Origin of the sequence: Maribacter sp. HS, assembly GCF_048059195.1 — a bacterium.
GTDB lineage: Bacteria > Bacteroidota > Bacteroidia > Flavobacteriales > Flavobacteriaceae > Maribacter > Maribacter dokdonensis.
The window spans coordinates 692,057-749,727 of record NZ_JAYLVV010000002.1 but is presented as its reverse complement, the minus strand read 5'-3'; the positions used below and the strand labels follow the sequence as shown (position 1 = coordinate 749,727).

The following is a 57,671-nucleotide window of genomic DNA, read 5'->3' as shown; positions in this document are numbered from 1 at the left end:
ATGGGCGTAAAGCAGTTTGTTATGGGTATGGCACACCGTGGAAGATTAAATGTTCTCACCAATATTTTCGGAAAATCCGCTAAAGATATTTTTAGTGAATTCGATGGTAAGGATTATGAGCAAGAGATTTTTGATGGCGATGTTAAGTATCACCTAGGCTGGACTTCAGATAGAAAATCTGATAACGGAAATAAAATTAACATGAGCATTGCACCAAACCCTTCTCACTTAGAGACTGTAGGTGCAGTGGTTGAAGGTATTGCAAGGGCAAAGCAAGATGCGGACTATCAAGATGATATTTCAAAAGTGCTTCCTATTGTAGTACATGGTGACGCCGCCATAGCAGGTCAAGGTTTGGTATATGAAGTTGTGCAAATGGCCGGTCTTGATGGTTATAAAACCGGAGGTACTATACATATTGTAGTAAACAATCAAATTGGATTTACCACTAACTATCTAGATGCTAGAACATCTACCTATTGTACAGATGTAGCCAAAGTTACTTTGAGTCCAGTATTGCATGTTAATGCTGATGATGCCGAGGCTGTGGTACATGCATCACTTTTTGCATTGGAATATAGGATGCAATTTGAGAGCGATGTATTTATAGATTTGTTAGGGTATAGAAAGTATGGGCATAATGAAGGTGATGAGCCAAGATTTACCCAGCCAAAACTATACAAAGCTATTTCCAAGCATAAGAACCCAAGGGATATTTATGCTGAAAGACTAATTCAAGAAGGTGTTATTGACGATACCTATGTTTCTGAATTGGAAAAACAGTATAAAGATTCATTAGAGGAAAAACTTGAAGATTCACGTAAGGAAGATAAAACTGTAATAACCCCGTTCATGGCAGATGAATGGAAAGGTTTTGAAAATGTTCGTGAATGGGAAATGATGGACCCGGTGAATACCAAGTTCACCAAGACCAAATTAGATAAAATTGCCAAGGTGATAACTGCGTTGCCAAAGGGTAAAAAGTTTTTACGTAAAGTAGAAAAACTAGTCAAAGATCGCTACAATATGTATTTTGAAGCGGATAATTTGGACTGGGCCATGGGTGAATTATTGGCATATGGTTCTCTTTTAGAGGAAGGTTATGCTGTGCGTATGTCCGGACAGGATGTAGAACGTGGTACTTTCTCTCACCGTCATGCCGTAATGAAGGTTGAAGAGAGCGAGGAAGAAGTAATCTTGTTGAACCAGCTTTCTGATAAGCAAGCAAAGTTTCAGATTTATAATTCACTTTTATCGGAATACGGTGTTGTAGGTTTTGATTATGGTTATGCCATGGCCAGCCCTAAAACATTGACGATATGGGAAGCTCAGTTTGGGGATTTCAGTAATGGGGCCCAAATTATGATAGACCAATATATTTCTGCCGCAGAAGATAAGTGGAAACTTCAAAATGGTTTGGTAATGCTCTTGCCACATGGTTATGAAGGTCAAGGGGCAGAACACTCTTCCGCTAGAATGGAGCGTTACTTGCAATTGTGTGCAAAAGATAATATGTATATAGCAGATGTAACTACACCAGCACAAATGTTCCATATTTTGCGTAGACAAATGAAGGCTAATTTTAGAAAGCCATTGATCATTTTCACCCCTAAAAGTTTGTTGAGGCATCCAAAGGCAGTGTCTAAGATAGCGGATTTAACAGGTGGTGGTTTCCAAGAGGTCATAGATGATGAGACTGCAGATGCTAAAAAAGTAAAATCATTGGTATTCTGTACAGGTAAGTTCTATTATGATCTTTTAGCTGTTAAAGAAGAGAACAGTAGAGATGATGTGGCACTGGTAAGGGTAGAACAATTGTTCCCTATTCCGGAAAAGAAAATGAAGGAAGCCATTGCAAAATATAAGAATGCAGACGATATTGTTTGGGCTCAAGAAGAACCTAGAAATATGGGTGCATGGAGTCATTTATTAATGCATTTTGACGAAGCTAGAACTTTTAGGGTTGCTTCAAGGCGTTTTTATGCAGCTCCGGCAGCAGGTAGTTCTGTGCGTTCAAAAGCACGTCATCAACAAGTTATAGATTACGTTTTTGATAAAACGAAGGACAATATGTCCAAACCAAAAAAATAAAATAACATATCAAATTATAGAAAGAATGATTCTAGAAATGAAGGTCCCATCGCCGGGAGAGTCTATCACAGAGGTGGAAATTGCAGAATGGTTGGTAGAAGATGGTGATTATGTAGAAAAAGATCAAGCGATTGCAGAAGTAGATTCAGATAAAGCTACTTTAGAATTGCCTGCTGAAGCAAGTGGTACAATTACTTTAAAAGCAGAGGAAGGTGATGCTGTTGCAGTAGGTGCCATTGTTTGCTTAATTGATACGGGTGCGGCCAAACCAGATGGTGAAGCCAAAACCGCAAGCGCACCAAAAGAAGAGAAAAAAGAGGAGCCTAAAACAGAAAAAGCTCCGCAGCCAGCTCAAGCTAAAGAAACTTATGCTTCTGGTGTACCATCACCTGCAGCTAAGAAAATCTTAGATGAAAAAGGTGTGGATAGTAGTGCCGTTTCCGGTTCAGGTAGAGATGGCAGAATTACCAAGGAAGATGCTGTAAATGCAGTGCCTTCAATGGGATCGCCTACAGGTGGTAGTCGTGGGGAATCTAGGTCTAAGCTATCAATGTTGCGTAGAAAAGTTGCCGAAAGATTGGTTTCTGCAAAAAATGAAACAGCAATGTTGACCACTTTCAATGAAGTGGATATGTCTGCAATTTTTGAGCTAAGAAATAAGTATAAAGAAGATTTCAAAAGCAAACATGGGGTTGGTTTAGGTTTCATGTCATTTTTTACAAAGGCTGTAGTGAGAGCTTTGGAAATGTACCCTGCCGTAAATTCTATGATTGATGGTAAGGAAATGATTTCTTATGATTTCTGTGATATCAGTATTGCGGTATCGGGTCCTAAAGGTTTAATGGTACCTGTTATTCGTAACGCTGAAAACTTAACCTTCAGAGGGGTGGAAGCAGAAGTGAAAAGATTGGCAATTAGAGCTCGTGAAGGTGAAATTACCGTTGATGAGATGACAGGTGGTACATTTACTATTACTAATGGTGGTGTATTTGGTTCTATGTTGTCTACCCCTATTATCAATCCACCGCAAAGTGCTATATTGGGGATGCATAATATAGTTGAAAGACCAATTGCACGTGACGGGGCTATTGCTATTGCACCAATTATGTATGTTGCATTGTCATATGATCACCGTATTATTGATGGTAAAGAATCTGTAGGGTTCTTGGTGGCAATCAAAGAAGCAATAGAAAATCCGGTAGAAATATTGATGGACAATAACGTTAAGAAAGCTTTGGAAATGTAATTTTCTAAAACTAGAATAAAGTTAAAAGCGTTGAGGTCACTCAACGCTTTTTCTTTTTTAAATAGATGCATTTTTTACCGTAGTCGATAATGGCTTTGGATTTTTTTAGAATATCGGCACCTATAATTCCGTCTACCGGCTCTGCATTATGTGCGGTAAGGGCTTCGTTTACATGTTTTAAATCGAAAAGCACAATTTCAAGATTGTGAAATTCCCATGAATTTAAATTGATGGTGTTGCTCTTAGAGACTAATGTTTCCATATTCGTGGCTCCGGCACCGGCAGCTTTTATAACAGACTCTTCAGAAATTAATTTAAAATGCTCAATTTTATCCATACCAATACAGGTATTCGATGCGCCTGTGTCCAATATAAATCTGCCTGGCACCGAATTTATTTCGGCATAGATTTCAAAATGATCGGTTGCGGTTAACTCTAAGGGAATGCGTACGTAATCTTTATCCTTCAAAAATTTTTTGAGGGTACTCATAATTCATTTTTTTCAAAGATAAGCCTATTTTTGCCGCATGATTATAACAGATACGCATACGCATTTATATAGTGAGGCTTTTGATGAAGATAGAAAAGAAGTGATTGAGAAAGCAATTGATTTGGGAGTGGAAAGGTTTTTTATTCCCGCTATAGATTCTTCCTATACGGAAAGCATGTTGGCACTTGAAAAGGATTTTCCGGGACGCATGTTTTTGATGTCGGGATTGCATCCTACACATGTAAATGAGAATTTTGAGCAAGAGCTCTTACATGTAGAGGAAATGCTTGAAAAACATACCTATTATGCAGTGGGTGAAATTGGTATCGATTTATATTGGGAAAAGAAGTTTTTAAAAGAGCAGAAAATTGCTTTTAAAAAGCAAATACAACTGGCTAAAAGTAAGAATTTGCCTATTGTCATACATTGTCGTGATGCTTTTGATGAGGTGTTTGAAGTATTGGAGGAGGAAAAGGGTAATGGACTAAGAGGTGTTTTTCATTGTTTTACCGGTACACTTGAACAGGCAAAAAAAGCTATTTCATATGATATGAAATTAGGTATAGGTGGTGTGGTCACATTTAAGAATGGTAAAATAGATACATTTTTAAAGGAGATAGAATTAAAGCATATTGTACTGGAAACAGATTCACCCTATCTGGCGCCAACTCCATATAGAGGTAAAAGAAATGAAAGTGCGTACATCATCAATGTATTGGAGAAAATGGCTGATGTTTATGGGGTTTCAAATGAAGAAATTGCGTTAGTAACCACCAACAATTCTAGAGAAGTGTTCGGTATTTAAAGGTGAATGAATAATAGGTAGTTGTAATATGGATAAAAGAAGCATTTTATTGATTTATACAGGTGGTACGATCGGAATGATGAAAGATTATTCATCTGGAGCGTTAAAGGCTTTTGATTTCTCGCAATTACAAAAAAATATACCAGAACTTAATCAGTTAGATTGTACGATATCAAGCTTTTCGTTTGATTATCCTATAGATTCATCCAATATGAACCCTGGTCATTGGATCGCTATTTCAGATATTATCGCTGATAAATACCATGAATATGATGGTTTTGTAGTGTTGCATGGTAGTGATACTATGAGTTATACGGCGTCTGCTTTAAGTTTTTTGTTGGAAAACCTTTCAAAGCCGGTAATTTTAACAGGATCTCAATTGCCTATTGGAGACTTAAGAACAGATGCTAAAGAAAACCTTATTACTGCTATTCAAATTGCAGCTTTGTATGAAAAAGGAAAACCGGTAATACAAGAAGTAGGGTTGTATTTTGAGTATAAATTGTATAGAGGAAATAGGACTACTAAGATAAATGCGGAACATTTTCAAGCTTTTGCTTCTTTGAACTACCCTCATTTAATAGAATCGGGAGTGCATTTATCGGTTTTTAAAGAATATTTACTGCCCCAAAAACGAAAATTGCCGTTAAAATCACATAAAAATATGGATAACAATGTGGCTATTTTAAAAATTTTTCCGGGAATTAATGAAAATATTATCGACGCAATTTTAAACGCCAAAAATTTAAAAGCGCTGATTTTGGAAACTTATGGGTCGGGAAATGCTCCAATGGAAGAATGGTTTTTAAAGAAATTAAATAATGCAATAAATAAAGGAATTCATATAATTAATGTCACCCAGTGTTCTGGTGGTGCGGTTATGATGGGGCATTATGAAACAAGTTCCAGATTAAAGAAAATGCAAGTAGTTAATGGTAAGGATATTACGACTGAAGCTGCTATAACCAAAGCTATGTATCTATTGGGTAGTGGTGTTTCCCATGACCTGTTTAAAACCGTTTTCGAAACCTCTTTGCGTGGAGAAATGCTGTAAATTTAACAGTAGTTTAATTTCGATAACTAATATTTTTTTTGTTATTTGCCCACCCTTAAAAAAGGTAACTTAGAGAGGTGGCCGAGTGGTCGAAGGCGCACGCCTGGAAAGTGTGTATACCCCAAAAGGGTATCGAGGGTTCGAATCCCTTCCTCTCTGCAAGTAAGTTTTACTTTTTTTATATTGTTTTTTTTTTATCTTTAACCCTATTAACTAACTAATTTAAGTTTGAAAAAATGAAAAAATTATTCCCAAGCCTAGCAGTCGCTGGGGCATTTGTAGCAGGTACAAATATTGTAAGTGCAAAAGTAGCAGCAGTAGCGTTGCTAGTTCAAGAAGGAGCTCCTGAAGCGGAAAAAGGATTTACTCAGGTTTTAAAAGAAATGTTTATTACAGGTGGTGCCGGTTTCATGGGTATCGTTCTTTTATGTTTGATCCTTGGTTTGGCAGTTGCTATTGAAAGAATTATTTATTTGAACATGGCAAGTACAAATTCTGCCAAGTTGAAACAACAAGTTGAAGATGCATTGGCGTCAGGTGGTGTTGAGGCTGCGAAAGAGGTTTGTAGAAATACAAAAGGACCTGTTGCTTCTATCTACTACCAAGGTTTGGACAGAGCTGGTGAGAGCATTGAGTCTGCTGAAAAAGCTGTTGTTGCTTACGGTGGTGTTCAAATGGGTCAATTGGAGAAAAACGTTTCTTGGTTGTCTTTATTTATTGCAATTGCACCAATGCTTGGTTTCATGGGTACAGTAATTGGTATGATTCAGGCCTTCCAAAAGATTGCTGCTGTTGGTAACTTAAGTGCATCTCTTATTGCAGGTGATATTCAGGTTGCATTATTAACAACGGTATTCGGTCTTATTACGGCTATTATACTTCAAATTTTCTACAACTATATTATCGCTAAAATTGATAGCATCGTTAATGATATGGAAGATTCTTCTATTACATTGATCGATATGTTGGTAGATCACAAAAAATAAGTTTCACTTTTAATACCTAAAAATTATGCAAAAAATTATTAAAATAGCATTAATTGCTATAGGTGTATTAAGTGCAGTGCTTTGGTACTTGTTACCAAGTGCAGATATGCCGGCAGCTGAAGCTGCTCAAAGTGGAGCTATGAACACTATGTTTATCATTACTTACCTTTTGTTAGGTATTGCTGTTGTGGTTAGTTTAGTGTTTACTTTAAAAAACTTATTTTCTAACCCACAAGGTCTTAAAAAGACATTGTTTGTAGTAGGAGGTTTTTTATTGGTAGTTGGTGTTTCTTATGTCTTGGCAAGTGGAACGGATGTTGATCCTGAATTCTTGGCAATGGAAGATGAGAGTACGATTAAAAAGATTGGAATGGGATTGAATGTATTCTTTATTCTGACTATTATCGCTGTACTTTCTTTGGTTATACCGGCTGTTAAAAATATGTTTAGTAAATAAAAAATAGAAAACTATGGCTAGAAGAGCAGGAGCACCAGAAGTAAGTGCCGGTTCCATGGCGGATATAGCTTTCCTTTTACTTATCTTTTTCTTGGTAACAACTACTATTGAAACGGATGCAGGATTGGATCGTATGCTTCCACCAATTGAACCGCCCGATACGGATGTAGTAATTAAACAAAAGAACATCTTTCAAGTAAACATCAACAAGAACGGTCAATTATTGGCTGATGATGAATTGATTGAGCTTAAAGACCTAAGATCAAAAGCCATGGCCTTTTTAGATAATGGTGGTGATGGAACATGTTCTTATTGTCAAGGAAGAAAGAATGCTGAATCTTCAGATAATCCTTCTAAAGCGATTATCTCTTTAAAGAACGATCGTGAAACAAAGTATAGTACTTACATAACTGTGCAGAACGAACTTGTAGGAGCTTACAACGATCTAAGAAATAGAGAGGCACAGCGTTTATATAAGAAGAACTTCGTTGATATGGAAGCTGAATATCTTAACCCTGAAACTGATGACGATGTAAAGGAAGAGTTGAAGGAAAAGGTAAAGAAGATTCAAGATTTGTTTCCACAGAAATTGTCTGAGGCCGAAACTTCAAGTGATTAATTAATTAAAATAAAAGTAACACTATGTCAAAATTTGCAAAGAAAAAAGATGGAGAGGTACCTGCGGTATCAACAGCTTCCCTTCCTGACATTGTATTTATGCTTTTGTTTTTCTTTATGACGGTAACCGTGATGAAGGATAGTTCTTTGAAAGTAGAAAATGTACTTCCTAATGCTAGTGAGGTAAAGAAGCTTGAAAAGAAGGATCGTGTAATTTATATTTATGTTGGTAAGCCAACTAAAGAATATGAGAAATTATTTGGTAGTGAGCCAAAGATTCAATTAAACGATAAATTATCTAGTCCATCTGAAGTTGGTGATTACATTTTGATGGAAAGGGCTAAAAAGCCACAAGAACTTCAAAACGTTTTGACCACGGCACTTAAAGTCGATAAGAACGCAAGTATGGGATTAATATCCGATATTAAACAAGAGTTAAGAAAGGTTAACGCTTTAAAGGTAAATTATACTACCTATGAAGGTGATGCTTTCAATAATCTACAATAGTTAGTTAGTAGAATATTACTTATTTTAAAACGCTTCAAATTTATTTGAAGCGTTTTTTATTTCATTAACTTTACTTTATGCGTTTCTGTATTGTTTTATTCTTGGTGGTAATACAATCTAATGCCCAAGAGGTTTTAGATACAATAGATAACCCCCGATATTTTGAGGATCAATTCTATGTTGGTCTTTCGTATAATTTCATTTTAAACCATCCGGAGGGGTCTAATCAACGTAATTTATCATATGGTCTGCAAGGTGGTATTATCAAAGATATTCCTTTAAATAAAGCTGGAACTAAGGCTATAGGGATAGGAGCTGGTTTGGCGTTAAACAGTTATTATTCAAACTTGGTTGCAGATGTTCTAAACGATGATATTAGTTATAGTATCAATGATGATATAACTAGAAGTAAGTTAGAAACTCACCTTTTGGAATTCCCATTGGAATTTAGATGGCGGAATTCCACCGCAAATGAATACAAATTCTGGCGTATTTATGGTGGTATCAAGGCCGCTTATATTTTAGGTGCTAGGTCAAAATATGATCTTGGTGATATAAGTGAGGGTTTTAAGAATACCGATCTTACCAAATTTCAGTATGGACTAACCTTAAGTTTTGGGTACAATACCTTTAATTTACATGCGTATTATGCGCTTACCGAACTGTTTAATGGCAATGCATCTGTTAATGGAGAAGTGTTGCAATATAGACCTTTACGTATTGGTCTGATCTTCTATATTCTATAGCCAAAAGCGTACGGTAAGTAACTGGGACAATAAGCCAATTAGTAGACCCATAATGACTTCAATACCTGTATGGGCTTTTAAATAAAGACGCGCTGTTATAATTGCACCTGTTAGTAATATAAAGAAGCTTATTGCCAATATTAAATTGATTTCAAAGTGAATGCTCAAATTCAATAGGTACATTAATAGACCACTTATACCAACGGTGTGTAAACTTGTTTTAAAGTTAAAAAACAGTAATAATATACATGCTATCGTAGCTCCTAATAAACCGGTGAAAAAGAAATATAGCTCGCTTACATAATTATTGGGTATCACTTTATATAAGATTAACAACAAGATGCTAGCGTGAATGTAAAGTGGATATTTGCGCTCTTTAATAGAACTTAACTCTATAGAGTTTACTAAACCTAAATTTTTTAATATCAGGTAAGTTACTACTGGAATTATAACAGTAAGAATGAATATAGGCAGTATACTGGCACTTTTTATTTCTATTGGTGTATACTTGGGTGTAATGAGAAAATAAGCTACAGTGCCACCAATGGGTATGAATAGGGGATGAAGTAAGTATGAGATAACTTGTGAAAAAACCTTCATTAGATTTCTTTTCTCATGCGTGCAACAGGAATATTCAATTGCTCTCTATACTTGGCAACAGTTCTTCTGGCTATGGGATAACCTTTTTCTTTTAAAATAGCCGCTAATTTATCATCGGTTAGCGGTTTCTTTTTGGTTTCGTTTTGAATAACCGTTTCTAAAATTTTCTTGATTTCCCGTGTAGAAACATCTTCTCCTTGTTCGTTTTTCATAGATTCTGAGAAGTACTCTTTAATTAGTTTGGTACCGTAAGGAGTATCTACATATTTACTATTGGCAACCCTAGAAACCGTAGAAACATCCATTCCTATTTCATCTGCAATATCCTTAAGGATCATTGGTCTTAAATTGCGCTCATCGCCAGTCAGGAAGTATTCTTTTTGATACTGCATGATGGCGTTCATAGTGATGAATAGGGTTTGTTGTCGTTGTCTTATAGCGTCTATAAACCACTTTGCGGCATCTAATTTCTGCTTTATGAACATAACCGTGTCCTTTTGAGATTTAGATTTGTCCTTAGCTTCTTTATAGCCTTTTAGCATATTGCTGTATTCTCTAGACACATGTAATTCTGGAGCATTTCTACCATTAAGGGTTAGCTCTAGTTCTCCCTCGGTTATTCTTATTGCAAAATCCGGAACTACATGTTCAACTATTCTATTATTTCCGGAATAGGATCCACCTGGTTTAGGGTTTAATTTTTCTATTTCACCGATGGCATCCTTAAGTTCCGTTTCGGTAATATTGTGTTTTTGAATTAATTTTTGATAGTGTTTCTTTGTGAAGTGTTCAAAAGACTTTTTTAAGATCTCTGTTGCAAGTTCAATACTTGGAGTGACATCTTTTCGGTCTAACTGTATTATTAAACACTCCTCTAAAGTACGTGCACCTACACCTGGTGGGTCTAACTCTTGTACAATAGATAATATTCTGATAATGGTTTCTTCGTCAGTATAAACATTTTGGGTAAAAGCCAGGTCGTCCATGATATCGGAAATAGGTCTTCTTATATAACCGCTTTCATCTACACTACCTACTAAAAACTCTGCGATGTTCCATTCTTCATCAGAAAGGTAAACAGTATTCAATTGATTTATTAAATGTTGATTGAACGATATTCCGGCTGCGTATGGTACACTTTTTTCTTCATCATCAGAACTGTAATTATTAGCCTTGGTTCTGTAATCCGGAATTTCATCATCACTTAAGTAATCATCTATATTGATGTCCTCAGTGTTGATGGTTTCGCTATCGGCATTGTCATCATAAACATCATCATACTCATCAACAACGTTATCCAAATCTTCCTTGCCGGTCTCTAGTGCCGGGTTCTCCTCTAATTCTTGTTTAAGTCGTTGTTCAAACGCCTGTGTAGGCAGCTGAATTAACTTCATCAACTGAATCTGTTGAGGAGATAATTTTTGGGATAATTTAAATTGTAGATGTTGTTTTAGCATTACTTTCTTCTAGTACTTGTAAAAGTAACCAAATCTGCTTAAAATTCGGCATTCTGTGGTGTTCTAGGAAACGGTATTACGTCTCTAATGTTGCCCATGCCTGTAGCAAAAAGTACCAATCTTTCAAATCCAAGACCAAATCCACTATGTTCGGCCGTTCCAAATTTTCTTAAATCTAAATACCACCAAAGTTCTTTTTCGTCAATACCTAAATCTTTTATTTTTTCCTTAAGCACATCTAAACGTTCTTCACGTTGAGACCCTCCTACGATTTCACCAATACCTGGGAATAATATATCCATTGCCCTAACGGTTTTGCCGTCTTCATTTAAACGCATATAAAACGCTTTTATCTTGGCAGGGTAATCAAAAAGAATTACCGGACACTTAAAGTGTTTTTCTACCAAGTAACGCTCGTGCTCACTCTGTAAATCTGTACCCCATTCTTCAATTGGATAAGTAAATTGCTTCTTTTTGTTCGGTTTACAATTCTTAAGAATTTCAATTGCTTCGGTATAGCTAACCCTTTTAAAATTATTGTCTACAACAAACTTTAATTTCTCGATCAAGGCCATATCACTACGTTGGGCTTGTGGTTTGCTCTTTTCTTCGTCCAACAATCTTTTCTCTAAAAACTCAAGGTCTTCTTGACAATGGGTTAACGTGTAAGAAATTACATTTTTGATGAAGTCTTCGGCAAGATCCATATTTGCATCAAGATCAAAGAATGCCATTTCTGGTTCAATCATCCAAAATTCGGCTAAGTGTCTTGAGGTGTTTGAATTTTCTGCCCTAAAAGTGGGGCCAAATGTGTAAACTTTACCTAGGGCCATGGCATATGCTTCTGCCTCTAATTGCCCAGATACGGTCAAATTGGTTTCTTTTCCGAAGAAATCTTCTTTATAGTTTACATCACCTTCTTCTGTAAGCGGTGGGTTTTTATCATCTAAGGTAGTAACACGAAACATTTCCCCAGCACCTTCCGCATCTGACCCTGTAATTATAGGTGCATGAAAATAATTAAATCCGTTTTCCCTAAAGTAATTATGAATGGCAAAAGATAAGGTTGACCTTACGCGCATTATGGCAGAAAAGGTATTGGTTCTAATTCTTAAGTGAGCTTTCTCCCTTAAAAATTCCAGTGAATGTTTTTTGGGCTGAATTGGGTATTCATCTGGATCAGCTATACCAAGTACTTCTAATTGGCTAACTTGGATTTCAACAGACTGCCCTCTACCTTGGCTTTCTACCAATGTACCTGATATTTTTAGGGCGGCACCAGTATTCACTTTCTTCAATAATTCTTCATCAAAATTTTCAAAATCAACTACACATTGAATTGTACCTAAAGTTGAACCATCGTTCAAAGCAATAAATCTGTTGCTTCTAAATGTTCGTACCCACCCCTTAACGGTTATTTCCTGTAATAGGTTTTTACTTGAAAGTAGTTCTTTTATTGTGACTAAACGCATGATGTTGAATTGAAAATTAAAGTTCCAAAGATAGGATTTTGTTAAAAAATAAAGAGGCTATACCGTTATATAAACTTTGCCTTAAAATGAAAATTGATTAATTGTTGTTTTCTTCTTGAGGCAAGATGTCTATTTGTGGTTTTTTAAGTGTCTGTTTGTTAGCTATACTCTTTTCCAGCGATAACAATAACGAGGGTAGTAAAATTAAATTAGCCAACATTGCAAGTAATAAGGTGGCCGATACTAATGAACCCAAGGCTACGGTGCCGCCAAAATTGGAAATTACAAATACTGAAAAACCGAAAAATAATACAATTGATGTATAAAACATACTAACACCTGTTTCCCGTAGTGCATTGTAAACCGATTTTTCAATACGCCATTTATTCGCTGTAAGTTCTTGCCTATATTTGGCTAGAAAGTGAATGGTGTCATCTACAGAAATACCAAATGCAATACTAAATACCAAAATTGTAGACGGCTTAATAGGTACGCCTACAAATCCCATAATACCCGCCGTAATTACTAGAGGTAAAAGATTGGGGATCAGTGATATAACGATCATTCTAAAAGAACGGAACAAGTATGCCATAAATAAAGCGATCAACGCAATGGCAAGAGCAAGCGACATGATCAGGTTTTTTACCAAATATTTAGTTCCTTTTAGGAATAAAAGTGCGCTACCGGTCATATAAACATTATAACGTTCTACCGGGAAAATCTTAGTGATATTCTCAAGTAAACGTTGCTCTATTTCTTCCATACGGCTTGTGTTTACATCGCGCATGAATGTAGTTATTCTAGCGGTTTGTCCCGTACTATCCACAAATGACTCCAATAGATTACCGTTGTCAGATGATTTACGGGCAACGTCCATTATAAAAGTGTTTTCTTGACTTGTAGGTAATTGATAGTATTTTGGTATGCCGTTGTAAAAGGCCTGTTTGGAATATTTTACCAAATTTACTACTGAAACGGGAGACGAAAGTTCTGGTATTTCATCGATTACTTCTCCAAGTTGATTCATACGCTTAAGTGTAGCGGGCTTTAAAACACCTTTTGGAGTTTTAGTATCCACTACAATTTCAACTGGCATTATTCCTTTAAACTCTTTCTCAAAGAATCTTATATCATGAAAGAATTCAGCATTTTTAGGCATGTCTTCTATAGGACTGCCAGAGATTCTTATTTGGTAAATACCAATTATGCTTAAGACCAATAGTGATATAGAAACTATATAAACCGTAATTCTTCTATGTCTTACGATGCGTTCCATCCAATTAACAAATGCATCTATCCATTTTTTGTTCAAGTGTTTTAAATGCTTTGTTTTTGGTAATGGCATAAAACTGTACACTATAGGAATAATCAAAAGCGATAAAATGAAAATTCCAATGATGTTGATAGAAGCTACAATACCAAACTCTTTTAAAAGAGTACTATCGGTTATGATAAAAGTGGCAAAACCAGAAGCAGTGGTAATGTTGGTCATTAACGTAGCATTTCCTATTTTGGAGATTACACGTTGCAACGAAAGTGCTTGGTTACCATGTTTTTTAACCTCTTGCTGATATTTGTTGATCAAGAATATACAGTTTGGTATACCTATTACAATAATTAGTGGAGGAATAAGGGCGGTAAGTACCGTAATTTCATATTGTAAAAGTCCTAGAAAACCAAAAGCCCACATTACCCCAATGATAACTACACACATTGAAATGAAAGTGGCTCTAACGCTTCTAAAGAAAAAGAAGAAAATTAAGGAGGTAACGCCTAGCGCTGCCAAAATGAACTTTCCTATTTCATCTATGATGTTTTGTGAGTTCATGGTCCTCACATAGGGCATACCGGAAATATGAACATCGAGATTGGTTTCCTTTTCAAAATTACGAACCAAGGTGTTGATGTCCTGTAGAATAAAATCTTTTCTAACAGTGGTGTTAACTATATCCTTATCTAAATTGACAATGGTACGTATTGTCTTGCTCTCCTTGTTAAAAAGTAGATTTTCATAGAAAGGTAGATCATTAAAAAGATGATCTGTTATACTGTCTATTTCTTTTTTGGTCTTTAATTCACCGTTGATTAACGGCAACATTTCAAATTCTTGCTTGTCGTTATTTTTAACCAACTCTTTTAAGTTGTCGGTTGATATAACGAATTCAACTTCTGGAAAAGCGGCAAGTTGTTTGCTGAGCCTATTCCAACGGTTAAAATTAGTAGGTTCAAACAAAGCGCTATCCCGTATGGCAAAAACAACAGCATTACCTTCTTCGCCAAATTTGCTTAAAAAATCCTGGTATTGTATGTTAACCGGGTGATCATCTGGTAAAAGGTTGGTTTGTGAGCTAGAAAATCGCATGTATTGCCATTGCCAGCCCATGAAAATGGTAAAACCGGTAATCAATAGTAAAATTAGGATTCTGTTGCGTAGAATTATGTTTGCCGTTTTAGGCCAAAATCCTTTCGTAAGTTTCGCTACCATAACTGTTTTTGCAGGTGGCAAAGGTAACTATTAGCTACAATTGTTCCTAGATTGAAAAGTTTAAATTTTATACAAATAAAAAAAGCTACCCTATTCAGGTAGCTTTGTGATCCTATATTTTGGATAAACTTTAAACTTTCATGATTTCAGCCTCTTTTTTGCTCAAGAAATCATCAATCTTTTTAGTGAATGCATCGGTTAGATCCTGTACATCTGCGGTTGCGTTTTTTTGAAGGTCTTCAGAAATATCCAAATCCTTTATTTCTTTGTTTGCATCTTGTCTTGCACTTCTAACTCCTACTTTTGCATGTTCTGCTTCAGCTTTAGCCTGCTTGGTCAACTGTATTCTACGCTCCTCTGTTAAAGGCGGTACGTTGATGATGATCATGTCGCCATTATTCATAGGATTAAAGCCTAAATTGGCATTCATTATGGCTTTTTCAATTTCTTGAAGCATACCTTTCTCCCATGGTTGAACAGAAATTGTTCTACCATCTGGCGTGTTGATATTGGCTACTTGAGCTAGTGGAGTTTGTGAGCCATAATAATCTACCAATACAGAAGATAACATGGTAGGACTGGCTTTACCTGCTCTAATTTTTAAAAATTCACGTTCTAAATGCGCTATGGCAGCTTCCATACCTTCTTTTGTAGCGTCTAAAACAAATTGTATTTCCTCGTTCATATAATAAGTGTATTACTATCGCAATAACATTAATTGTACCAAAAATTATAGGTTGACCGTGGTACCAATGGTTTGCCCGTCAACAATTTTCAATAGGTTTCCTTTTTTGTTCATATCAAAAACTACGATTGGTAGTTCGTTCTCTTGACTTAGGGTAAAGGCAGTCGTGTCCATTACTTTTAGTCCTTTTGTAAGTACATCTTGGAAAGAAATAGTGTCAAATTTTGTGGCACTTTTATCTTTTTCTGGGTCGGCAGTGTATATGCCATCTACTCTTGTACCTTTTAAGATAACATCTGCTTCTATTTCAATAGCTCTAAGAACTGCAGCAGAATCTGTTGTAAAATATGGGTTACCTGTACCGCCGCCAAAAATAACGACTCTTCCTTTTTCTAAATGCCTCATGGCACGTCTTCTAATAAAAGGCTCGGCTACTTCATTAATTTTTATAGCAGTTTGCAATCTGGTCTGTACACCACTCATTTCTAAAGCGCTTTGTAAAGCTAACCCGTTGATAACGGTAGCTAACATACCCATGTGGTCCCCTTGTACGCGATCCATACCTGTGGCTGCACCTGTAAGGCCTCTAAAAATGTTTCCGCCACCAATAACAATGGCAACTTCAATTCCTTTTTCAACTACCTCTTTTATTTCTTCCGCATATTCATTTAGGCGGTTAGAATCTATTCCATATTGCTTTTCACCCATTAAGGCTTCTCCGCTTAATTTTAGAAGAATTCGTTTGTAGTGCATTCTAGTTTTAATTTGCCATCAAAAATAATGAAAATTTTTGATGGGCGTGTTCAATATTTTATTCTGGTAAAAGATTGGTGTCAAGATACTATGGTTACTTATTCTCTATCTTTGATATATCATTATTTTAAAAATTAACAATTGAATATTTTATGAAAAAATCCTTATTAATTATTTCAAGTGCTCTTCTATTATATGCTTGTGGAGCCGGTAAGCAATTGGCAGCTATTGAGAAAAGCCCTGTTCTTACTTCAATAGATTTGGTCAATGTGGTAGAAGATAGGGTGCAGGTGATTGTAGATCCTGGTGCCTTTGCTTCGTCAACGGTTATTTTTAGAATTCCTAAAACGGTGCCAGGTACATATAGTAGCGATAACTACGGACAGTATTTGCAGGATTTTGAAGCTTTGGATTATAAAGGTAATCCATTGCAGTTTGTTAAGCTTGATGAAAATTCTTGGAGTATTTCTAATGGAACACAGCTTGATAAAGTACGTTACTGGGTAAATGATACCTATGATACGGAAAATGAAGTGGTTGATGCAGTATTTTCCCCGGCAGGTACAAATATTGAGAAAGACAGTAATTTTATGCTGAACCTACATGGTTTTGTAGGCTATTTTGATGGGTTTAAAGAGGTTCCTTATGCTATTCATATTAAAAAGCCAGCGGACTTAATTGCAACAACTACCCTTTCTGATCAAATTGACCGTAAGCCAGATCCACTTTGGGACGCGTTTCTTGCCAATAGGTATTTTGAAGTTATTGACAACCCTATAATGTACGCTAAACCTAATACTGAAAGTTTTGAAATTAATGGTATAACGGTAACATTGAGCTTGTTTTCACCAAATAACGTGTACAAGGCTTCTGATTTAAAGAATAGAATGTTAAAAATGATGGAGGCTCAGAAGAAGTTTCTTGGTGATGTAGATAGTACTAAAGAGTATAATATTCTTTTGTATTTGTCTGATGTAAATAAGCCCGATGCTCATGGTTTTGGAGCTTTGGAGCATCATACTTCTACCGTGGTGGTTTTACCTGAAGCTATGGATATTGGTCGTTTGGAGCAAGCTATGGTAGATGTGGTTTCGCACGAATTCTTTCATATTGTAACACCATTGTCCGTTCATTCTAAAGAAATACAATATTTTGATTTTAATGACCCAAAAATGTCACAACATTTATGGATGTACGAAGGTACTACGGAGTATTTTGCCAATTTATTTCAGGTACAGCAAGGTTTAATTTCTGAAGAGGATTTTTATGAGCGCATGTTGGGTAAAATTACCAACTCTAAATTTTATGATGATAGCATGTCTTTCACTGAAATGAGCAAGAATATTTTAGAGCAACCTTATGAGCCCAATTACGCTAACGTATATGAGAAAGGTGCTTTAATAAATATGTGTTTAGATATTATATTAAGAGAAAAGAGCAACGGCGAAAAGAGTATGCTTTGGTTGATGAAAGAGCTGTCTAAAAAATATGGTTCGGATGTGCCTTTTGAAGATGAAGTTTTATTCGGTGAGATTGTTCAGATGACCTATCCGGAGGTGGATACTTTTTTTAAGGAACATGTTATTGGAGATACACCTATAGATTATGATGTTTATTTTTCAAAGGTAGGTTTAGCTACAAAAGATGTTGAAGAGTCTACAGGTTACTTTTTTGATGGGCAAGTGCCTTATATGGATGTTGATGTGCAAAATGATAGTGTTGTTTTTATACGTGAGAATATAGAGTTGAATTCTTTCTTTGATGATTTAAAACTACAGGGAGGTGATATTTTTAAGGTGATAAACGGACAGGAGATTAATCTTGAGTCGCTTAGACCAATTATTGGGGAAAGTTTTAGTTGGACGCCAGAAACTGTAGTAAGTATGACTGTCGAAAGAGATGGTGAATTGGTTTCGGTTGAAGGTAAGGTAGGGCAACCGGTAAAAAAGGTAAAGAAGATTGTTCCTTTAGAAAATGTAGACCAGATAATTATAGACTTACGTAAGGCTTGGTTAAAAGACTAAGGTTTAATAATGATGCTAAATAAAAAAACCGCCTACTTTGCAGTAAGGCGGTTTTTTATTGAGTTAGTTGTATTGTAATTAACCTAATGCAACTCTTTTAAATCCTGTTACTTCTAAATTAGAATCAACTGATTTTACATATTGAGCAACACTTTGTTTGCTATCTTTAATGAAATCTTGGTTTACTAAAGTATTGTCCTTAAAGAAACGCTTTATTTTACCTTTAGAGATATTGTCTAGCATTGCTTCTGGTTTTCCTTCTTGACGTAATTGATCTTTTGCAATTTCAATTTCTTTGTCGATCACGGATTGGTCAACACCATCTTCATTTAATGCTACAGGGTTCATAGCGGCAGCTTGCATTGACACATCTTTAGCAACTTCTTCAGCACCTGGTACAGAAGCGGAAAGACCTGTTAAAACAGCTATTTTGTTTCCTGCGTGAATATAAGAACCTACAAAAGGAGCACTTAACGTTTCAAAACCACCTATCTCAATTTTCTCACCGATAACACCTGTTTGCTCAGTAAGTTTTTCTTGAACGGTCATACCTTTATAATCAGCGGCCAAGAAAGCTTCTTTAGAATCAAAGTTGATTGCTAAGTCTGCTAATTCTGTAGCCAATGTTACAAAAGTTTCGTTTTTAGCAACGAAATCGGTCTCACAGTTCAAAGAAATAATAACACCACTAGTGTTGTCATCATTTACTTTAGCGATTGCTGCACCTTCAGAAGAATCTCTGTCAGCTCTTTTTGCTGCAACTTTTTGACCTTTTTTACGAAGAATTTCGATTGCACTTTCAAAATCACCTTCAGCTTCAACCAAGGCTTTTTTGCAATCCATCATTCCTGCACCAGTAGTCTTTCTTAATCTATTAACTTCTGCAGCTGTAATCTTTGCCATTTTTTTTTACTTTTAATATACCCGTTTTAAGGGGTCGTTAGATTTATTTTTATAACAAATGTAGTAACTTATTCTACACCACCTTTAACGTTGTCTTGCCATTCTTTAAGCTCGTCCCACTTACCTTCAGCAGCCATTTTAGCTTGCTTTGGCCAAGAAGTTGGATCTAAATGAGCCATTCTAGAACTTGCCTCTGTCAAAATTTCTTTGATTTTCTCAGCATCTCCGTTAGAAAGATCTTCGTAAGTAGCAATACCGGCAGCAACTAAAGCTTCAGCAGCTTTTGGGCCAATACCTTCAACTTTTGTTAAATCATCAGCTTCTGCTTTTGTATCGTTCGCAACAGCTTCTTTAGTAGCTTCAACGTTTACTTCAACATTTGGTACTTTGTCTACAACTGGTGCAGGTTTAGTGTCAACTTTTTCTGGAGTTGGCGCTGGTTTGTCTGCAACTGCTTTTTTCTTGGCACCTTTATCTTTTTTGTCAGATTTACCTTCAGAATCACCTTTTTCAGCTTTACGCTCAGCTAAACCTTCGGCAACTGCATTGGTAACTTCTGTCATGATAATATCAATAGACTTAGAAGCATCATCGTTAGAAGGTATAAGGTAATCTACATCTCTAGGATCACAGTTGGTATCTACCATTGCAAAAATTGGAATGTTCAATTTTTGAGCTTCTTTAACTGCAATGTGCTCTCTCATTGTATCAACGATGAACAATGCACCTGGTAAACGTGTCATTTCAGAAATAGAACCTAAGTTCTTTTCTAATTTTGCACGTAAACGGTCAACTTGCAATCTTTCTTTTTTAGAAAGTGTAAGGAAAGTTCCATCTTTTTTCATTCTATCAATAGAAGCCATTTTCTTAACGGCTTTACGAATAGTAACAAAATTGGTTAACATACCACCTGGCCATCTTTCAGTGATGTAAGGCATGTTTACGTTTGCTGCTTTTTCTGCAACGATGTCCTTAGCTTGTTTTTTGGTAGCTACGAAAAGTATTTTTCTACCTGACGCTGCAATTTTTTTAAGAGCCTCGTTGGTCTCATCTAATTTTGCAACTGTTTTGTAAAGGTTGATTACGTGAATCCCATTACGCTCCATGTAGATGTAAGGAGCCATGTTCGGATTCCATTTTCTTGTTAGGTGACCAAAATGTACACCTGCTTCTAATAATTGTTTTACTTCGACTCTCGCCATTTTAAATTTAGTTTACGTTCTTTTGAATTAGCAATGACAAAGTGGTATCTCGAAATATAATATCAAGAAGCCTTCATCATTTAGATGCTAAACTAATCTTACCTTCAATTTTTTGGAATTAAAGGATTTTTAATTGTCCTTAACGGACTTTCAATGAACTTGTTAATAATCTGGTTTCCCAGTGTGATAAAATATAAAAATAGGCACCCAAAAAGGGTGCCCTGTACTCTTGTAATCTCGAATTAACGTTTCGAGAATTGGAATTTTTTACGTGCTTTCTTCTGACCGAATTTCTTACGTTCAACCATTCTTGGGTCTCTAGTTAATAGACCTTCTGGTTTTAAGATTGATCTGTTCTCAGCATCTATCTCGCACATTGCTCTAGATAAAGCAAGACGAATAGCTTCTGCTTGTCCAGTAATACCACCACCGTAAACGTTTACTTTTACGTCGTAAGTATCTAAGCTTTCAGTTAAGCTGAAAGGTTGCTTTACTTTGTATTGAAGTGTTGCAGTTGGGAAGTATACGCTTAAATCTTTATTGTTAATGGTAATGTCACCATTTCCATCAGAAAGATATACTCTCGCTACAGCGGTCTTTCTACGACCAATTTTATGAATTACTTCCATCTTATTTAATATCTTTTAAATTAACAACAGTAGGCTTTTGAGCTTCTTGTCCATGCTCCGTACCTGCGTAAACTTTAAGGTTTCTAAAAAGTTCTGCACCTAATCTGTTTTTAGGTAACATTCCTTTTATTGCTTTTTCAAGAATACCTTCTGGATTTTTATCCAACAATTGTTTTACGCTAGTAGTACGTTGTCCACCTGGGTAGCCAGTGTATCTCATATATGATTTATCAGACCACTTGTTTCCTGTAAGAACAATTTTCTCTGCGTTGATAATAACAACATTATCACCACAATCAACATGAGGGGTGAAACTAGGCTTGTGCTTTCCTCTTAACAAATAGGCGACTTTTGAAGCCATGCGTCCTAATGTTTCTCCTTCGGCATCTACCAATAACCACTCTTTGTTTACAGTTGTTCTGTTGGCCGAAACGGTCTTATAACTTAATGTATCCACTACTGCTATTTTTAACTATTATTTTAATCAATCCCGTGAAAGGGGCTGCAAATCTACAATTATTAACTTGAATTGCAAATACTTGTTTCTTATTTTTTTACATTTTTTAATTAAATGTAATTTCTAACCGGTTTATAGCCATCGTAGTACTGTTATTCTTATTGATTTTATTACCGATTCTGTAACAATTTAAAATATTCATTGTCTCTTGTAATAACCGATCAATCAATCAAAGAAGATATTATGATGCGTAAATGCTTAGTTACAAGTATTTTATATTTAATAATTTCAGCTACTGCTTTTTCCCAAACAGTTACAACAAAGGTACAAAGAGTATATACTACACAAAAAGTAAATTTAGGTGAGACCATTGCTATTGATGGTTTGATGACCGATTTGGCTTGGAACAGCGTTCCTTGGGCAAGTGATTTTACCGTATTTGACCCTAATAATGGGGAAAAACCTAGTCAATCAACAAAGTTTAAGATTACATATGATGAAAAATTTCTTTATGTGGGTATTCGTTGTTACGATAGTGTACCTTCTAAGATAGAAAAGAGGCTGGCAAGGCGTGATAATTTTTCGGGTGATTGGATAGAAATTAACATTGATAGCTACAACGATAAAAGAACGGGTTTTTCGTTTAATGTTTCTGCTGCCGGTGTAAAAGGGGATGAATTTATTTCTCAAAATGGTGATTTTTGGGATGCTAGCTGGAATCCTATTTGGTATACCGCTACACAGATTGATCATGAAGGATGGTCGGCAGAAATGAAAATACCTTTTAGTCAATTAAAATTTGGAGAACAAAAAGAACAAATTTGGGGGCTTCAATTGAACAGACGTTTCTTTAGGGAAGAAGAACGGTCACTTTGGCAACCTGTGTCATTAGATGCTCCTGGTTGGGTTAGTGAGTTTGGAGTGTTAAGAGGGCTTATTGATATTCAGCCTCAAAAACAGTTGGAAATTCAACCATTTTTGGTAAATCAGTATGATGCTTATCCGTCACAAGCGGGCAACCCTTTTCGTGATGGTAGTGATTATGGTTTAAATGTGGGGTTAGACGCCAAAATAGGTTTGACCAATGATCTTACTCTAGATTTAACGGTTAATCCAGATTTTGGACAAGTAGATGCTGATCCAGGAGCTATTGCATTGGACGGATTTCAAATCTTCTTTGAAGAACGTAGGCCGTTCTTTATTGAAAACAAAAATATTTTCGATTTTGAATTTGCCGATGGTAATGATAATATTTTTTACAGTAGAAGAATTGGTAGAAGTCCACAAGGGTTTGCAAACAGTACTGAAACGGAATTTGTAGATCAACCTACGAATTCAACCATACTGGGTGCTGCAAAATTTTCAGGTAAAACCAAAAATGGTTGGTCTTTGGGCTTATTGCAAAGTATCACGGGCAACATGTATGCAGATATAGAGGATCTTGCAGGAAATGAAAGATCAGAACTTGTAGAGCCGCTTACAAATTATATTGTGGGTAGGGTACAAAAGGATTTTAACGAACGTAATTCTTTTATTGGAGGAATATTTACTGCAACGAATAGAAATATTCCAGATAATCTCGATTTTTTAAGAAGTAGTGCCTACACAGGTGGGGTAGATTTTAAACATAGTTGGAAAAACAGAAATTATTATGTTGAAGGAAATATTGCAGGCAGTCATATTACGGGCAGTCAACAAGCTATTGAACGAACACAGAATAGTATTACGCACTTATTTCAAAGGGTAGATGCTAGTCATGTTAATGTAGACCCTGATCGTACCTCTTTAACGGGTAGCGGTGGTAAGTTGGCACTCGGAAAAGCAGGAGGTGGGAATTGGCGATATGATGGCGGAGTTATTTGGAGGTCTCCAGAATTGGAACTCAATGATATTGGATTCTTAAGGCAGGCAGATGAAATTAAGCAAACGGCTAACGTTCGTAGGTTGTTCATAAAGCCTACTAATTTTTATAGACGTGCAAACTTAGGGTTAAGTCAATACTCTACGTTTGACTTTGATGGAAATTATAATAGAATTCAATATGAATTCCAGGGTTTTATTAACTATAAAAATAATTGGTGGACAGAGGTTGGTGCTGCCCATAAACCCCGTATTTTTTCAAATACCGTTCTTCGTGGCGGACCTCGTTGGCGTTGGTCTGATGAAAACTTCGCTTATCTTTTCTTTGGCTCGGATAGTAGAAAAAAAATGAGCTTAACTTTAGGGTATGTAAATAGCCAGGCAGCTGAAAATAACTTTTCTTTAAAGCGATATGTGTTTAGATTATACTACCAACCTTTTGATGCTTTTAACCTGTCTATTTCTTCTGAGTTTGAAGAGAATCCGAATAAGACACAGTATGTGACGGAAACTAGTTTTAATGGTAATGCAAGGTATATAACTGGTAATATTGATCAAAAGACATTCAGCACGGCTATCCGCTTTAATTATAGTATCAACCCGAATTTATCTATTCAGTATTACGGTGAGCCATTTATTTCTAGGGGAACTTACACTGATTTTAATTATGTAAATAACCCGATTGCTGAGAACTTGAGCGAACGTGTAACGTTATTTTCCGAAAATCAAATATCAGGATCAGCTGATACCAATAATTATTTGATAGATGAAGATATTGATGGTGCCATAGATTATCAAATAGAGAATCCTAACTTTTCGTATGTTCAGTTTCGATCAAACCTTGTACTAAGATGGGAATATATACCTGGTTCGGAAATCTTTTTGGTATGGTCTCAAGGTGTTGTGGGTGCAGGTGATCCCAGTGAAACATTGGGTAGAAATTTAGATCGACAAATACTAGGACAGAAAAAGGATAATACAATTTTGCTCAAAGCAACTTACAGGTTTATTCTATAAAGAATTGATTCTTGAAGGTATCCAATTATCGGTTTTTGAAATAATACCTAGTTTTTTTCGTTTTTAGGGGTGTACAACCAATAAAACAAAAAGATGTATAAGCATATTTTATGTATTGCAGGGATAGTGTTAACACTAATTTCCTGTAGTTCGGATAAGGATGAAACACAGACTGAAGCTGAAGTTCAAAGCACGGCCATAATTGGTACATGGGATGCTACTGAGCTAAAAATAGATAATGAGACAGCAAGTGATGATGCAAAATTTGGAAAGCAAATATTGGATTTTCTTACAGCTGATAACTGCTTCATTATAACATTACAGTTTAATGAGGATTTAACGGCAAGCGCATCTAATTCTGCTAATTATATTGAAGTAAATGCGACCGCTACAGGCTTGGATATTCCTTGCCCTACAGATTCGGATGTTAATGAAAGTACCTATACCTTTGACGGTGAAACGGTCACAACTATTGATGAAAATGGCGATGAGTTGGCAATAGGTGTTTCTATAGAAGGAAACATTATGACGGTTGATGCCAGTGATTTGGATATTCCAAATTTTTCAGAAGACGGACAATTGATATTTGTAAAACGATAAAAGTTTGCTAAGTATAAAAAAAATAAGACCCTTGTCAAATGACAAGGGTTTTTTATTGCTTGTAGAATTTTGTTTTTATATTCTGATGTTCAGATTGTATAGTAATCATGTACAAACCTTTTTCTAGGTTAAAAACAGGTATGTTCAATGAGTTTCTTTTAATGTCCCATTGGTGAAAGATTACTTGGTTGCCATAGCTATCCCTAACGGTTATAACGGCATTCTTGTCATTTTTTAGACCAAGTACATTGATAACGTTGGTTGCCGGATTAGGAAAAACTTTAACATCTTGTGCCGCTAATTGGGTAGCGCTAAAGATGATAAAAGCTAGAATGATTAAAATCCTTTTCATGAAAAATAGCGTACCTCATGAGAGAAGTACGCTATATGCTAACGTTCTAGAAAAGTATTTTCGTCTCCCTTTAAATAAACTTTAACTAATCTTAGCTTTAATGGGCTACCAACCAATTATCACCTAAGCCAACTTCAACATCTAAAGGAACTGCTATTTTGTATGCATTTTCCATTTCTGATTTAATCAGTGTTTGCAATTCTTCTAATTCTGGTTTGTAGATGTCAAAGGCTCGCGTTAGTCTAAATTAATAAGATAAAAACCCCTATATATCTTTTATATATAGGGGTTTTTTGGACTAAATCAATAGTTGTTTTAAAATAAAACAAGCTTAACTCAATGTATATATTTAGTTTTGATCTGCAGAAGTTAAATTTGGATTGGCATCTATTTCAGCTTGTGGAATTTTGAAAATCCAGTCGTTGTTAGTACTAGGCGGGTCTTGCTGAAAAGCATCTTGATAGAGTACCTGTGATGCTCCGGAGCCTCCGTCTGCTGTATGGTCAATTCCTTCATCCCAGCGAATGTGATCTGTATAGCCAAAACCTTCGCCCCATAATTCTAAGCGTCTTTGGAATTTAATTTGCTCCATCAATGAATTTTGGGTATTAAAAATTGTCACGTCATATGCTGAATCTCGAACAGAAACTAGTGAGGAGAGAGCTTGTTGTGCACCTGCAATATCATTCATCATAGCTTTAGCTTCTGCTTCAATCAAATACATTTCTGATGAACGCATTATGATGACGTCATCTGGGTCAATTGAACCCGGATTGGCATTTTTTAATTTAAAATGCATATAAGGGTGTAAATTAAACGCAGAGGTTAAACCGTATAATGATTTCAATGAATCAACAGTAGCTTCAAAAACCTCTTCATCAGTGTAATTTGGGTCATTGCCAAAACCTCCTTGCCCGTTAGCGGCAGAAGTATTTGTATTAGGGGCGTTGATTATAAAAAGATCTTTTCTATAATCTGTATCAGGAATTGCGTCCACTAATCTACGATCCGCAATTTTTGGGTTGTTTCTTACCTGGCTACCATTAAAGGTATTGCTTGCCAAGTAGAAATAGGAACGGAAAAACGTTGTTTCCGCTGCAATTACATTACTTCCCCATATAACTTCTGAAAGATTGTTGGTGTTAAATCCGGACTTATAATCCGCTTCATCCATTAAAGGGTAGTCAGCTCTGGCCATTACCGCCGCATCTGCCGCTGTTTGCCAATCTCCTTTTGATAATGCTGTTCTTGCAAGAAGTCCATAGGCAACATCTATATTAAGTTGTGATTTGCCTGCGGCATCTCCTGATCTTGTGGTTGCACCGTCAAAAGCAGTTATTGATGCGTTTAAATCAGCTTCAATTAAATCATAGACTTCTTGAACGGTTGATCTTGGCGCGCTGTTAAATGGAGATTCTGAGGATAATAATATTGGTACACCAGCATCAGTTGATGGGTTGCCAACTAAATAACCTTTTGCATAATGCTGTACTAAAGATAGATATGCGTATGCCCTATAAGCGTATGCCTGACCTTCTATTTCCTTAAGTTTGTCGGAATCAGTTAAAACCCCTTCATTGATTCTGTTAATAAGAAGGTTGGCTCCTGCAATAATATTGTAACGGGAGTACCATAAAATTTCAGTTGTTAACGAGGTTGGTAAAGTGTGCTCGTTCCATTGAGCCAAATCTCGCCACCCTAAATTGTTGGCATCCGCTGAGTGTATAATTCCTCCTGTAAGGGCGTCTCCCATAGGGATCCAGAAATGGTTGTTTGCTCTGTTGGTGCTACCACCTGGGAAAATGGTCTGTGATTGTGAATATAACGCTCTATGCAAGCCGTTTAAAACAAGTTGCATATTATCTTCATTGGCCAACGCATCTGAAGCGGAGATAGCATCGGTAGGCGTAGTATCCAAGAAGTCATCCTCACATGAGAATGTCATGGTTATAGCCATTATTGCAAATAACGTTGTTTTTATATTTTTTAACATAATTTGAATTTTTATTGTTTGTTCTAAAATGTAACGTTTAAACCTATAGAGATTATTCTAGATGGGTTATAGTCGTTACCTGCTCCATCGCCCGCCAGATTAAACTGTGGGTTCAGCCCTGTTCTTTGACTCTTATAGTATAAATTTTCTCCTGATACTGAAAGTCTTAGGTTGTCAACGCCAATTTGATCTGTAATATTCTTATTGAAAGAATAACCAAGGTTAACGTTTTTAAGCGTCCAGAAAGATGCATCTGTTAGAAAACGGTCAGAGTTATTTACTACTAAATCAGTATTCCCGTTTTCTAATCTTGGTACATCTGTTATATCACCAGGAGCTCTCCATGCTCTTAAGATATCAGGATGAAGTGAGCTTCCGTAGTTTCCTTCTTGCATCATTGCTGCATAACCAAAATCTAAAACTTCTCCACCAATACCGTAGTTAACCAAGAAATCTAAAGAAAATCCTTTGTAGGTTATACTATTAGATACGGATCCCAATAAATCTGGTATGGAATTCGTACCGGTATACGCTCTCTCTGTCTCTAAGAAATCATTAGTGGTTTCTTGTTCGCCATTTGCATTCAGAACAGGAACGCTATTTCCATCTTCGTCCAGTTCGTATAATAAAAATAGCTGGTCACCATTAGCTGGGTCAACACCAGCAGTTCTATACACGTACCAATCAAATCTAGAACGTCCTTCTTCCCAGCGTTGGTTGTCTACAATTGTTGGGGCAGGTAAGCTGGTAATTTCATTTTTAAAGTTGGTAGCTTGTAATGTTAAATCCCATCTAAAATCATTAGTTCTAATCAGATGTGAAGTTAAACCAATTTCCCAACCTGAGTTGAACATATCACCGATGTTCGCTGGAAATTCATTTAAACCATTACTTGATGCAATAGGTTGTAGGTATAACAAATCTGAAGAGTTTCTTTTGTAATATTCAACAGTACCATCTAAAAAATTATCAAAAAGTGTAAACTCTAAAGCAACATCGAAGTTTTCAATTGTCTCCCATTGCAGGGCCTGGTTTCCTATATCGGTAAAAATAATTGCTGGGGAAGCTGCGTTTGAGGTGATAGAAAATCTTGGTTGAGACAAGAAAAAGTCCAAAAGATCATCGTTACCAACCTCACCGTAAGAAGCTCTTAGTTTAAGTTGGTCAATAAAAGAAACATTGTTCATAAATGATTCTTGGTCTATTCTCCAAGAACCTCCAACGGAGTAAAATGTACCCCATCTAAAATCTTGTTGAAAAACAGAAGAACCATCTCTTCTGATAGAAGCACTTAAATAATATTTATTGTCAAAATTGTAGTTAAGTCTTGAAAAATACCCCTCAAGTGTTTTTTGAGTGGAAGATCCTTCTAGGCTTACTATATTTGAGAAATTATCAAATTCAAAGATACCATTGGCTGCTTGTACGGTAGCTGTACCTCCATTACTCGAAAAGGTTCTGTCTGTACTTTCATGACCTGCCGTTATATCTAAATTATGACTTCCAAAGCTTTTATTATAAGTCAAAATTTGATTGAAGTTTTCTATTTGTCTTCTAAAACGATCTTCAGAATAACGTCCGTCTGGCTGTGCATCACCAATAACGGCATTTTCATATTCTTTAGTTAAGCCTTCGTTAATATCCCTGCCGTAATTTACTCTTAAACTAAGACCATCAAAGATCTCTACGTTTGTAAACATTCTAAAACCATAAGTGTTATTACGGTCTCTTTCGTCATTTAGTAATAATTCTTGTAAAGCATGGCGCCCTTGTGATATTGGTCTTGAACCTATATTAAAGTCTGGAAATCCTTCGCCATTGTCAAACACTCTATCTCCAAAAACATCTGTTACAATATTTCCATTTAAATCGTTAACATAAACTGGATATATGGAACCAATATTCTTGGCAAAACCAAATGGATTTACAATGCTTCCGGTTCCTGCAGAACTTGGAGCTACTGACTCTGTAACAGCAAGGTTTGCGCTACCACCCATTGTAATTTTGTCACTTACATTAAATTCTCCATTAACCCTAGCGGTTACACGGTCAAATCCTGATGTTACAATATAACTGTCTTCATCTAAATAAGAAGCTGAGAAAAATACTTTGTGATCCTCACCACCAGCAGAAACATTTACATTGTAATTTTGTCTAACTCCAGTTCTTGATAATACATCATACCAGTCTAAACTTTCATATATAACCTGTGCGTTAGGATTTAACTTTCCATCTAAACCAACAATTTGGTCATTGGGAACATTAAAAGGGTTGTAGCCTAACCTATTATAGATGTTGGCAGAAGCATAGGCAGGGTCTCCTTCAGCCGCACTTGTGTTTCTTAATGCTTCCCACATGGTTTCATAATATTCACCAGGAGTAAGTTCATCGTAAAATGGGACGGAAGTATCTACCAATCCATATTGATATGAAGCATTTACTACTACGCCGCCAGATTTACGACCACTTTTTGTGGTGATGATAACTACCCCGTTAGCAGCTCTAGATCCGTATAATGATGTTGAGGCGGCGTCCTTAAGAATGGTGAAGGATTCGATGTCTTCTTGAGCAATGGTGTTCAGTGCTCCGTCATATTGTATCCCATCTACAATATACAAGGGGTCTGTATCACCATTTAGAGTTCCTACACCTCTAATGATTATCCCTGGGGAAGATCCAGGACCTTGTGAAGAAGTAAATTGTACCCCGGTAGCCCTACCTTCAATTGCTGCGATAGGAGAGGTTACACTTCTTAAAGCGAGATCTTTTGATCCAACAACTGCCGCGGAACCGGTAAAAGCTTCTTTTGTAGAAGTACCATACGCGGTTACAATAACCTCGTCAAGCGCTTGGGCATCCTCTTGCATTTGTACATTAATAATATTGTCCGAACCAACTTTTCTTGTTACAGTAGTTTGACCAATATAACTGAATCGTAGTTCTTGTCCTGTTGAGGCACTGATAGTGTAGTTTCCATCAAAGTCAGTTTGTGCGCCTTTGGTTGTACCTGTTATAAGTACAGTTACCCCAGGGAGGGGTTGTCCATCTTGATCGGTTACGGTCCCCGAAATAGTTTTATCCTGACCATGTGTTATCGCCGAAAGGAACAGAAACAACATGGTAAAGATGGTGGTTAATTTGCATTTCATTATTTAAGTTATTTTGAATTAGTTGGTGGAAATTCATAATATTATCACAATATTCCTAACATTTATTAATGAAAGTGCAATTATTAACACTTAGGCAAAAATGGCTTCTAAAATTAATCGATTGATAAAAATACCTATTTTAAAGTGGCATTTTTGCTATATTTTTTTAACAAAAATGGTTAGTGGGTTTATTGGGAAAATTAGTATATGTAGCTGCAGTATATTATAGAGTATGTTGTTTGCTGAATAGAGTGTCATCCTACTTTTAAGACTTTTTTATTTACAAATTGGGTTGAATAGTCAAATTGCTTTCTATTAATACATTGCTATCTTATGAGTCTTGAAAGAAGTCCTCATTTTTGAAATTCCTTATGTTCCATTTTTCTTTAAAATGCTTTAAATTTCATCGGAGTTCCTGTTGCTCTAAGAATGAATAATTTAAATACTATAATTTGTTTTCCTTTATAAGAATTATCAAGAGATGTGTTTTTAAGTATAGGTTGATAAGGGAATGCTAGTTAAATGATGAAAAGTATATCATAAGTTGTTTGACCCTAACAAGGTATGTTTGGTGAGAATTTTTATAAATAAATTGGAAATAAAAAATTAACATTCGAATTTTTTAATAGTGTGATCAGCGGTTTTTACAGCTTTCATTTCTAGACATTTATATGGTATTAATTTTAAATGTAAGAAAATTAATGAGCTACCAACCAATTATCACCTAAGCCAACTTCAACATCTAAAGGAACTGCTATTTTGTATGCATTTTCCATTTCTGATTTAATCAGTGTTTGCAATTCTTCTAATTCTGGTTTGTAGATATCGAATACCAATTCATCATGTACTTGCAGTAACATTTTAGATTTGTAATTGCCTTCTTCTAACTTTTTATGAATGTTGATCATGGCAATTTTAATGATATCTGCCGCACTACCTTGAATAGGTGCATTTACGGCATTTCGTTCCGCAGCACCACGTACTATTGCATTACTGCCGTTTATATCCTTAAGGTATCTTCTTCTACCCAACACCGTTGAGACATAACCGTTTTCACGTGCAAAATCTACCTGCTCGCTCATGTAGTTTCTTAGCTTTGGATAAGTCTTGTAGTAGGTGTCTATTAATTCTTTTGCTTCTTTTCTTGATAGGTCCGTTTGGTTACTTAATCCGAATGCAGATACGCCATAGATGATACCGAAGTTAACTGTCTTGGCATTGCTACGTTGTTCTCTGGTTACTTCTTCTAATGGAACATTAAACACTTTTGATGCTGTAGAAGCATGAATATCCTCTCCATGTTTGAAAGCCTCTATCATGGTAGTCTCTTCACTCAAGGCTGCAATTATACGTAATTCTATTTGTGAATAATCTGCCGCTAACAACGTGTAGTTCTCATCTCTTGGTATAAAAGCTTTTCTTACTTGTCTTCCACGCTCTGTTCTAATTGGAATGTTTTGTAAGTTAGGGTTGTTGCTACTTAACCTTCCGGTAGCTGCAACGGTTTGCATATAATCGGTATGCACTCTTCCAGTAGAAGGCTCAACCTGTTCTGGCAATGCGTCTACATAGGTGCTTTTTAATTTGGCAAGACCTCTGTAATCCAATACATTTTGTACAATTTCATGGTCTTTAGCCAAAAAGGATAATACATCTTCCGCGGTAGAATATTGACCTGTTTTGGTTTTTTTAGGTTTGTCTACCAGTTTTAATTTGTCAAATAAGATTTCACCTAATTGCTTTGGAGACCCTATATTAAATTCTTCACCGGCAACTTCATAAATTTTCTTCTCAAGGTTAGAAATGTCGTTATTCAAGTCTTCGGAGAGTGAATTCAAGAATTCCTTGTCTAAATTGATTCCTTCTAGCTCCATATCCGCTAATACACGTAGTAGGGGAATCTCAATATCTTGAAATAATTTTTCTGTATTTGCCTCTTTTAGTTCTGGTCTAAAATGTTGTGCAAGTTGAAAGGTAATATCCGCATCTTCTACTGCATATTCCGTTTGTTTTTCTAACGGAACATCGCGCATACTCAATTGATTCTTGCCTTTTTTGCCAATAAGTTCAGTAATGGATACTGGAGTGTAATTTAAATAGGTCTCTGCCAAAACATCCATATTATGACGCATATCCGGATTAATTAGATAGTGGGCCAACATGGTATCGAATAAAGGTCCTTTGACATCAATATTGTATTTATCTAGTACCTTAATATCATACTTTAAATTCTGACCTATTTTTTCAATTTCTTCGGCTTCAAAGAAAGGGCGTAACTCTTCTAAAAGTGCCTGTGCTTCTTCTTTGTTATCCGTAAAAGGAATGTAAAAACCTTTGGTTGCTTCCCAAGAAAAAGCAATTCCTACCAATTCAGCGGTCAACGGGTCTAAACCTGTAGTCTCGGTATCAAAACAAACTGAAGTTTGCTGCATTAAATTTTTTAAGAAAAGCTTCATTGCCATACCAGGAGCTACACTTTGGTATGAGTGTGCTACATCTGTAATGGTTTTTCTACTAGAAAAGTCTTTTACGGTTGCTCCGGCATCTGCAGAACCCCCAAATAAGGAGAATTGCCCTGAGCCCGCATCTTGTTTTTCTTTTTTAGCAGTTGCTGTGCTGGTAACCTGTGTCACGGTTTCTTCTGTTTCTTCCGAGAATATTTTAATGAATTGATCCTTTAATCTTCTAAATTCCAATTGTTCAAATATCTCTTGTACCTTCTCAAAATCCGGTACTGAAAGTTCATAGTCCTTAGCGTTAAAAGTAACGTCGCAATCAATGCATATGGTGGCTAATTTTTTAGAAAGTATACCCAATTCTTTGTTTGCTTCTACTTTCTCCTTCATCTTACCTTTCAACTGATCGGTATTCGCCAATAGATTTTCCATAGATCCAAACTGGGCAATGAATTTTTTTGCAGTTTTATCTCCCACACCTGGTAATCCGGGTATGTTATCACTGGCATCGCCCATCATACCTAAGTAATCTATTACCTGCTCCGGTCTTTCTACACCAAAACGTTTTTGAATTTCTGGAATTCCCCAAATTTCAATACCGTTACCCATTCTCGCAGGGCGGTACATAAATATGTTTTCAGAAACCAATTGCCCAAAGTCCTTATCTGGCGTGACCATAAACACTTTGTAGTCTTCCTTTTCGGCTTGTTTGGATAATGTGCCTATAATGTCATCTGCTTCCCAGCCTTCCAAAACCACACAAGGTATGTGCATAGCCTTAAGTATATCTTGTATATAGGGTACGGCTATCCTAATGGCATCTGGGGTTTCATCTCTGTTTGCCTTATATTCGGCAAACATCTCAGTTCTTTCAACGCTACCGCCTTTATCGAAGCAAACGGCTAAATGATCGGGTTTTTCACGGCGAATAACATCGAATAAGGAATTCATGAAACCCATAATGGCAGAGGTGTCCATGCCTTGAGAGTTTATTCTTGGGTTTTTTATAAGCGCATAGTAACCACGAAATATAAGTGCGTATGCATCTAGCAAAAAGAGTCTTTTTTGATCTGCCATTTTTAAGTATTGTATGAAAAAGGATAAAAGTACAAATTGATAGGGAAACTATAGGTGAGAATTGCCTATTGCTTATATCTAAAATGTTGTACGGTTCAATTAACTTTTTAAATAACTGTCTGAAGGATTGTTAACATGACCTTCTTTAGTGTATGTTCTATAGGTAAACCCTGGGTGAATACAATATCCGCCAGTTTCTCCTTTTTTATTGATGGCGATAAAGCCTATTTGAAAGTCTTGTTTGTCCTTATTTTTTGCAATAATTCTTTTTACGCCTTCTTCACATGCTTCTTGTGGCGATTTTCCTTGGCGCATTAATTCTACGATCAGAAAACTACCAACGGTTCTTACCACTTCTTCGCCAACGCCTGTTGCTGTTGCTCCGCCAACTTCGTTATCTACGAAAAGTCCAGCGCCAATAATAGGAGAGTCGCCAACTCTACCTGCCATTTTATATGCCATTCCGCTTGTGGTACATGCACCTGCAATGTCTCCATCGGCATCAATAGCCAACATGCCTATGGTATCATGATTTTCAATATTTATTATTGGTTTGTACTGCGATGTTTTTTTCCATTCTTCCCATGCTTGTTTGGATTCTTCAGTTAAAAGATTTGTCTTTTCAAAACCTTGTTCGTATGCAAATTGCTCAGCACCTTTGCCGGCAAGCATTACATGTGGCGTTTCTTCCATCACTTTTCTGGCCACTGAAATTGGGTTTGCAATGTTCTGCATAGCCAATACTGCCCCACAGTTCCCATCTTTGTCCATAATACAAGCGTCTAGGGTAACATTGCCATCCCTATCCGGTCTTCCGCCATTACCTACGGTACTATTGCTTAGATCGTTTTCTTCAACCATAACTCCTTGGTGAACTGCATCAAGAGCGTTACCTCCTTTTTCAAGAACTTCCCATGCTTTGGCGGTGGCGTTTCCAAAATTCCATGTACAAATAGCAATAGGTAGTACTGGTGTATTGTCTGTTGTACCTACTGCAGGGATTTCTTTGTACGATGATAATATTGGTGCAGAAACGATACCGGCGGCAACTGTACTTGAATTTCTTAGAAACTTTCTTCTTTTCATGGGTTTGGTTCTTTACTTTTAATGACCTTAAATATAGCAATATGATAGTAGAAGTTTGTGCAAATTCTTTAGAATCTGCCATGGTTGCAGAACGTGCTGGGGCAGACCGTATTGAGTTATGTACAGAGTTGGCGGTAGGTGGATTAACACCTTCTTTTGGGTTGTTGAAAGCGGTTAGGGAACAGGTTTCTATTCCTGTCCATGTATTGATAAGGCCTAGAAGTGGAGATTTCACCTATTCTGATGACGAATTGAATATAATGATATCTGATATTGAACTTTGTGCAGAATTAGGTTTTGATGGTGTTGTGTCTGGAGTGCTTTTGAATAATTTTACCTTGGATATTGATCGTACGCATAAACTTAAATTGGCGGCCGGTAGTATGCACTTTACATTCCACAGGGCCTTTGATTGGGTTAAGAACCCGAAGGAAGCATTGTTGGAACTGGAAAGAATGCAAGTGAATAACATTTTGTCATCGGGTCAACAGCGTTCAGCTCCAGACGGAATAGACTTTTTGGTAGAATTAAAGGCTCAAAATACGGTAATTGATATAATGCCGGGTTCGGGCGTAAATGCCGGCAACGTTCAAATGTTCAAAGAGAAGGGTTTTAAGGCAGTACATTTATCGGGTACCGCTATGAAACAAAAGTTGCCATCAAAACCATTGATTTCCATGAATTCTGAAGGTTTTTTGAGCGATGATCATATTGCCGTTACTCAATTTGAGAACATTAAGACTGTGGTGTCCAAGGTTAAATAAAATGTAAATGAGCGCACATACCACTGTTATACAGATATCTTTGTAAAAAAAAGAACATGATTCGTTGGCTTATTTTCGTTTTGGCATACATTGCTTTAAGTTTTTATGTACTTCAGGCATTAAGAACCATTTCAAAACAGCCTTGGTGGTCTTGGCTTTATATAGCAGTTTCACTAGCTGTTATGTTAAATTTTATATATCAGTTTACTGCGGGTGAAGAAACGGGGCGTGTTTTAAGTATACCTAAAAGTTATGCTTTTGGGTTTTTGTTGACCATGCTAACCTTCAATATTATTACTATTCTATTTTTGTTTTCAGAAGATATTTATAGGATTATTTCGGGTTTATATCAAAAATTATATGGGGCGGAAAAACAATTTGGCTTGCCTGCACGTAGGCGATTTTTAAGTTTGTTGGCTTTGGGGATCGCAGCTGTGCCCTTTGGTGCTCTTTTGTACGGTATGTACAAGGGTAAATACAATTTTAAGGTATTGAAGTATAATTTAGAATTTGATGATCTTCCAGATAGTTTTGATGGGTACCAGATTACACAAATATCTGACATACATAGTGGAAGTTTTGATGATAGAAAAAAAATTGAATATGCTATAGACTTGATCAATCAGCAAAAAAGTGATGTATTGCTTTTTACTGGAGATATGGTGAACAATATGACCTCTGAAATGGAACCCTGGGCGGATTTGTTTAGCACGCTAGATGCTAAAGACGGAAAGTTCTCTGTGTTGGGCAATCATGATTACGGAGATTATATACCTTGGGAAACTGAAGAGTTGAAGAGTAAGAATTTAGAAGATCTTAAAGCCATGCAGAAGCAAATGGGGTTTGATCTTTTGCTCAATGAACATAGGTATCTTAAAAAAGGAGAGGATAAGATTGCTTTGGTAGGTGTGGAGAATTGGGGGAAAGGCGGATTCAAGAAAGCTGGAGATTTAAAAAAAGCAGCTTCACAGATCAATGAAAATGATTTTAAAATATTAATGAGCCATGATCCTTCGCATTGGGAAATGGAGGTTATTAAAGATGCTTACCACTATCATTTAACGTTAAGCGGCCATACTCACGGTATGCAATTTGGGATTGAAATACCGGGGTGGATCAAATGGAGTCCGGTGAAATGGAGATACCCATATTGGGCAGGTATTTATAAAGAGATGGGGCAATTTCTGAATGTGAACAGAGGATTTGGTTTTTTAGGATATCCTGGTAGAGTTGGAATTTGGCCAGAGATTACGGTGATAACTTTGAGAAAAAAGGCATTAACATGATTTTAACCCTTTTACAGGGCTACAAATAGATAGGCAAGAGTAGTATTTTAACAATTTTTATTACATTTGGCTAACATAGAAAAGTATTTTATATGTCCAAATTTGGTGAACTAATAGATTTAAAGGTACCCGTTCTTCTGGATTTTTATGCAGAGTGGAACGAACAGTCAACTGCAATGCACCCTGTGCTTAGAGATGTAGCTGCGGCTTTAGGTGATAGAGGTAAGGTTATAAAAATCGATGTGGACAAGAACAAAGAACTTTCACAGGCCTTACGGGTTAAAGGTTTGCCTACGCTAATGATCTACAAGAAAGGCGAAATGGTTTGGCGCCAAAGCGGTGAGCAAGACGCTAACACTTTAATTGGTATTCTCAAAGAATACGTGTAATCTATCTCTCTTCATTTCATTTCTAAAACACTTTGGGCTTTCGCCCAAAGCTTATTGTTGTGTAGAAATATCTATTGTATCTTCTAATATATCCGTTTTGGTATTATCTGGTAGTATAGTATCGGATATTGGCATGGTATCCATCATGTCTGGATTAGACTCCAATACATCTTGCGGCATACCCATATCATCTTCGTCTTTATAGAAGTGTTGAAACTTGTCAATATACTCATTGAATATCAATGTTTCTTTTTCTGCAATATCCTCACTGTCATTTGTGATTACAATATCAATATTGCGCCTGTAAGCTTCCATATCGGCGATAATATCGTCAATGTTATTATATTGTTCGTCTAAGCTGGTAGAGGCATAATATTCCAATCTTTCTTGATACTTTTTCTTCAGTTTTTCAAAAAGCTCACGGGCTTTATTGCTTTCACCAACTTTGTAATAACCATCAATAAATGGTTCTACTAAAGTGTAATAGCCAAACTTGTCTACAGGCATATTGGTCAAAGATATTTCAATAATATCCTTGGCCTTGTCCATTTTGTTCTCCTTGATCAGCCCTTCGGTTAGGCGCGCCAAATTGCCTCTGAACGAAACACTCTGAATACGTGTTTGCGTATCATGGTAAATATCACCACCAGAGTTGCCCCAATCCCAACCGGTTACAATGTCATACATTAGATCGGTATCTATTCTACCTAATTCAAAAGCATTAGGTCTTTCTGTTCTTATAGGTACTAACTTATAGGCTAAACCATCTAATTGTAAGTAGTCTTTCATCCAAAGATATTCGGCATCATCAAAACTTCCTCCAGAAAAGTATAGAGGACGTTTCCAGTCATTGTTCGCTAAGATGTCAAGCATCATCATGCTTTTCTTGGTAATGGCGCCAGGTAAGTCTATATCAATATAATCTACTATTAAATCGGCATCTTTTTCCTTCACCAAACCACTACTTAATACATTCTGTTTGTTGACGGGAACCCTAATTTTGTTGGTAGGGTAGTAAACTATGTTTTGCGTATCTTCAGAATACTGACTTAAATCTGCCCCATTCTGCTCAAATAAATACTTTAGTTTGGTTCTAGGTTTGTCGCTGTCGATCCAATTGATGAAATCTTTAATTGGCCATCTATTTTCGGTAATGCCTTGGTGGTACAATACGTCCCTAGATCCCCATCTGTATTTTTCATGGGTTATTTGAGAGGGTATAGGTGCGCTCTCATAAGCCGCCGCTTTCATTTGATCTACATACCAATCTGTTTCAAAAAGGCTGGTACAAACTATGCGCACATCTGTTCTATAATGTTCTATTTCTTGGGCATACCAAATAGGGAAGGTATCATTATCTCCAATGGTGAACAATATAGCACCAACATCTTCTTGACAAGAATCTAAATATGCTTTTGCTGATGAATTCGCTGTAAATCTATTTGACCTATCGTGATCATCCCAGTTTTGTACCGCCATAACCGTTGGTACGGCAAGTAAGGTAGCAACGACTACAACAGGTGCCAATATTTTTGGTGTGATCCAATCTTTGAAACCATCATAAAGACCATACACTCCAATGCCTATCCAAAGGGCAAAAACATAGAACGACCCTACTAAAGAGTAGTCGCGTTCACGTGGCTGAAAGATGCCTGGATTAGTGTAAAATTGAATTGCCAGCCCTGTAAAAAGAAAGAAAATCAGCAGCACCCAAAATTGTCTTTTGTCTTTAGATACTTGAAAAATAATTCCAATAATTCCTAGAATCAATGGTAAAAAGAAATAGGTGTTTCTGCCAGGATTGTTTTGTATGTCACTAGGTAAATTGTCTTGACTACCTAAACGCCAGCTATCAATAAAATTGATTCCGCTCAACCAATTACCATTTTCATTATAACGGCCCTGAACATCATTCTGTTTTCCAACAAAATTCCACATAAAATAACGTAAATACATGTAGTTGAACTGAAACTCGATCATGTATTCTATGTTATCCCACAAAGTTGGCGGTTGTACTTCTATGTATTCATCAAAACGTTTTAAGAAACTGATGTATTGATCCGCCCCGATTTCGCCATTTGCAAAACCTATTTTAACCTGCTCTGCCGCTTGTCTTAATTCTTGGTTGGGCTGGGTAATCCTGAAATCCAAAGCTCCAAAATAGCGCATGTAATTCTCTGCATTTTGAGAGCTCCACATTCTAGGTAATAAACCTTGGTGCTTTGGATTTGGACCCTGAATGGCATCTTTGTATTTATTTACAATTATATATTTACCTAGCGTATAATCTTTTTCATATTTTGGTTTGCCGTCTTGATCTTCGCCTGGTGCTGCAAACATATCGGAATAATAGGTGCCGTAAACGGGACTATCCACACCTGGGTATTGCTCCCTGTTATAGTACGCTAAAAGAGCTCTCGCATCTTCAGGGTTGTTTTCGTTAATTACAACTTTGGCATTTGCCCGTATGGGCAACATTAACCATGAAGAAAATCCTAAGAATAAAAACATCATGCACAAAACAATGGTGTTTGCTGTTTTGTAATTGTTTTTACGCGTATAGTTTAAGCCAAAATAAAAAGCGGCAATAAATAACAGGCCAATGATTATTGATCCAGAATTAAAAGGTAAGCCTATACTGTTTATGAAAAAGACTTCGCCCCATCCAAATAATTTTAATACGTAGGTCAATGAGAATTTATATACCAACATTAAAATGGCAATGACGATAATGTTAGCCAGTAAAAAATTCTTTACCGTAGTTTTTTTGTAGGTTTTAAAATAGTAAAGTAGACCAATTGAAGGTATGGCCAAAAAGCCCATAAATTGAATACCGAAAGTAAGGCCGACAACAAAGGAGATCAATATAATCCATCTATTCCCCCTAGGGTCGTCTAAATTATCTGTCCATTTAAGACCTAACCATAACAAAAGCGCCATAATGAAACTGGCCATGGCGTATACTTCTGTTTCCACGGCGTTGAACCAAAAACTATCAGAATAGGTAAATGCAAGGGATCCTACTAAAGCACTTCCAAATACCGCAATAGCCTTACTATTGGTAAAAGGACCGTCTTTATCTATCAGTTTTCTGGTGATATTGGTAATGGTCCAGAACATGAATAGAATGGTAAATGCGCTAGATACCCCAGATACTAAATTTACCATCATAGCTACTTGGTTGGGTTCTAATGCGAACATGGCAAAGAAGGCACCGATCATTTGTAATAGAGGTGCCCCCGGTGGGTGACCAACTTGCAATTTGGCAGCGGTAGCTATATATTCACCTGCATCCCAAAAACTATTAGTGGGCTCAACGGTAATATAATACGTTATAAGGGCTATAAAAAATACGGACCATCCTAGTATGGTGTTCCACTTTTGGTAGTTGTTTGAAAACATGAAGCTTGGGTTAAACCTAAGTGGCGAATTTACTAATTAATATAGAAAGGAATAAACTATTTTTATAAACCTTTAACATGAGGCAATAAAGATTTTTTCAATTTTTACTTTAAAAAATATTTGGTGAAACCAAACTTTGTTTTAAATTTGCAGCCTCTTAAAAAGGTATTGGCCCATGGTGTAATGGTAACACTCCGGTTTTTGGTACCGTCATTCAAGGTTCGAGTCCTTGTGGGCCAACTAAGAGAACAAATAAAGTCCTAATGTCAATTGATGTTAGGATTTTTTGTTTTTATGACCTCTGTCATTTCTCTAGTGGTAAATTTGTGCAAAATTTGGCAAATGATACAATTTAGGTATCCTAATGTGAAGAAATGGTTAACAGTGTGTCAGTATTTTTGTACATTTAATCTAATAACGTTACAAATTCATCGTAAAAGAAACCATTTCGGTGTTGTTATTACATACTTTAGTACCCTAAAGAACTTAACCTTATGAAACTCTCTCCAAAAGTTTTAAAGATATTATTGGTCGTTGTTGTGCTTGGATTTGGAATAGGATTCTATTTGCAAGATGTAAAACATGAAGAAAGTACCGCTCACGCCTGGAAGGCCAATCGTTATAATTTAGAGCGGTTCAATAAAATCATGGAGTATAATAATAAAATGAACTCTAGTAACTGGCGAGTGCTAAAAGATAGCATTGATCAAGAATTAGATACTTTAATGATACTTCGTTTTCGTAAAGAGGTGGATAGTTTGGAAAATACCGAACCACAAGCTTACGGTGAACACCAAGAACAACATGCTTCTTTTGGACCTCAATAAGAAGCGGAGCTTGTGTTTTAAGATTTAACGGTTATTTTCAAATATGTCCGTCTGAGGGTTTTCTCCTTCAGTTTCTGTAGGTGTGATGGCTTCAGAAGCCCTTATGGCATCTTCTGTTAAATTTCTTTCAGTAATTTCTTCATCTATTTCGTCTAGTAAAGTGCCCATTTTTCGTTTGTCCTTTATCATTGCCCAGGTCATTACTAAACTTGTGGCAATAATCACGAACAGCAATATGCCAGATTCAAACCTTTCAATTTGAGCTTCACTAGGTATTGCATAAAATAGAAGAACTGTTATAAGGCCTCTTGGAGCAATAAATAATTGTGGTAGCATATCCTTCCCTACAAATATCATTAAAACCAGAAAACGTATGGCGTAGATAGATGCGATAATGAGTAGGCTAACAATTGCGACATTGATACTTAACAGTGATGAAAGCACAATGGTGATTCCAAATATAACAAAGAAGAAAGTCCGTACTACAAAAGCAGTTTCCAATGTTACTATATGTAGCTCGTGATATATTTGTTGCATTCGTTCAGACTCCAAGAAGATTTTGGTCTTACCAGGAAAAAACAAGTTTACATTCTTTACGATAAGTCCAAAAACGAGGATGATTATTAAAGAAGACAAATGCATCTTTTTACCGATGGCGTATAGTAAAAGAAGTACGGCTATGAGAAGGAATAGTTTAGCCTGACTTTTAATTTTTTGGAATACCAATATTATGGCGTAACTGGCTACAAGGGCGATAACTATGGTAAGAACTAGGTTTAGGGTAAAACCCGAGACGCCTGTATCTTCTGCGGGGTTTAATTTACCGGTTAAAAAATAGAACATCATTATGCCCATTATATCCGAAAATGTGCTTTCATAGATGTGAAATTCCTTTTTTTCTTCAGCTAATCCGCCTACGCTCGGAATAATTATGGCGCTGGATAATATGGATAAAGGGGTTGCGTAAAGCCATGCGGATTGCATGGTCATGTTCGGTATAAATTGGTGTAAAATCAATGCTGCTACATATGCAGAACCCACTAAACCAATTAATGCAACGGCCATAGATTTAATTATGGGCCATAACTTTTCTCTTTTCAGTTCTAGTTCTAAAGCTGCCTCAAGCACTATCATAATGAGGCCCACAGTACCTAAAATTTCTAAAGAGCCTTTAAAGTCTGGTATTTCAGGAATGAAAAATTCAAGCGTTATTTTAATAAGTATGCCTAATACAATTAACATTAAAACCGCTGGTATGTTCGTTTTCTTGGAAATTCCGTTAAAAAAGAATGATAATACTACAATTAAGGATGCTCCTATTATTAGGTTGTACGAAGATAGAATTTCCATCAGGTGTTGTTTTGGTTGGTGTTCTGTTAAAAATAATATAATTTCTAAAATGCGGTAATCTAATGAAGATTTATTATTTTATTAATTGTTTTCAAAATGAACGAATTAGGTGCGGGTGTGGTATTGTAGGAAATTAATTTTGTTGTATATTTGCAATGCTGAAAGGATATAAAAGTATTCATGAGGGGACAATTAGTCCCCTCTTTTATTACTTATTATTTATGCTAAAGGAAAAAGTAAAAGAATTATTGGAACAAGGTCTTCAAGAAGATCCCTCCCTGTTTTTAATCGATTTTACAATGGGTGCAGATAATAGCATTCATGTGGTAATAGACGGTGACCATGGGGTTACGGTCAGTGATTGTATTAAGATAAGTAGGGCTATTGAACATAATTTAGACCGTGATGAACATGATTTTTCTTTAGAGGTTGCCTCTGCTGGAGCGGCTGCACCTTTGGTTATGCCTCGTCAATATTTAAAAAATATTGGACGTAAGCTGGAAGTTCGTACCAACGATGATAAATTTGAAGGCAATTTAACTGCCGTTAAAGATGAATCTATTGTGTTGGAGTGGAAAGCTAGGGAGCCTAAGCCAATAGGTAAAGGTAAAGTGACCGTTCAGAAAAAAGAAGAAGTAAATTTTTCAGATATTATTAAAGCAAAAGTTGTATTAAAATTTTAATTGTAATTACCAATGGAAAATATTGCGTTAATTGAATCTTTCTCAGAGTTTAAGGACGATAAGTTCATAGACAGGGTAACATTGATGGCCATTTTGGAAGATGTTTTTAGAAATGCGCTGAAAAAGAAGTTTGGTTCAGATGATAACTTTGATATCATTATTAACCCAGATAAAGGTGATTTGGAGATTTGGAGAAACCGTATCGTAGTTAATGATGGTGAGGTTGAAGAGCCGAATGAGGAAATTTCATTGTCCGCTGCTCGTAAAATAGAGCCTGATTTTGAAGTTGGTGAAGATGTTTCTGAAGAAGTAAAGTTAATTGACTTGGGTAGAAGAGCTATTTTGGCATTGCGTCAAAATTTGATCTCTAAAATTCATGAGCACGATAATACAACGATTTACAAGCACTTTAAAGATTTAGAAGGTGAGATTTATACTGCAGAGGTTCATCATATTCGTCATAAGGCAATAATTTTGCTTGATGATGAAGGTAATGAGATTATACTTCCAAAGGATAGACAAATTCCTTCGGACTTTTTTAGAAAAGGGGATAATGTTAGGGGTGTTATTGAAAGTGTAGAATTAAAAGGTGCCAAGCCTACTATCATAATGTCAAGAAGTTCTCCTAAGTTCTTGGAGCAATTGTTTTTCCAGGAAATACCAGAAGTTTTTGATGGTTTGATCACGGTTAAGAAAGCGGTTAGAATACCTGGAGAGAAAGCTAAAGTTGCTGTGGATTCTTATGATGACCGTATTGATCCGGTAGGTGCCTGTGTTGGTATGAAAGGTTCAAGAATTCATGGAATAGTTCGTGAATTGGGTAATGAGAATATCGATGTTATCAATTGGACGGCAAATCCACAATTGTTGGTAACAAGGGCATTAAGTCCTGCAAGAGTATCTTCTGTAAAGTTGAACGATGAGAAAATGACGGCTCAAGTTTATCTTAAGCCAGAAGAGGTTTCTAAAGCAATTGGTAGAGGTGGGCATAATATTAGATTGGCCGGTCAATTAACTGGTTATGAAATAGATGTATTCCGTGAAGGTGTAGAGGAAGATGTTGAGTTAACAGAGTTCTCTGATGAAATCGATGCATGGATTATAGAGGAATTCAAGAAAATTGGATTTGATACAGCTCGTAGCGTCTTAGAGCAAGATGTAGACGATTTGGTGAAACGTACGGATTTGGAAGAAGAAACAATTTTAGAAGTTGTACGTATCCTAAAAGAAGAATTAGAAGATTAGCTATATATTAGCACTTAAATAAAAGAACGGGAATCAGTATTTATGGCAGACAATGCAAAAATAAGGCTTAATAAAGTTCTTCGTGAACTTAATATTTCCTTGGATAGGGCAGTGGACTTTCTTAATGGGAAAGGACATGATGTGGAAGCGAGGCCTACCACTAAAATTTCCGATGATGTTTATCAGGTTTTACTTGACGAGTTCCAGACGGATAAGAGTAAAAAAGTTGCATCTAAGGAAGTTGGAGAGGAAAAACGTAAGGAAAAGGAGGCAATTCGAGTTCAATTGGAAAAAGAACAGGAAGATCGTCGCTTGGCCCGTGAGCGAAGAAATTCTGAAGCTGAAGACAAAACTTTGGTTGGTAAAGTTGAATTGGCCGGACCTAAAATGGTTGGTAAAATTGACTTGAATCCTAAGAAAAAAGTAGAGGAAGAGCCGGTGAAGGAAACTCCTAAAGCTGAGGAGAAAGTTGCTCCTAAGGTAGAAGAAAAAGCTGCGCCTAAGGTAGAGGTTAAAGAAACAAGGAAAGTGGTTCTGCAAGGACCAAAAATAGTTTCTCAACCTGTTCAAAAAACAGAGGATAAGAAAGAAAGTCCAAAAGTTGAGACGCCTAAAGCCGAACAGCCAAAAAAGGAAGCGCCTAAGAAAGAGGAGGTTAAAACTACTGAAGCAGAATCTGCTCCAGAAGATGATACACCAAAAACAATAGAGACCCAATATCAAAAATTATCAGGTCCTAAAATTGCAGGTGAAAAAATTGACCTTAGTAAGTTTGAGAAGCCTAAGAAGAAGAAAGAAGATAAAAAAGCTGCAGACAAATCTAATACTGACCGTAAAAAGCGTAGAAGAAGAATTGTAACTAAAAATACTTCTGGTCCTGGTCAAAATAGAAACAGTGGCTCTGGTGATAGAAATAAAGGTAGAGGAAGGTTTGCTCCTGTGGCAAAAGTTGAGCCTACTGAAGAAGATGTTCAAAAGCAAGTACGTGAAACCCTAGAGAAACTTCAAGGTAAGTCTAAAAAGGGTAAAGGTGCTAAGTATAGAAGAAGTAAAAGAGATCAGCACCGTGAGCAAACGGAGAAGGATCTTGAAAAACAAGAATTAGAGAACAAAATTCTTAAGGTGACCGAGTTCGTTACCGCTAGTGAGGTGGCTACCATGATGGGAGTTTCTACTACCGAGATAATCTCGGCTTGTATGTCTCTTGGTATAATGGTAACAATGAATCAGCGTTTAGATGCTGAAACATTGTCTATCGTAGCTGAAGAATTTGGGTATGAAGTAGATTTTGTTACTGCGGATATAGAAGAAAGTATCGTAGAAGAGGAAGATGCTCCGGAAGATTTGGAACATAGGGCTCCTATCGTTACTGTAATGGGTCACGTTGATCACGGTAAAACATCTTTATTGGATTACATCCGTAAGGAAAATGTTATTGCCGGGGAAAGTGGTGGTATTACCCAGCACATTGGTGCATATGGGGTAACCTTAGAGAACGGTGAGCGTATTGCATTCTTGGATACTCCTGGTCACGAAGCGTTTACCGCTATGCGTGCTAGAGGTGCACAAGTTACAGATATAGCAATTATTGTGGTTGCGGCAGATGATGATATTATGCCACAGACCAAGGAGGCTATTAGTCATGCGCAAGCAGCAGGTGTTCCTATTGTTTTTGCTATAAACAAAATAGATAAGCCAACTTCTAATCCAGATAAGATTAAGGAAGGTTTGGCCCAAATGAATTTATTGGTAGAAGATTGGGGTGGTAAAATTCAATCTCATGATATTTCTGCCAAAACAGGTTTAGGGGTAAAAGAATTATTGGAGAAGGTATTGTTGGAGGCCGAGTTGTTGGAGCTTAAAGCAAACCCGGATAAGCTTGCTACCGGTACGGTTGTTGAGGCATTCCTTGATAAAGGAAAGGGTTATGTGTCTACAGTATTGGTTCAGTCGGGTACTCTTAAAATTGGAGATTATGTATTGGCCGGTACCACAAGTGGTAAGATCAAGGCAATGCAAGATGAAAGGGGTAACAATATTAAAGCGGCAGGTCCGTCTACTCCAATTTCAATTTTAGGTTTAGATGGTGCATCTCAAGCAGGTGATAAATTCTACGTATTGGAAGATGAGCGTGAAGCAAAACAAATTGCATCTAGAAGATCTCAATTACAACGTGAACAATCTGTTAGAACACAACGTCACATAACGTTAGATGAAATTGGACGTAGAATTGCACTAGGTGATTTCAAAGAGCTTAACATTATACTTAAAGGTGATGTTGATGGTTCTGTTGAGGCACTTACAGATTCTTTCCAGAAATTGTCTACAGATGAAATTCAGGTAAACATTATACATAAGGCCGTAGGTCCTATTACTGAATCTGATGTGTTATTGGCTTCGGCTTCTGATGCGGTTATTATTGGTTTTAACGTAAGACCAATGGGTAATGCAAAAGCAATTGCTGAGAAAGAGGAGATAGATATCCGTATGTACTCTATTATTTACTCTGCGATCAATGACCTTAAAGATGCAATGGAAGGTATGTTGTCACCTGAAATGAAAGAAGAAATTTCTGGTACAGCTGAGATTAGAGAAACCTTTAAGATTTCTAAGGTAGGTACTATTGCAGGTTGTATGGTAACAAGTGGTAAAATCTTTAGAAACTCTAATATTAGATTAATACGTGATGGTGTGGTAATCTATACTGGTACGTTGGCTTCTTTAAAACGATTTAAGGATGATGTTAGAGAAGTTGCAAAAGGATATGACTGTGGACTTCAGATAAAGAACTATAATGATATTATTGAAGGTGATATTGTTGAAGCGTTCCAGGAAGTTGCGGTGAAGAAGAAACTAAAATCTAAATAAGAATTTGTTTAAGGAATTAGTTTTGTTCTTTTAAGATAAGGCAATAAAAAATCGACCTATTTGGTCGATTTTTTTGGTTTTAATAACATTGCATTTGGGTACTTGACTCTTACTTCGTTGAACTTTCTTTCTGCATCCAATTTAGAAGTAAACCTCCCAACCCTAACCCGATAGGTTGGTGAGTCAAAATCTATTTTTGACACCAATTCAGGAAAGTCCTCCTCAACATTCGCTTTTATTTCTTTCGCTTTGGCGTAATTGCCAAAACCTACTTGTATTCTATAGTACTTATTGTTGCTCAAAGATGTTTTGTAAACCTCTAGAAGTTGGTCTATCTTTTGGTCTTGCTGTATGGTTACTTTTGCGCCCTGTGCGTAAGTAAATTGAGTTATACATGCAAAAATTACGAGGGTACTTAGTGTTTTCATAATCTTTTTAAAGTTTTATTTTCCTTCAGTGCAAAAGTAATTTATTAAGGTTCAAACAAATAAATCATTGTTTATTTAGAATATTTCTAAATTATAAATTATAGATACATTAACATTTTTCAAATAAAGTCTATGTCGTATTTTTGTCTCCGATTTAGGCATTTGGTGGATTTTAATTTGGTTTCATCTATGACCAAAATCATGCCAAGATTCCGATAGAAATATTCGATATATGAAAAAGGTTCCGAACCGAAATCAGTTTTCTAAAATTTTAGGATTATCCCTAATTGCATTTTTGTTTTTTGCAAGTCCGTCAATAGCGCAGGATGAAGCTGCTGCTGAATCTGCGACTACTGAAACCGCGGGTGGCGGAGACGCTAAAAAGGGTAAAGCTTTGTTTAATCAGAATTGTGCTGCTTGTCATGCGTTAAATCGTAAGATGACAGGTCCTGCATTGCAAGATGTGGAAAGCAGATTGGCTGAAGATGAAGGTTTAGATAGGGAGTGGTTGTATGCTTGGATTAAGAATAGTCCAGGTGTAATTAAGTCAGGTGATGCTTATGCTAATAAAGTATATGCTGAGTACAACCAAGCTGCAATGACCGCTTTTCCAACATTAACAAATAGTGATATAGATAATATTTTGGCATATACCGCTGCGCCGCCACCAGCTGCTCCAGCTGCTGCTGCCGGAGGTGCAGAAACTGCATCTGCTGGTTCAGGTGATGCTTCTGGTGTTTCCAATGAAATTATTCTTGGGGCGCTGGTGCTTGTTTTTGGTTTGTTGGTTATAATGTTGTTGTTGGTAAACAAGACATTGCAACGAATTGCTCAGGCGAACGGCATTGTAGTTGAAAAAGAAGCGGCTGTAAAAAGAACTCCAATTTGGAAGGCTTTTGCTCAAAATCAATTTTTGGTTTTGGTAACGGCAATAATCTTGCTTTTGGGTAGTGCGTATTTTGCTTATGGTTGGATGATGCAGGTTGGTGTTGATCAGGGTTATGCGCCTATTCAGCCTATTCACTATTCTCATAAAATTCATGCTGGTGATAATAAGATAGAGTGTAAGTATTGTCACTCTTCTGCAAGGGTTTCAAAAACATCAGGTATTCCTTCTTTGAATGTTTGTATGAATTGTCATAAATCTATATATGAATATACAGGTAATCCAGAGGGTCCATCTCAAGATGATTTGGCTAATGGATATACTAATGAGTTTTATACTGGTGAGATTAAGAAATTGTATAAAGCTGTTGGTTGGGATGAAACAAACCAAAAGTATACAGGTGAAAGTCAGCCGGTAGAGTGGGTTCGTATTCATAACTTACCTGATTTCGCTTACTTTAATCACTCTCAGCACGTATCGGTTGCTGGTGTAGAGTGTCAAACTTGTCATGGTCCGGTAGAGGAAATGGAAATTATGTACCAATATGCTCCATTAACTATGGGGTGGTGTATAGATTGTCATAGAGAGACCAATGTAAAGGTTGAGGGCAATGAGTACTACGAGAAAATTCACGCAGAACTTTCTAAAAAGTACGGTGTTGAGAATTTGACAGCAGCACAATTAGGTGGTCTGGAATGTGGTAAGTGTCACTATTAATAATAATTTAAGAAGCTAATTACAGATAATACGTATGGCATCAAACAAAAAGTATTGGAAGAACGAAGCGGAGTTAAATCCTAACGATTCCATTGTTGAGGCGCTTAAGCAGAATGAATTTGTGGAGCAGATTCCTGTTGATGATTTCTTGGGTGATAAGGAAACATTGTCTTCTACAAATACCAATCGTAGAGATTTTTTAAAGTATGTTGGTTTTAGTACCGCAGCAGCTTCTTTGGCAGCATGTGAAGGTCCGGTTGTAAAATCGATTCCTTATGTGGTTTTGCCGGAAAATATTGTTCCTGGAGTTGCTAACTATTACGCAACTACAATTGCAAATGGTTTTGACTTTGCAAGTATATTGATAAAAACGCGTGAAGGTCGTCCTATAAAAGTGGAGAATAACACTTTGGCTAAAATAGGGGGTACCGCAAACGCAAGGGTTCAGGGTTCTGTTCTTTCTTTGTACGACAGTACAAGATTGCAGGGGCCTATGGCAAACGGAGAGCCTGTTGAGTGGGATGTGTTGAAGGCTACGTTAAAATCTAAAATGGGGGCTCTTAAAGGTTCTTCAAAAAAGATTGCCGTACTTACACAGACATATGCAAGTCCGTCAACTGACCGTTTAATGTCTGATTTAGTTGCGGCTAATGAAAATGTTGTTCATGTAACTTACGATGCAATTTCTGAAGATGCAGCTTTGACCGCCTTTGAAAATAAGTATGGTGAAAGGGCTTTAGCTGATTATGATTTTGAGAAAGCTGAGGTAATTGTTTCTTTTGGTGCTGATTTTATTGCTGATTGGCAAGGTGGTGGTTATGATGCTGCTTATTCAAGAGGGCGAGTGCCAAAAAACGGTAAAATGTCTAGGCATATTCAAGTAGAGGCAAATATGTCTTTGACTGGTGCTAATGCAGATAAGCGTGTAGCTATGAAGCCTAGTGCGCAGAAAGTTGTATTAGCTAAGTTGTACGGTAAGTTAAATGGAACTTCTGTGGGTGGTAATACATCCGAATATGATGCATTGGTAGATTCTATTGCTACTGAAATCAAGAAAGCAGGTTCTAATGCAGTTGTGGTAACTGGTTTGGATGATGTAAATGCGCAGTCCGTTGTATTGGCGATAAATGAAATGTTGTCTAGTAAGGCATATGACGCTAGTGCTCCTAAGTATATTAGAAAAGGTAATGTGAAAAGCGTAAATGCCTTAATTTCTGATATGAAGGCCGGTAGAGTAGGTGCTTTGTTAATGGATGGTGTGAATCCAATGTATTCGCTTCCAAATGCTGCGGATTTCAAGGAAGGTTTGTCTAAAGTGGATCTTAGTGTTGCTTTTTCGACAAATTGGAACGAAACTACTGAAGCCGTGCAATATGTTGGTGCTGCAAATCATTATTTAGAATCTTGGGGTGATCTTCAAGTTAAGAAGGGGCATTATAGTTTAATGCAACCTACAATTAAAGAATTATTTGATACTAAGCAATTTCAGTCGGTTGTTTTAGAATTACTGGGAAGTGAGCAAACGTATTATGATTATATAAAAGATACTTGGTCTAGCAGTGTGCTTAATGGTGCAAGTTGGAACCAGGCATTGCAAGATGGTGTCTTTACAGCTGATACCATGGTTGTTGGTGCTGAAGGCGTTGTGCAAGATGTTAATGTAGTTGAAGATGAGGCTGAAATTGCACCGAATTCTTCTTTGGCATCAGCGGTGCGTAGTTTGGCGAATACCACTAGTGAGGGTATGGAGCTTACTTTGTATTCTAAAGTAGGTATGGGTGATGGTCAGCAGGCAAGTAACCCTTGGTTGCAAGAATTCCCTGATCCGATCACAAGGGTTTCTTGGGATAACTATGTGACTATTTCAAAAGCCGATGCTGCTGAGTTAGGTGTAGAAAATGTAAATGTTGCTAACGGTGGAATGGATGGTAACTATGTTAAGCTTACCGTGAACGGTGTTAGTCTTGATAAAGTTCCTGTAGTTGTTCAGCCCGGGCAGGCAAAAGGTACTGTTGGTCTTTCTTTTGGTTATGGTAAAACTGTAGGTTTAAAAGAGGAAATGCAGACAGGAGTAAATGCTTTTAAGCTTTATGAAGGGTTTAGTAACATTCAATCTGTAAGTGTTGAAAAAGTTGCAGGTAATCATGAGTTTGCTTGTATTCAATTACATAAAACCCTTATGGGTAGAGGTGATATCATTAAAGAAACTACTTTAGAGATATTTAATACAAAAGATCACGCTGAATGGAATGAAGTTCCGGTGGTGTCTTTAGATCACCAAGAGGTTCCTGCTACATCTGTTGATTTGTGGGATAGTTTTGATCGTACAATAGGACATCATTTTAACATGTCTATCGATTTGAATGCTTGTACTGGTTGTGGGTCTTGTGTTATTGCTTGTCATGCTGAAAACAACGTTCCTGTTGTTGGTAAGGCTGAAGTAAGAAAATCTAGGGATATGCACTGGTTGCGTATTGATAGATATTATTCTTCAGAAGAAACTTTTGAAGGTGACAACGCTAAAAAAGATGGCTTTGATGGTTTGTCTGGTGATAATGGTTCATTAGGTGGTTTTGGTGAGTTGGAAGATCCTTCCGCTAATCCTCAGGTAGCATTCCAACCGGTAATGTGTCAGCACTGTAACCATGCTCCTTGTGAAACTGTATGTCCTGTAGCGGCAACTTCACATGGTAGACAAGGTCAAAATCAAATGGCTTATAATAGATGTGTAGGTACAAGATATTGTGCAAACAACTGTCCATATAAAGTACGTAGATTTAACTGGTTCTTATATAATAATAATGACGAGTTTGATTTCCATATGAACAATGATTTGGGTAAAATGGTATTGAACCCTGATGTTAACGTTCGTTCCAGAGGTGTTATTGAGAAATGTTCTATGTGTATTCAAAAAACACAAAAAACAATTCTTGATGCTAAAAGAGATGGTCGTGTTATTCAAGATGGAGAATTCCAAACGGCTTGTTCTTCTGCATGTAGTAATGGAGCCATTGTATTTGGTGATGTTAATGATGAGAAGAGTAAAGTATCAGAATTAAAAGCGAGTGACCGTATGTATCATTTATTAGAGCATGTAGGAACTCAACCAAATGTTTTCTATCACGTTAAGGTTAGAAACACCAACGAAGCATAAACAATAGTAGAAAGTAATTATAACAAAAGTCTATGGCGTCGCATTACGAAGCACCTATACGTAAACCCCTAGTAACTGGAGACAAAGGCTACCACGATGTAACAGTGGATATAGCTGCTCCTGTAGAAGGTAGAGCTAACAAGCACTGGTGGATAGTTTTTTCCATTGCCTTAGTGGCATTTCTTTGGGGAGTAGGTTGTATTATTTATACGGTCTCTACCGGTATCGGTACTTGGGGTCTTAACAAATCTGTAAACTGGGCTTGGGATATTACCAACTTCGTTTGGTGGGTAGGTATCGGTCATGCAGGAACTCTGATTTCTGCAGTATTATTATTGTTCCGTCAAAAATGGAGAATGGCCATTAACCGTTCTGCGGAGGCAATGACAATCTTCTCGGTTGTTCAAGCTGGTTTGTTTCCAATTATACACATGGGTCGTCCATGGTTAGCTTACTGGGTACTTCCAATTCCAAACCAATTTGGATCATTGTGGGTGAACTTTAACTCTCCACTTCTTTGGGATGTATTTGCGATATCAACATATCTTTCTGTTTCATTAGTATTCTGGTGGACAGGTTTGTTACCGGATTTTGCAATGATTCGTGATAGAGCCGTATTGCCTTTTCAAAAGAAGATTTATAGCTTATTGAGTTTTGGATGGAGCGGTCGTGCAAAAGATTGGCAACGTTTTGAGGAAGTATCTTTAGTACTTGCTGGTTTGGCAACTCCTTTGGTACTATCTGTACATACCATTGTATCTTTTGACTTTGCTACTTCGGTAATCCCGGGTTGGCATACAACAATCTTTCCACCATATTTCGTTGCAGGTGCTATCTTCTCTGGTTTCGCTATGGTAAATACTTTGTTGATCATCATGAGAAAGGTGTGTCACCTAGAAAACTATATTACGGTTCAGCATATTGAACTAATGAATATTGTAATCATGTTAACTGGTTCAATTGTGGGATGTGCCTACATTACCGAGTTGTTCATGGCATGGTATTCTGGTGTGGAATATGAGCAGTATGCATTCTTGAACAGAGCAACCGGACCTTACTGGTGGGCTTACTGGTCAATGATGACTTGTAATGTGTTCTCTCCACAGTTCATGTGGTTCAAGAAATTAAGAACAAGTATCATGTTCTCTTTCTTTATCTCTATTGTGGTAAACATAGGTATGTGGTTTGAAAGATTCGTAATTATCGTTACATCATTACATAGGGATTATCTTCCATCATCATGGACAATGTTCTCACCAACATTTGTTGATATAGGAATATTTATAGGTACTATTGGTTTCTTCTTTGTATTGTTCTTATTATATTCTAGAACATTCCCAGTAATTGCTCAGGCAGAAGTGAAATCTATATTGAAATCTTCTGGTGAAAAATACAAAGTGTTAAGAGATGCTGGGAAACCTCTATATCAAATCTCAACGGCTAAAGTAGAGGTGAAGGAAACAGTAACTGATGATGTATTGATGGGTGAAGTTGTACCATCTGTCGGTGATAAAGTTGGTGTTTCTGATTTATTGAGTGCTGTGGGTACTTTTGATCCTGCTACACAAGAAGCGGATGATTTAAAGAAAGTTAAAGGTATAGGGCCGCAAATGGAGGCTACTTTAAATGAAATAGGAATCTATACATTTGCTCAAGTCGCTAGAATGACTGAAAGCGAGTATGATCTTTTAGATTCAATTACAGGTTCTTTCCCAGGTAGAGCACAACGTGATGACTGGGCAGGACAAGCATCAATTTTATTAAATAACAAAAGATAAATATGGCATCTAAGGTTATACATGCTTTTTACGACGATGATGATGTGCTAATGCTTGCCGTTAAAAAGGTTAAAGCGGCAAAGCTTCATATAGAGGAGGTTTATTGTCCTTTCCCTGTACACGGTCTTGATAAGGCTATGGGTTTAGCGCCAACTAGAATAGCTATCACTGCTTTTTTATACGGTTGTGTAGGTTTAACAGTGGCGGTTTTAATGATGAACTTTATCATGATTGAAGATTGGCCTCAAGATATAGGTGGTAAACCAAGTTTTAGCTATTTGGAGAACATGCCGGCTTTTGTGCCTATTATGTTTGAATTAACGGTTTTCTTTGCGGCTCACTTAATGGTAATAACTTTTTACCTAAGAAGTAGATTGTGGCCTTTTAAAGAAGCAGAAAATCCAGATGTAAGAACAACGGATGATCACTTTTTAATGGAGATTGAAATCCATGACAACGAGCAAGAATTAAGAGATTTATTAATGAATACTGGTGCAGTTGAAATTAGTATATCAGAAAAAAACAGTCATTAAATATGAACAGTTTTAAGAAATTAGCAATAATATTCGGTCTAGCTATTGTGGCAACTTCTTGTCAAGATGATAGTGTTCCTAATTATCAGTATATGCCTAACATGTATGAGTCTGTAGGTTATGAGGCTTACAGCGAGGCAGATTTTTTACCAAACCAGTCCGAAGCTATGTTGCCACCGGCGAATACAATTAATAGAGGGTGGTTGCCATATGAAATTGAAAACTCCCCTGAGGGTAAAGAGTTGGCTAGGCTTCAATCAAGTCCATTAGATTCTATGAGTGTAGAAAAGAACTTAGCGAAAGGTGGTCAACTTTACACTATTTATTGTGCTATTTGTCATGGTGATAAAGGTGATGGGCAAGGTACACTTGTAAAAAGAGAAAAAATATTAGGTGTTCCTAGTTATGCGGACCCGGTAAGAAACTTGACGGTTGGATCTACGTATTATACAATCCATTATGGATTGAATTCAATGGGGTCTTATGCTTCTCAAATGAATACTGAAGAGATGTGGCAAGTATCGGAATATGTGATGAAATTGAAACAAGATTTAACCAAATAATAGGTAAGCAATACTATGTATACGTTTTCAAATAGACTTAAAATAGCTTCCATAGTTCTAATGATAGTAGGTGCATTAGGAATTATTGGCGGATTTGTTATGGCTCCTGGAACTATAGCAGAAGCGAAAGAAATGGTAGCAAGTCATGATGAAGGTCATGGTGATGCACATGGAGCTGAAGCAGAACATGCAGTAGAGGAAAATGATCATGCTGTTGCAGATTCTCATGGTGAAGAGCACGATGCTTCTCATGATCAGCATTTGTTAGATCAATTAAAGAACAGACCTTGGTCAGCTTTATATGTTGCAGCTTTCTTCTTTATGATGATCGCTCTAGGTGTTTTGGCTTTCTATGCTATACAAAGAGCAGCGCAGGCAGGTTGGTCGCCATTACTGTTTAGGGTAATGGAGGCAATTACGGCATACCTAGTTCCAGGAGGAATTATTGTGTTCGTTATATTGTTGCTTTCTGTATTACATATGAACCATTTATTTATTTGGATGGATGCAGATGTAGTTGCTCATGATCACTTATTGCAAGGTAAATCTGGATATTTGAATCCAACATTCTTTTTAATAAGAGCTGCAATTTTCTTAGCAGGTTGGATTGGGTATAGAGAATACTCTAGAAGATTATCTTTAGCTCAGGATGAGTCTGACGATAATGCTAATTTTAAATTAAACTTTAGAATATCTGCAGCTTTCTTGGTATTCTATCTTATTTCTGAGTCAATTATGTCTTGGGATTGGATTATGAGTGTAGAGCCACACTGGTTTAGTACATTGTTCGGATGGTACATATTTGCAAGTATGTTTGTATCTGGGATTACAGTGATTGCAATGGTTACCATTTATCTTAAATCAAAAGGTCTTTTGCCAGATGTTAATGATAGTCACATTCATGATTTGGCTAAGTTTATGTTCGGTATTAGTATTTTTTGGACCTACCTGTGGTTTTCACAGTTCATGTTGATATGGTACTCTAATATACCGGAAGAGGTTACTTATTATGTAACTAGAATAGCTGATTATAAACTTCCTTTCTTTGGTATGGTTGCTATGAACTTTTTGTTCCCAGTACTTTTGCTAATGAATAGTGATTACAAAAGAATTAACTGGTTTGTAATATTAACAGGTATAGTAATTTTAGCAGGACATTATATGGATATTTTCAATGCTATCATGCCATCAACAGTTGGTAAGAACTGGTACATTGGTATTCCTGAAATAGGTTCTGTATTGTTTTTCGCTGGATTATTTATATTCTGGGTGTTCAGAGCGCTTTCTACAGCACCTTTACAACCAAAGAGAAATCCGTTTATTGAAGAAAGTAGACACTTTCACTATTAATAGATTAATAAGTAAAGTATAACATTTATATATACGATGACGACATTATTGACTTTAGCTGTTCTTGTTCTTGTAGCAATTGCCATTTGGCAATTGACTAAAATATTTGAATTATCACAGCTTAAAACTACTAAGTACGAGATAGCTACTGATACTGATAACAAGAATAACGGATATATGTTATTTGGGTT

General features: G+C 36.6%; 45 protein-coding genes and 2 tRNA genes (2 of these 47 running past the window's edge). 28 read left to right on the top strand and 19 right to left on the bottom strand.

Annotated features, from left to right (window positions below; all coding sequences use genetic code 11):
* Both VBZ51_RS03370 and odhB read left to right on the top strand, forming a co-directional pair.
* A protein-coding gene (locus VBZ51_RS03370; RefSeq protein ID WP_416576047.1) for a 2-oxoglutarate dehydrogenase E1 component crosses the window boundary here: on the top strand, nucleotides 1-2,091 show its 3' portion. The gene continues 705 nt to the left of window position 1, outside the view; the window shows 2,091 of its 2,796 coding nt (coding positions 706-2,796); its start codon lies off the left edge, out of view; its stop codon occupies nucleotides 2,089-2,091.
* 25 nt (nucleotides 2,092-2,116) lie between these two features.
* Nucleotides 2,117-3,337, top strand: coding sequence for a 2-oxoglutarate dehydrogenase complex dihydrolipoyllysine-residue succinyltransferase (gene odhB, locus VBZ51_RS03365; RefSeq protein WP_416576046.1), 1,221 nt, complete (start codon nucleotides 2,117-2,119; stop codon nucleotides 3,335-3,337).
* A gap of 40 nt (nucleotides 3,338-3,377) precedes the next feature.
* Here odhB and VBZ51_RS03360 read toward each other — a convergent pair whose 3' ends face one another.
* Nucleotides 3,378-3,827, bottom strand: a complete 450-nt coding sequence (locus VBZ51_RS03360) for a retropepsin-like aspartic protease (RefSeq protein WP_058103983.1) — start codon at nucleotides 3,825-3,827, stop codon at nucleotides 3,378-3,380.
* A gap of 37 nt (nucleotides 3,828-3,864) precedes the next feature.
* Here VBZ51_RS03360 and VBZ51_RS03355 point away from each other — a divergent pair, with 37 nt between their 5' ends.
* The 8 genes from VBZ51_RS03355 (at nucleotide 3,865) to VBZ51_RS03320 (ending at nucleotide 9,000) form a co-directional block, all read left to right on the top strand.
* Entirely contained in the window at nucleotides 3,865-4,632 is a 768-nt protein-coding gene (locus tag VBZ51_RS03355; RefSeq protein ID WP_416576045.1) for a TatD family hydrolase, read from the top strand.
* A gap of 28 nt (nucleotides 4,633-4,660) precedes the next feature.
* Complete coding sequence (locus VBZ51_RS03350; RefSeq protein WP_416576044.1) at nucleotides 4,661-5,686, top strand: asparaginase; 1,026 nt, start codon at nucleotides 4,661-4,663, stop codon at nucleotides 5,684-5,686.
* A 71-nt stretch (nucleotides 5,687-5,757) separates the two neighbouring features.
* Nucleotides 5,758-5,845 (top strand) — tRNA-Ser (locus VBZ51_RS03345).
* Between the two features lie 77 nt (nucleotides 5,846-5,922).
* Nucleotides 5,923-6,672: a MotA/TolQ/ExbB proton channel family protein gene (locus tag VBZ51_RS03340; RefSeq protein ID WP_058103980.1), complete on the top strand. Its 750-nt coding sequence runs from the start codon at nucleotides 5,923-5,925 to the stop codon at nucleotides 6,670-6,672.
* A 25-nt stretch (nucleotides 6,673-6,697) separates the two neighbouring features.
* The gene (locus tag VBZ51_RS03335; RefSeq protein WP_058103979.1) at nucleotides 6,698-7,129 is read left to right on the top strand and encodes a hypothetical protein; all 432 of its coding nucleotides are present in this window, start codon (nucleotides 6,698-6,700) and stop codon (nucleotides 7,127-7,129) included.
* Nucleotides 7,130-7,142: 13 nt separating this feature from the next.
* The gene (locus tag VBZ51_RS03330; protein WP_058103978.1) at nucleotides 7,143-7,748 is read left to right on the top strand and encodes an ExbD/TolR family protein; all 606 of its coding nucleotides are present in this window, start codon (nucleotides 7,143-7,145) and stop codon (nucleotides 7,746-7,748) included.
* Nucleotides 7,749-7,771: 23 nt separating this feature from the next.
* On the top strand, nucleotides 7,772-8,254 hold the full coding sequence (locus tag VBZ51_RS03325) for an ExbD/TolR family protein (protein WP_058103977.1): 483 nt from the start codon (nucleotides 7,772-7,774) through the stop codon (nucleotides 8,252-8,254).
* Between the two features lie 77 nt (nucleotides 8,255-8,331).
* A complete protein-coding gene (locus VBZ51_RS03320) occupies nucleotides 8,332-9,000 on the top strand; it encodes a porin family protein (protein ID WP_416576043.1) in 669 nt (222 codons plus the stop codon).
* On the opposite strand, the gene VBZ51_RS03315 is transcribed toward VBZ51_RS03320, so the two are convergent.
* The 6 genes from VBZ51_RS03315 to pyrH form a co-directional block, all read right to left on the bottom strand.
* Complete coding sequence (locus tag VBZ51_RS03315) at nucleotides 8,995-9,600, bottom strand: hypothetical protein (RefSeq protein ID WP_416576042.1); 606 nt, start codon at nucleotides 9,598-9,600, stop codon at nucleotides 8,995-8,997. The two genes, VBZ51_RS03320 and VBZ51_RS03315, sit on opposite strands and share 6 nt — an antisense overlap.
* Nucleotides 9,600-11,057, bottom strand: a complete 1,458-nt coding sequence (gene rpoN / locus VBZ51_RS03310; protein ID WP_416576041.1) for an RNA polymerase factor sigma-54 — start codon at nucleotides 11,055-11,057, stop codon at nucleotides 9,600-9,602. Before rpoN ends, VBZ51_RS03315 begins: the two co-directional genes overlap by 1 nt.
* Before the next feature lie 38 nt (nucleotides 11,058-11,095).
* Nucleotides 11,096-12,529: an asparagine--tRNA ligase gene (gene asnS / locus VBZ51_RS03305; RefSeq protein ID WP_215996610.1), complete on the bottom strand. Its 1,434-nt coding sequence runs from the start codon at nucleotides 12,527-12,529 to the stop codon at nucleotides 11,096-11,098.
* 97 nt (nucleotides 12,530-12,626) lie between these two features.
* A complete protein-coding gene (locus tag VBZ51_RS03300; protein WP_071341237.1) occupies nucleotides 12,627-15,014 on the bottom strand; it encodes an efflux RND transporter permease subunit in 2,388 nt (795 codons plus the stop codon).
* A gap of 130 nt (nucleotides 15,015-15,144) precedes the next feature.
* Nucleotides 15,145-15,699: a ribosome recycling factor gene (gene frr, locus VBZ51_RS03295; protein WP_058103971.1), complete on the bottom strand. Its 555-nt coding sequence runs from the start codon at nucleotides 15,697-15,699 to the stop codon at nucleotides 15,145-15,147.
* A gap of 45 nt (nucleotides 15,700-15,744) precedes the next feature.
* Nucleotides 15,745-16,452: a UMP kinase gene (gene pyrH, locus VBZ51_RS03290; protein ID WP_058103970.1), complete on the bottom strand. Its 708-nt coding sequence runs from the start codon at nucleotides 16,450-16,452 to the stop codon at nucleotides 15,745-15,747.
* Nucleotides 16,453-16,604: 152 nt separating this feature from the next.
* Between pyrH and VBZ51_RS03285 the strand changes: the two genes are divergently transcribed.
* Nucleotides 16,605-18,476, top strand: a complete 1,872-nt coding sequence (locus VBZ51_RS03285; RefSeq protein WP_416576040.1) for a peptidase M61 — start codon at nucleotides 16,605-16,607, stop codon at nucleotides 18,474-18,476.
* Nucleotides 18,477-18,554: 78 nt separating this feature from the next.
* On the opposite strand, the gene tsf is transcribed toward VBZ51_RS03285, so the two are convergent.
* The 4 genes from tsf to rplM all read right to left on the bottom strand — a co-directional run bounded on the left by tsf (nucleotide 18,555) and on the right by rplM (nucleotide 21,667).
* Complete coding sequence (gene tsf, locus VBZ51_RS03280; RefSeq protein ID WP_058103968.1) at nucleotides 18,555-19,379, bottom strand: translation elongation factor Ts; 825 nt, start codon at nucleotides 19,377-19,379, stop codon at nucleotides 18,555-18,557.
* A 68-nt stretch (nucleotides 19,380-19,447) separates the two neighbouring features.
* The gene (gene rpsB, locus VBZ51_RS03275) at nucleotides 19,448-20,581 is read right to left on the bottom strand and encodes a 30S ribosomal protein S2 (protein ID WP_058103967.1); all 1,134 of its coding nucleotides are present in this window, start codon (nucleotides 20,579-20,581) and stop codon (nucleotides 19,448-19,450) included.
* 242 nt (nucleotides 20,582-20,823) lie between these two features.
* Entirely contained in the window at nucleotides 20,824-21,210 is a 387-nt protein-coding gene (gene rpsI / locus VBZ51_RS03270) for a 30S ribosomal protein S9 (RefSeq protein WP_058103966.1), read from the bottom strand.
* 1 nt (nucleotide 21,211) lies between these two features.
* Nucleotides 21,212-21,667 (bottom strand): 50S ribosomal protein L13, encoded by a 456-nt coding sequence (rplM, locus tag VBZ51_RS03265; protein ID WP_036151839.1) that lies wholly within the window; start codon nucleotides 21,665-21,667, stop codon nucleotides 21,212-21,214.
* A gap of 201 nt (nucleotides 21,668-21,868) precedes the next feature.
* On the opposite strand from rplM, the gene VBZ51_RS03260 reads away from it, so the two are divergent.
* On the top strand, nucleotides 21,869-24,544 hold the full coding sequence (locus VBZ51_RS03260) for a DUF5916 domain-containing protein (RefSeq protein ID WP_416576039.1): 2,676 nt from the start codon (nucleotides 21,869-21,871) through the stop codon (nucleotides 24,542-24,544).
* A 93-nt stretch (nucleotides 24,545-24,637) separates the two neighbouring features.
* Nucleotides 24,638-25,144: a hypothetical protein gene (locus VBZ51_RS03255; protein ID WP_348100771.1), complete on the top strand. Its 507-nt coding sequence runs from the start codon at nucleotides 24,638-24,640 to the stop codon at nucleotides 25,142-25,144.
* A gap of 52 nt (nucleotides 25,145-25,196) precedes the next feature.
* Here VBZ51_RS03255 and VBZ51_RS03250 read toward each other — a convergent pair whose 3' ends face one another.
* From VBZ51_RS03250 to VBZ51_RS03230, 5 genes are all read right to left on the bottom strand, one after another.
* Nucleotides 25,197-25,496: a T9SS type A sorting domain-containing protein gene (locus VBZ51_RS03250; protein ID WP_071341242.1), complete on the bottom strand. Its 300-nt coding sequence runs from the start codon at nucleotides 25,494-25,496 to the stop codon at nucleotides 25,197-25,199.
* 349 nt (nucleotides 25,497-25,845) lie between these two features.
* Entirely contained in the window at nucleotides 25,846-27,489 is a 1,644-nt protein-coding gene (locus tag VBZ51_RS03245; protein WP_416576038.1) for a RagB/SusD family nutrient uptake outer membrane protein, read from the bottom strand.
* Between the two features lie 23 nt (nucleotides 27,490-27,512).
* Nucleotides 27,513-30,638: a SusC/RagA family TonB-linked outer membrane protein gene (locus tag VBZ51_RS03240; protein ID WP_416576037.1), complete on the bottom strand. Its 3,126-nt coding sequence runs from the start codon at nucleotides 30,636-30,638 to the stop codon at nucleotides 27,513-27,515.
* Nucleotides 30,639-31,336: 698 nt separating this feature from the next.
* Nucleotides 31,337-34,171 (bottom strand): DNA polymerase I, encoded by a 2,835-nt coding sequence (gene polA / locus VBZ51_RS03235; RefSeq protein WP_416576036.1) that lies wholly within the window; start codon nucleotides 34,169-34,171, stop codon nucleotides 31,337-31,339.
* A 99-nt stretch (nucleotides 34,172-34,270) separates the two neighbouring features.
* Nucleotides 34,271-35,257, bottom strand: a complete 987-nt coding sequence (locus tag VBZ51_RS03230) for an isoaspartyl peptidase/L-asparaginase family protein (protein WP_091606868.1) — start codon at nucleotides 35,255-35,257, stop codon at nucleotides 34,271-34,273.
* Between the two features lie 41 nt (nucleotides 35,258-35,298).
* Between VBZ51_RS03230 and VBZ51_RS03225 the strand changes: the two genes are divergently transcribed.
* The 3 genes from VBZ51_RS03225 to VBZ51_RS03215 all read left to right on the top strand — a co-directional run bounded on the left by VBZ51_RS03225 (nucleotide 35,299) and on the right by VBZ51_RS03215 (nucleotide 37,696).
* The gene (locus VBZ51_RS03225; protein ID WP_416576035.1) at nucleotides 35,299-36,021 is read left to right on the top strand and encodes a copper homeostasis protein CutC; all 723 of its coding nucleotides are present in this window, start codon (nucleotides 35,299-35,301) and stop codon (nucleotides 36,019-36,021) included.
* 56 nt (nucleotides 36,022-36,077) lie between these two features.
* Nucleotides 36,078-37,307, top strand: a complete 1,230-nt coding sequence (locus VBZ51_RS03220; RefSeq protein WP_416576034.1) for a metallophosphoesterase — start codon at nucleotides 36,078-36,080, stop codon at nucleotides 37,305-37,307.
* Nucleotides 37,308-37,399: 92 nt separating this feature from the next.
* Complete coding sequence (locus VBZ51_RS03215; protein WP_058103959.1) at nucleotides 37,400-37,696, top strand: thioredoxin family protein; 297 nt, start codon at nucleotides 37,400-37,402, stop codon at nucleotides 37,694-37,696.
* A 51-nt stretch (nucleotides 37,697-37,747) separates the two neighbouring features.
* Here VBZ51_RS03215 and VBZ51_RS03210 read toward each other — a convergent pair whose 3' ends face one another.
* Nucleotides 37,748-41,098, bottom strand: coding sequence for a DUF2723 domain-containing protein (locus tag VBZ51_RS03210; RefSeq protein WP_416576033.1), 3,351 nt, complete (start codon nucleotides 41,096-41,098; stop codon nucleotides 37,748-37,750).
* 169 nt (nucleotides 41,099-41,267) lie between these two features.
* Between VBZ51_RS03210 and VBZ51_RS03205 the strand changes: the two genes are divergently transcribed.
* Both VBZ51_RS03205 and VBZ51_RS03200 read left to right on the top strand, forming a co-directional pair.
* A tRNA-Gln gene (locus VBZ51_RS03205) sits at nucleotides 41,268-41,338 on the top strand.
* Nucleotides 41,339-41,592: 254 nt separating this feature from the next.
* On the top strand, nucleotides 41,593-41,925 hold the full coding sequence (locus VBZ51_RS03200) for a hypothetical protein (RefSeq protein WP_058103957.1): 333 nt from the start codon (nucleotides 41,593-41,595) through the stop codon (nucleotides 41,923-41,925).
* Between the two features lie 24 nt (nucleotides 41,926-41,949).
* Here VBZ51_RS03200 and VBZ51_RS03195 read toward each other — a convergent pair whose 3' ends face one another.
* On the bottom strand, nucleotides 41,950-43,275 hold the full coding sequence (locus tag VBZ51_RS03195) for a cation:proton antiporter (protein ID WP_416576032.1): 1,326 nt from the start codon (nucleotides 43,273-43,275) through the stop codon (nucleotides 41,950-41,952).
* Nucleotides 43,276-43,496: 221 nt separating this feature from the next.
* On the opposite strand from VBZ51_RS03195, the gene rimP reads away from it, so the two are divergent.
* The 3 genes from rimP to infB are packed head-to-tail and all read left to right on the top strand — an operon-like array spanning nucleotide 43,497 to nucleotide 48,071.
* A complete protein-coding gene (gene rimP, locus VBZ51_RS03190) occupies nucleotides 43,497-43,958 on the top strand; it encodes a ribosome assembly cofactor RimP (RefSeq protein ID WP_058103955.1) in 462 nt (153 codons plus the stop codon).
* Nucleotides 43,959-43,970: 12 nt separating this feature from the next.
* Entirely contained in the window at nucleotides 43,971-45,203 is a 1,233-nt protein-coding gene (gene nusA, locus VBZ51_RS03185; RefSeq protein ID WP_058103954.1) for a transcription termination factor NusA, read from the top strand.
* 42 nt (nucleotides 45,204-45,245) lie between these two features.
* Nucleotides 45,246-48,071, top strand: a complete 2,826-nt coding sequence (gene infB, locus VBZ51_RS03180; RefSeq protein WP_058103953.1) for a translation initiation factor IF-2 — start codon at nucleotides 45,246-45,248, stop codon at nucleotides 48,069-48,071.
* 56 nt (nucleotides 48,072-48,127) lie between these two features.
* Here infB and VBZ51_RS03175 read toward each other — a convergent pair whose 3' ends face one another.
* A complete protein-coding gene (locus VBZ51_RS03175) occupies nucleotides 48,128-48,499 on the bottom strand; it encodes an SPOR domain-containing protein (RefSeq protein ID WP_416576031.1) in 372 nt (123 codons plus the stop codon).
* 232 nt (nucleotides 48,500-48,731) lie between these two features.
* Here VBZ51_RS03175 and VBZ51_RS03170 point away from each other — a divergent pair, with 232 nt between their 5' ends.
* The 7 genes in view from VBZ51_RS03170 to VBZ51_RS03140 are tightly spaced (at most 36 nt apart) and all read left to right on the top strand, a layout consistent with a single transcriptional unit that may run on beyond the window.
* Nucleotides 48,732-50,102, top strand: a complete 1,371-nt coding sequence (locus tag VBZ51_RS03170) for a c-type cytochrome (RefSeq protein WP_416576030.1) — start codon at nucleotides 48,732-48,734, stop codon at nucleotides 50,100-50,102.
* 34 nt (nucleotides 50,103-50,136) lie between these two features.
* Nucleotides 50,137-53,256 carry a TAT-variant-translocated molybdopterin oxidoreductase gene (locus VBZ51_RS03165; RefSeq protein WP_215996594.1) on the top strand — a complete coding sequence of 1,040 codons (3,120 nt, stop codon included), beginning with the start codon at nucleotides 50,137-50,139 and terminating at the stop codon, nucleotides 53,254-53,256.
* A gap of 32 nt (nucleotides 53,257-53,288) precedes the next feature.
* Entirely contained in the window at nucleotides 53,289-55,034 is a 1,746-nt protein-coding gene (nrfD, locus tag VBZ51_RS03160) for an NrfD/PsrC family molybdoenzyme membrane anchor subunit (RefSeq protein WP_074671963.1), read from the top strand.
* Between the two features lie 2 nt (nucleotides 55,035-55,036).
* Nucleotides 55,037-55,567, top strand: coding sequence for a DUF3341 domain-containing protein (locus VBZ51_RS03155; RefSeq protein ID WP_058103949.1), 531 nt, complete (start codon nucleotides 55,037-55,039; stop codon nucleotides 55,565-55,567).
* Nucleotides 55,568-55,569: 2 nt separating this feature from the next.
* Nucleotides 55,570-56,130: a c-type cytochrome gene (locus tag VBZ51_RS03150; RefSeq protein ID WP_071341253.1), complete on the top strand. Its 561-nt coding sequence runs from the start codon at nucleotides 55,570-55,572 to the stop codon at nucleotides 56,128-56,130.
* 15 nt (nucleotides 56,131-56,145) lie between these two features.
* Entirely contained in the window at nucleotides 56,146-57,480 is a 1,335-nt protein-coding gene (locus VBZ51_RS03145; RefSeq protein WP_215996593.1) for a quinol:cytochrome C oxidoreductase, read from the top strand.
* Between the two features lie 36 nt (nucleotides 57,481-57,516).
* A protein-coding gene (locus VBZ51_RS03140) for a cytochrome c oxidase subunit II (protein WP_416576029.1) crosses the window boundary here: on the top strand, nucleotides 57,517-57,671 show its 5' end (the start). It continues 949 nt past the right edge of the window; only the first 155 of its 1,104 coding nucleotides appear in the window; the start codon lies at nucleotides 57,517-57,519; the stop codon falls past the right edge of the window.

Excerpts from the sequence above, each read along its gene's own strand:
- odhB (WP_416576046.1), top strand. The coding sequence starts at position 2,117 with ATGATTCTAGAAATGAAGGTCCCATCGCCGGGAGAGTCTATCACAGAG.
- VBZ51_RS03360 (WP_058103983.1), bottom strand. The coding sequence starts at position 3,827 with ATGAGTACCCTCAAAAAATTTTTGAAGGATAAAGATTACGTACGCATT.
- VBZ51_RS03355 (WP_416576045.1), top strand. The coding sequence starts at position 3,865 with ATGATTATAACAGATACGCATACGCATTTATATAGTGAGGCTTTTGAT.
- VBZ51_RS03350 (WP_416576044.1), top strand. The coding sequence starts at position 4,661 with ATGGATAAAAGAAGCATTTTATTGATTTATACAGGTGGTACGATCGGA.
- VBZ51_RS03340 (WP_058103980.1), top strand. The coding sequence starts at position 5,923 with ATGAAAAAATTATTCCCAAGCCTAGCAGTCGCTGGGGCATTTGTAGCA.
- VBZ51_RS03335 (WP_058103979.1), top strand. The coding sequence starts at position 6,698 with ATGCAAAAAATTATTAAAATAGCATTAATTGCTATAGGTGTATTAAGT.
- VBZ51_RS03330 (WP_058103978.1), top strand. The coding sequence starts at position 7,143 with ATGGCTAGAAGAGCAGGAGCACCAGAAGTAAGTGCCGGTTCCATGGCG.
- VBZ51_RS03325 (WP_058103977.1), top strand. The coding sequence starts at position 7,772 with ATGTCAAAATTTGCAAAGAAAAAAGATGGAGAGGTACCTGCGGTATCA.
- VBZ51_RS03320 (WP_416576043.1), top strand. The coding sequence starts at position 8,332 with ATGCGTTTCTGTATTGTTTTATTCTTGGTGGTAATACAATCTAATGCC.
- VBZ51_RS03315 (WP_416576042.1), bottom strand. The coding sequence starts at position 9,600 with ATGAAGGTTTTTTCACAAGTTATCTCATACTTACTTCATCCCCTATTC.
- rpoN (WP_416576041.1), bottom strand. The coding sequence starts at position 11,057 with ATGCTAAAACAACATCTACAATTTAAATTATCCCAAAAATTATCTCCT.
- asnS (WP_215996610.1), bottom strand. The coding sequence starts at position 12,529 with ATGCGTTTAGTCACAATAAAAGAACTACTTTCAAGTAAAAACCTATTA.
- VBZ51_RS03300 (WP_071341237.1), bottom strand. The coding sequence starts at position 15,014 with ATGGTAGCGAAACTTACGAAAGGATTTTGGCCTAAAACGGCAAACATA.
- frr (WP_058103971.1), bottom strand. The coding sequence starts at position 15,699 with ATGAACGAGGAAATACAATTTGTTTTAGACGCTACAAAAGAAGGTATG.
- pyrH (WP_058103970.1), bottom strand. The coding sequence starts at position 16,452 with ATGCACTACAAACGAATTCTTCTAAAATTAAGCGGAGAAGCCTTAATG.
- VBZ51_RS03285 (WP_416576040.1), top strand. The coding sequence starts at position 16,605 with ATGAAAAAATCCTTATTAATTATTTCAAGTGCTCTTCTATTATATGCT.
- tsf (WP_058103968.1), bottom strand. The coding sequence starts at position 19,379 with ATGGCAAAGATTACAGCTGCAGAAGTTAATAGATTAAGAAAGACTACT.
- rpsB (WP_058103967.1), bottom strand. The coding sequence starts at position 20,581 with ATGGCGAGAGTCGAAGTAAAACAATTATTAGAAGCAGGTGTACATTTT.
- rpsI (WP_058103966.1), bottom strand. The coding sequence starts at position 21,210 with ATGGAAGTAATTCATAAAATTGGTCGTAGAAAGACCGCTGTAGCGAGA.
- VBZ51_RS03255 (WP_348100771.1), top strand. The coding sequence starts at position 24,638 with ATGTATAAGCATATTTTATGTATTGCAGGGATAGTGTTAACACTAATT.
- VBZ51_RS03250 (WP_071341242.1), bottom strand. The coding sequence starts at position 25,496 with ATGAAAAGGATTTTAATCATTCTAGCTTTTATCATCTTTAGCGCTACC.
- VBZ51_RS03245 (WP_416576038.1), bottom strand. The coding sequence starts at position 27,489 with ATGTTAAAAAATATAAAAACAACGTTATTTGCAATAATGGCTATAACC.
- VBZ51_RS03240 (WP_416576037.1), bottom strand. The coding sequence starts at position 30,638 with ATGAAATGCAAATTAACCACCATCTTTACCATGTTGTTTCTGTTCCTT.
- polA (WP_416576036.1), bottom strand. The coding sequence starts at position 34,171 with ATGGCAGATCAAAAAAGACTCTTTTTGCTAGATGCATACGCACTTATA.
- VBZ51_RS03230 (WP_091606868.1), bottom strand. The coding sequence starts at position 35,257 with ATGAAAAGAAGAAAGTTTCTAAGAAATTCAAGTACAGTTGCCGCCGGT.
- VBZ51_RS03225 (WP_416576035.1), top strand. The coding sequence starts at position 35,299 with ATGATAGTAGAAGTTTGTGCAAATTCTTTAGAATCTGCCATGGTTGCA.
- VBZ51_RS03220 (WP_416576034.1), top strand. The coding sequence starts at position 36,078 with ATGATTCGTTGGCTTATTTTCGTTTTGGCATACATTGCTTTAAGTTTT.
- VBZ51_RS03215 (WP_058103959.1), top strand. The coding sequence starts at position 37,400 with ATGTCCAAATTTGGTGAACTAATAGATTTAAAGGTACCCGTTCTTCTG.
- VBZ51_RS03210 (WP_416576033.1), bottom strand. The coding sequence starts at position 41,098 with ATGTTTTCAAACAACTACCAAAAGTGGAACACCATACTAGGATGGTCC.
- VBZ51_RS03200 (WP_058103957.1), top strand. The coding sequence starts at position 41,593 with ATGAAACTCTCTCCAAAAGTTTTAAAGATATTATTGGTCGTTGTTGTG.
- VBZ51_RS03195 (WP_416576032.1), bottom strand. The coding sequence starts at position 43,275 with ATGGAAATTCTATCTTCGTACAACCTAATAATAGGAGCATCCTTAATT.
- rimP (WP_058103955.1), top strand. The coding sequence starts at position 43,497 with ATGCTAAAGGAAAAAGTAAAAGAATTATTGGAACAAGGTCTTCAAGAA.
- nusA (WP_058103954.1), top strand. The coding sequence starts at position 43,971 with ATGGAAAATATTGCGTTAATTGAATCTTTCTCAGAGTTTAAGGACGAT.
- infB (WP_058103953.1), top strand. The coding sequence starts at position 45,246 with ATGGCAGACAATGCAAAAATAAGGCTTAATAAAGTTCTTCGTGAACTT.
- VBZ51_RS03175 (WP_416576031.1), bottom strand. The coding sequence starts at position 48,499 with ATGAAAACACTAAGTACCCTCGTAATTTTTGCATGTATAACTCAATTT.
- VBZ51_RS03170 (WP_416576030.1), top strand. The coding sequence starts at position 48,732 with ATGAAAAAGGTTCCGAACCGAAATCAGTTTTCTAAAATTTTAGGATTA.
- VBZ51_RS03165 (WP_215996594.1), top strand. The coding sequence starts at position 50,137 with ATGGCATCAAACAAAAAGTATTGGAAGAACGAAGCGGAGTTAAATCCT.
- nrfD (WP_074671963.1), top strand. The coding sequence starts at position 53,289 with ATGGCGTCGCATTACGAAGCACCTATACGTAAACCCCTAGTAACTGGA.
- VBZ51_RS03155 (WP_058103949.1), top strand. The coding sequence starts at position 55,037 with ATGGCATCTAAGGTTATACATGCTTTTTACGACGATGATGATGTGCTA.
- VBZ51_RS03150 (WP_071341253.1), top strand. The coding sequence starts at position 55,570 with ATGAACAGTTTTAAGAAATTAGCAATAATATTCGGTCTAGCTATTGTG.
- VBZ51_RS03145 (WP_215996593.1), top strand. The coding sequence starts at position 56,146 with ATGTATACGTTTTCAAATAGACTTAAAATAGCTTCCATAGTTCTAATG.